The 57,317-nt window shown below is 70.7% G+C and carries 53 protein-coding genes and 1 pseudogene (1 of these 54 running past the window's edge); 24 read left to right on the forward strand and 30 right to left on the reverse strand.

Translation table 11 applies throughout. The features are described 5' to 3' along the window. Positions 1-144 precede the first annotated feature (144 nt). The 5 genes from CLV30_RS23580 to larE all read right to left on the reverse strand — a co-directional run bounded on the left by CLV30_RS23580 (position 145) and on the right by larE (position 7,355). Positions 145-1,077 (reverse strand): lysophospholipid acyltransferase family protein, encoded by a 933-nt coding sequence (locus CLV30_RS23580; protein WP_106539702.1) that lies wholly within the window; start codon positions 1,075-1,077, stop codon positions 145-147. Positions 1,078-1,125: 48 nt separating this feature from the next. After that, positions 1,126-2,703 carry an NPN-dependent hydroxyacid isomerase, LarAH14/15/16 family gene (gene larAH / locus CLV30_RS23585; protein WP_106539703.1) on the reverse strand — a complete coding sequence of 526 codons (1,578 nt, stop codon included), beginning with the start codon at positions 2,701-2,703 and terminating at the stop codon, positions 1,126-1,128. A gap of 141 nt (positions 2,704-2,844) precedes the next feature. Further along, positions 2,845-4,065 carry a zinc-dependent alcohol dehydrogenase gene (locus tag CLV30_RS23590; RefSeq protein ID WP_106539704.1) on the reverse strand — a complete coding sequence of 407 codons (1,221 nt, stop codon included), beginning with the start codon at positions 4,063-4,065 and terminating at the stop codon, positions 2,845-2,847. After that, positions 4,062-6,401: an HAD-IB family hydrolase gene (locus CLV30_RS23595; RefSeq protein WP_106539705.1), complete on the reverse strand. Its 2,340-nt coding sequence runs from the start codon at positions 6,399-6,401 to the stop codon at positions 4,062-4,064. Before CLV30_RS23595 ends, CLV30_RS23590 begins: the two co-directional genes overlap by 4 nt. A gap of 102 nt (positions 6,402-6,503) precedes the next feature. Further along, on the reverse strand, positions 6,504-7,355 hold the full coding sequence (gene larE / locus CLV30_RS23600; RefSeq protein ID WP_106539706.1) for an ATP-dependent sacrificial sulfur transferase LarE: 852 nt from the start codon (positions 7,353-7,355) through the stop codon (positions 6,504-6,506). A gap of 37 nt (positions 7,356-7,392) precedes the next feature. Here larE and larB point away from each other — a divergent pair, with 37 nt between their 5' ends. The 3 genes from larB (at position 7,393) to CLV30_RS23615 (ending at position 11,121) form a co-directional block, all read left to right on the forward strand. Then, positions 7,393-8,166, forward strand: coding sequence for a nickel pincer cofactor biosynthesis protein LarB (gene larB / locus CLV30_RS23605; RefSeq protein ID WP_205740907.1), 774 nt, complete (start codon positions 7,393-7,395; stop codon positions 8,164-8,166). Further along, positions 8,163-9,338 carry a nickel pincer cofactor biosynthesis protein LarC gene (gene larC, locus CLV30_RS23610; RefSeq protein ID WP_106539708.1) on the forward strand — a complete coding sequence of 392 codons (1,176 nt, stop codon included), beginning with the start codon at positions 8,163-8,165 and terminating at the stop codon, positions 9,336-9,338. Before larB ends, larC begins: the two co-directional genes overlap by 4 nt. Positions 9,339-9,723: 385 nt before the next feature. Continuing rightward, positions 9,724-11,121 (forward strand): class II fumarate hydratase, encoded by a 1,398-nt coding sequence (locus CLV30_RS23615; protein WP_240723320.1) that lies wholly within the window; start codon positions 9,724-9,726, stop codon positions 11,119-11,121. Positions 11,122-11,201: 80 nt separating this feature from the next. Here the strand turns inward: CLV30_RS23615 and CLV30_RS23620 are convergent, their stop codons facing one another. The 5 genes from CLV30_RS23620 to CLV30_RS23640 all read right to left on the reverse strand — a co-directional run bounded on the left by CLV30_RS23620 (position 11,202) and on the right by CLV30_RS23640 (position 16,460). Further along, positions 11,202-11,966 carry an aggregation-promoting factor C-terminal-like domain-containing protein gene (locus CLV30_RS23620; protein ID WP_106539709.1) on the reverse strand — a complete coding sequence of 255 codons (765 nt, stop codon included), beginning with the start codon at positions 11,964-11,966 and terminating at the stop codon, positions 11,202-11,204. A gap of 161 nt (positions 11,967-12,127) precedes the next feature. Beyond that, the gene (phoH2, locus tag CLV30_RS23625; RefSeq protein ID WP_205740911.1) at positions 12,128-13,417 is read right to left on the reverse strand and encodes an RNA 5'-3' helicase PhoH2; all 1,290 of its coding nucleotides are present in this window, start codon (positions 13,415-13,417) and stop codon (positions 12,128-12,130) included. A gap of 310 nt (positions 13,418-13,727) precedes the next feature. After that, positions 13,728-14,561, reverse strand: a complete 834-nt coding sequence (locus CLV30_RS23630) for an SAM-dependent methyltransferase (protein ID WP_106539711.1) — start codon at positions 14,559-14,561, stop codon at positions 13,728-13,730. Positions 14,562-14,727: 166 nt separating this feature from the next. After that, positions 14,728-15,435 (reverse strand): DUF6081 family protein, encoded by a 708-nt coding sequence (locus tag CLV30_RS23635; protein ID WP_106539712.1) that lies wholly within the window; start codon positions 15,433-15,435, stop codon positions 14,728-14,730. 185 nt (positions 15,436-15,620) lie between these two features. After that, a complete protein-coding gene (locus tag CLV30_RS23640; protein WP_106539713.1) occupies positions 15,621-16,460 on the reverse strand; it encodes an SAM-dependent methyltransferase in 840 nt (279 codons plus the stop codon). Between the two features lie 222 nt (positions 16,461-16,682). Here CLV30_RS23640 and CLV30_RS23645 point away from each other — a divergent pair, with 222 nt between their 5' ends. The 4 genes and pseudogenes from CLV30_RS23645 (at position 16,683) to CLV30_RS23660 (ending at position 19,179) form a co-directional block, all read left to right on the forward strand. Further along, the gene (locus tag CLV30_RS23645) at positions 16,683-17,561 is read left to right on the forward strand and encodes a helix-turn-helix domain-containing protein (protein WP_106539745.1); all 879 of its coding nucleotides are present in this window, start codon (positions 16,683-16,685) and stop codon (positions 17,559-17,561) included. Positions 17,562-17,801: 240 nt separating this feature from the next. After that, positions 17,802-18,035 (forward strand): DUF397 domain-containing protein, encoded by a 234-nt coding sequence (locus CLV30_RS23650; RefSeq protein WP_106539746.1) that lies wholly within the window; start codon positions 17,802-17,804, stop codon positions 18,033-18,035. Between the two features lie 368 nt (positions 18,036-18,403). Beyond that, positions 18,404-18,604 (forward strand): annotated as a pseudogene (locus tag CLV30_RS27970) (DUF397 domain-containing protein); the annotation flags it as partial. 389 nt (positions 18,605-18,993) lie between these two features. Next, on the forward strand, positions 18,994-19,179 hold the full coding sequence (locus CLV30_RS23660; RefSeq protein ID WP_106539714.1) for a hypothetical protein: 186 nt from the start codon (positions 18,994-18,996) through the stop codon (positions 19,177-19,179). A 229-nt stretch (positions 19,180-19,408) separates the two neighbouring features. On the opposite strand, the gene CLV30_RS23665 is transcribed toward CLV30_RS23660, so the two are convergent. After that, a complete protein-coding gene (locus tag CLV30_RS23665; protein WP_106539747.1) occupies positions 19,409-20,170 on the reverse strand; it encodes an isoprenyl transferase in 762 nt (253 codons plus the stop codon). A 168-nt stretch (positions 20,171-20,338) separates the two neighbouring features. Here CLV30_RS23665 and trhA point away from each other — a divergent pair, with 168 nt between their 5' ends. Beyond that, positions 20,339-21,025: a PAQR family membrane homeostasis protein TrhA gene (gene trhA, locus CLV30_RS23670; protein WP_106539748.1), complete on the forward strand. Its 687-nt coding sequence runs from the start codon at positions 20,339-20,341 to the stop codon at positions 21,023-21,025. A gap of 23 nt (positions 21,026-21,048) precedes the next feature. Here the strand turns inward: trhA and CLV30_RS23675 are convergent, their stop codons facing one another. After that, on the reverse strand, positions 21,049-23,115 hold the full coding sequence (locus CLV30_RS23675) for a thioredoxin domain-containing protein (protein WP_106539715.1): 2,067 nt from the start codon (positions 23,113-23,115) through the stop codon (positions 21,049-21,051). A 111-nt stretch (positions 23,116-23,226) separates the two neighbouring features. Further along, a complete protein-coding gene (locus tag CLV30_RS23680; RefSeq protein ID WP_205740905.1) occupies positions 23,227-24,351 on the reverse strand; it encodes a CynX/NimT family MFS transporter in 1,125 nt (374 codons plus the stop codon). A gap of 197 nt (positions 24,352-24,548) precedes the next feature. Here CLV30_RS23680 and CLV30_RS23685 point away from each other — a divergent pair, with 197 nt between their 5' ends. Continuing rightward, a complete protein-coding gene (locus tag CLV30_RS23685; protein ID WP_106539717.1) occupies positions 24,549-24,887 on the forward strand; it encodes an ArsR/SmtB family transcription factor in 339 nt (112 codons plus the stop codon). A gap of 89 nt (positions 24,888-24,976) precedes the next feature. Here CLV30_RS23685 and CLV30_RS26745 read toward each other — a convergent pair whose 3' ends face one another. Together CLV30_RS26745 and mca are read right to left on the reverse strand one after the other, a co-directional pair. Further along, complete coding sequence (locus CLV30_RS26745; RefSeq protein ID WP_165358635.1) at positions 24,977-25,234, reverse strand: hypothetical protein; 258 nt, start codon at positions 25,232-25,234, stop codon at positions 24,977-24,979. After that, positions 25,231-26,133, reverse strand: a complete 903-nt coding sequence (gene mca, locus CLV30_RS23690; RefSeq protein WP_106539749.1) for a mycothiol conjugate amidase Mca — start codon at positions 26,131-26,133, stop codon at positions 25,231-25,233. The genes CLV30_RS26745 and mca overlap by 4 nt, the downstream gene beginning before the upstream one ends. A 182-nt stretch (positions 26,134-26,315) precedes the next feature. Here mca and CLV30_RS23695 point away from each other — a divergent pair, with 182 nt between their 5' ends. Next, positions 26,316-26,720 (forward strand): DUF4307 domain-containing protein, encoded by a 405-nt coding sequence (locus CLV30_RS23695; protein WP_165358657.1) that lies wholly within the window; start codon positions 26,316-26,318, stop codon positions 26,718-26,720. 156 nt (positions 26,721-26,876) lie between these two features. Further along, on the forward strand, positions 26,877-27,383 hold the full coding sequence (gene greA, locus CLV30_RS23700) for a transcription elongation factor GreA (protein WP_106539719.1): 507 nt from the start codon (positions 26,877-26,879) through the stop codon (positions 27,381-27,383). 88 nt (positions 27,384-27,471) lie between these two features. On the opposite strand, the gene CLV30_RS23705 is transcribed toward greA, so the two are convergent. From CLV30_RS23705 to ilvA, 5 genes are all read right to left on the reverse strand, one after another. Further along, the gene (locus tag CLV30_RS23705) at positions 27,472-28,320 is read right to left on the reverse strand and encodes an ABC transporter permease (protein ID WP_211300110.1); all 849 of its coding nucleotides are present in this window, start codon (positions 28,318-28,320) and stop codon (positions 27,472-27,474) included. Continuing rightward, positions 28,317-29,312: an ATP-binding cassette domain-containing protein gene (locus tag CLV30_RS23710; protein WP_106539720.1), complete on the reverse strand. Its 996-nt coding sequence runs from the start codon at positions 29,310-29,312 to the stop codon at positions 28,317-28,319. The genes CLV30_RS23705 and CLV30_RS23710 overlap by 4 nt, the downstream gene beginning before the upstream one ends. A 92-nt stretch (positions 29,313-29,404) precedes the next feature. Then, positions 29,405-29,803, reverse strand: coding sequence for a DUF2089 domain-containing protein (locus tag CLV30_RS23715; protein ID WP_106539721.1), 399 nt, complete (start codon positions 29,801-29,803; stop codon positions 29,405-29,407). Continuing rightward, a complete protein-coding gene (locus CLV30_RS23720) occupies positions 29,803-30,654 on the reverse strand; it encodes a hypothetical protein (RefSeq protein WP_129711039.1) in 852 nt (283 codons plus the stop codon). Before CLV30_RS23720 ends, CLV30_RS23715 begins: the two co-directional genes overlap by 1 nt. 57 nt (positions 30,655-30,711) lie before the next feature. After that, complete coding sequence (gene ilvA, locus CLV30_RS23725; protein ID WP_106539723.1) at positions 30,712-31,926, reverse strand: threonine ammonia-lyase; 1,215 nt, start codon at positions 31,924-31,926, stop codon at positions 30,712-30,714. Positions 31,927-32,694: 768 nt separating this feature from the next. Between ilvA and CLV30_RS23730 the strand changes: the two genes are divergently transcribed. After that, positions 32,695-33,864, forward strand: coding sequence for a hypothetical protein (locus CLV30_RS23730; RefSeq protein WP_146154808.1), 1,170 nt, complete (start codon positions 32,695-32,697; stop codon positions 33,862-33,864). A gap of 44 nt (positions 33,865-33,908) precedes the next feature. Then, positions 33,909-34,892, forward strand: coding sequence for a TIGR03557 family F420-dependent LLM class oxidoreductase (locus CLV30_RS23735; protein ID WP_106539725.1), 984 nt, complete (start codon positions 33,909-33,911; stop codon positions 34,890-34,892). 71 nt (positions 34,893-34,963) lie between these two features. Here CLV30_RS23735 and CLV30_RS23740 read toward each other — a convergent pair whose 3' ends face one another. Beyond that, positions 34,964-35,386 (reverse strand): type II toxin-antitoxin system VapC family toxin, encoded by a 423-nt coding sequence (locus CLV30_RS23740; RefSeq protein ID WP_165358656.1) that lies wholly within the window; start codon positions 35,384-35,386, stop codon positions 34,964-34,966. Positions 35,387-35,390: 4 nt separating this feature from the next. Beyond that, positions 35,391-35,672, reverse strand: a complete 282-nt coding sequence (locus CLV30_RS23745) for a type II toxin-antitoxin system Phd/YefM family antitoxin (protein ID WP_205740903.1) — start codon at positions 35,670-35,672, stop codon at positions 35,391-35,393. A 116-nt stretch (positions 35,673-35,788) separates the two neighbouring features. On the opposite strand from CLV30_RS23745, the gene CLV30_RS23750 reads away from it, so the two are divergent. Further along, on the forward strand, positions 35,789-36,340 hold the full coding sequence (locus tag CLV30_RS23750) for a GNAT family N-acetyltransferase (protein WP_106539728.1): 552 nt from the start codon (positions 35,789-35,791) through the stop codon (positions 36,338-36,340). Between the two features lie 120 nt (positions 36,341-36,460). Here CLV30_RS23750 and CLV30_RS23755 read toward each other — a convergent pair whose 3' ends face one another. Further along, positions 36,461-37,600, reverse strand: coding sequence for a cystathionine gamma-synthase (locus tag CLV30_RS23755; protein WP_170119660.1), 1,140 nt, complete (start codon positions 37,598-37,600; stop codon positions 36,461-36,463). Between the two features lie 11 nt (positions 37,601-37,611). Beyond that, positions 37,612-38,220: a membrane protein YczE gene (gene yczE, locus CLV30_RS27440; RefSeq protein WP_420842004.1), complete on the reverse strand. Its 609-nt coding sequence runs from the start codon at positions 38,218-38,220 to the stop codon at positions 37,612-37,614. A 66-nt stretch (positions 38,221-38,286) separates the two neighbouring features. Here yczE and yczR point away from each other — a divergent pair, with 66 nt between their 5' ends. From yczR to CLV30_RS23780, 4 genes are all read left to right on the forward strand, one after another. After that, positions 38,287-39,735, forward strand: a complete 1,449-nt coding sequence (gene yczR / locus CLV30_RS23765) for a MocR-like transcription factor YczR (protein ID WP_205740902.1) — start codon at positions 38,287-38,289, stop codon at positions 39,733-39,735. An 84-nt stretch (positions 39,736-39,819) separates the two neighbouring features. Continuing rightward, entirely contained in the window at positions 39,820-40,500 is a 681-nt protein-coding gene (gene msrA / locus CLV30_RS23770; protein WP_165358655.1) for a peptide-methionine (S)-S-oxide reductase MsrA, read from the forward strand. Between the two features lie 158 nt (positions 40,501-40,658). Further along, positions 40,659-41,126, forward strand: a complete 468-nt coding sequence (locus tag CLV30_RS23775) for an NfeD family protein (RefSeq protein WP_106539754.1) — start codon at positions 40,659-40,661, stop codon at positions 41,124-41,126. A gap of 80 nt (positions 41,127-41,206) precedes the next feature. Continuing rightward, a complete protein-coding gene (locus CLV30_RS23780; protein WP_106539730.1) occupies positions 41,207-41,671 on the forward strand; it encodes an NfeD family protein in 465 nt (154 codons plus the stop codon). 15 nt (positions 41,672-41,686) lie between these two features. Here the strand turns inward: CLV30_RS23780 and CLV30_RS23785 are convergent, their stop codons facing one another. Continuing rightward, a complete protein-coding gene (locus tag CLV30_RS23785; protein WP_106539731.1) occupies positions 41,687-43,051 on the reverse strand; it encodes a cystathionine beta-synthase in 1,365 nt (454 codons plus the stop codon). A 118-nt stretch (positions 43,052-43,169) separates the two neighbouring features. Here CLV30_RS23785 and CLV30_RS23790 point away from each other — a divergent pair, with 118 nt between their 5' ends. Beyond that, positions 43,170-44,189 (forward strand): SGNH/GDSL hydrolase family protein, encoded by a 1,020-nt coding sequence (locus CLV30_RS23790; RefSeq protein WP_205740901.1) that lies wholly within the window; start codon positions 43,170-43,172, stop codon positions 44,187-44,189. 28 nt (positions 44,190-44,217) lie between these two features. After that, positions 44,218-45,438, forward strand: coding sequence for an acetyl-CoA C-acetyltransferase (locus CLV30_RS23795; RefSeq protein ID WP_106539732.1), 1,221 nt, complete (start codon positions 44,218-44,220; stop codon positions 45,436-45,438). On the opposite strand, the gene CLV30_RS23800 is transcribed toward CLV30_RS23795, so the two are convergent. After that, positions 45,422-45,760: a hypothetical protein gene (locus CLV30_RS23800; protein ID WP_106539733.1), complete on the reverse strand. Its 339-nt coding sequence runs from the start codon at positions 45,758-45,760 to the stop codon at positions 45,422-45,424. The two genes, CLV30_RS23795 and CLV30_RS23800, sit on opposite strands and share 17 nt — an antisense overlap. Before the next feature lie 106 nt (positions 45,761-45,866). Here CLV30_RS23800 and CLV30_RS23805 point away from each other — a divergent pair, with 106 nt between their 5' ends. Then, the gene (locus CLV30_RS23805; RefSeq protein WP_106539734.1) at positions 45,867-46,097 is read left to right on the forward strand and encodes a DUF4287 domain-containing protein; all 231 of its coding nucleotides are present in this window, start codon (positions 45,867-45,869) and stop codon (positions 46,095-46,097) included. Positions 46,098-46,195: 98 nt separating this feature from the next. Here the strand turns inward: CLV30_RS23805 and CLV30_RS23810 are convergent, their stop codons facing one another. Then, complete coding sequence (locus tag CLV30_RS23810; protein WP_106539735.1) at positions 46,196-46,996, reverse strand: Bax inhibitor-1/YccA family protein; 801 nt, start codon at positions 46,994-46,996, stop codon at positions 46,196-46,198. Between the two features lie 202 nt (positions 46,997-47,198). Here CLV30_RS23810 and CLV30_RS23815 point away from each other — a divergent pair, with 202 nt between their 5' ends. Then, positions 47,199-48,872 carry a DUF3352 domain-containing protein gene (locus CLV30_RS23815; RefSeq protein ID WP_106539736.1) on the forward strand — a complete coding sequence of 558 codons (1,674 nt, stop codon included), beginning with the start codon at positions 47,199-47,201 and terminating at the stop codon, positions 48,870-48,872. An 84-nt stretch (positions 48,873-48,956) separates the two neighbouring features. Here the strand turns inward: CLV30_RS23815 and CLV30_RS23820 are convergent, their stop codons facing one another. The 3 genes from CLV30_RS23820 to CLV30_RS23825 all read right to left on the reverse strand — a co-directional run bounded on the left by CLV30_RS23820 (position 48,957) and on the right by CLV30_RS23825 (position 56,144). After that, positions 48,957-52,841 (reverse strand): S8 family peptidase, encoded by a 3,885-nt coding sequence (locus tag CLV30_RS23820; protein ID WP_165358654.1) that lies wholly within the window; start codon positions 52,839-52,841, stop codon positions 48,957-48,959. Between the two features lie 178 nt (positions 52,842-53,019). After that, on the reverse strand, positions 53,020-53,178 hold the full coding sequence (locus tag CLV30_RS26750) for a hypothetical protein (RefSeq protein WP_165358653.1): 159 nt from the start codon (positions 53,176-53,178) through the stop codon (positions 53,020-53,022). 47 nt (positions 53,179-53,225) lie between these two features. Continuing rightward, entirely contained in the window at positions 53,226-56,144 is a 2,919-nt protein-coding gene (locus CLV30_RS23825; protein WP_129711036.1) for a helix-turn-helix transcriptional regulator, read from the reverse strand. A 139-nt stretch (positions 56,145-56,283) separates the two neighbouring features. Between CLV30_RS23825 and CLV30_RS23830 the strand changes: the two genes are divergently transcribed. Both CLV30_RS23830 and CLV30_RS23835 read left to right on the forward strand, forming a co-directional pair. Continuing rightward, positions 56,284-57,033: a class I SAM-dependent methyltransferase gene (locus tag CLV30_RS23830; RefSeq protein ID WP_106539739.1), complete on the forward strand. Its 750-nt coding sequence runs from the start codon at positions 56,284-56,286 to the stop codon at positions 57,031-57,033. 139 nt (positions 57,034-57,172) lie between these two features. Then, positions 57,173-57,317 carry the start of a hypothetical protein gene (locus CLV30_RS23835; RefSeq protein WP_106539740.1) on the forward strand. It continues 206 nt past the right edge of the window, so 145 of the gene's 351 nt are visible here — the first part of the coding sequence; its start codon is at positions 57,173-57,175; the stop codon falls past the right edge of the window.

Genomic DNA, 57,317 nt, shown 5'->3' on the forward strand with positions numbered 1-57,317 from the left:
CTACACTCGACCTGAAAACCCCAGCCCAAGCGCTGGACGAACTGCTCGCCAACCCGGCAGCAGCATGACCGTTGCTTACACCGATGGACACCGCCAGGCCTGCAAGGGTGGTGACGCATGGAATTCCATGGTGAACGTGATCATTCACCAGGTCCACACCCGGCGGCGGGTGCGGTCCTCGAGCGGACGGGTCGACTCCCAGGTCCGCCGCCAGCGGCTCACCTCGTCGGACTCGGCACGACGGGTCGGAACCGGCAGGGTGCGGTCGACCTCGGAGCGCATCGCGCGGTACCAGCCCACGTCCTCCTCGTTGGCCAGGCGCGCCACCGCCCGCGTCATCCGGTCCCGCAGCTCGCGGAACCCCTCGCCCTCAGCCGGGTACAGCGGCCGGCCGTAGCGCACCGCCACCTTCGGCCGTCCCGGTACCGGCCAGTTCCGCCCTCGCGGCATCGCCATGTACGCGCCGCGCAGCGCCACCGGCACCACCGGTACCTGGTTCGCCACGCACAGCTGCGCGACGCCGGCCTTGAACACGCCCATGGTGCCGTCCTCGGAGCGCGTGCCCTCGGGGAACAGCAGCAGGCTCCAGTTCTGCTCCAGCAGCTCGACCGTCCGGCTGCGCTGCCGCCCGGAGCCGTAGCGCTCCACCGGAAAGGTGTTGAAGAACAGCGCCGAGGTGAAGGCCCGCCATCGCGCGTCGAAGAAGTAGTCCGCCGCCGCCCCGACGGCCAGCCGGTCGGCGAAGCGCTTCGGCAGCGACCCGACGATCAGCGGTGTGTCCAGGTGGCTGGAGTGGTTCGCGATGAACACCACCGGCCCGGACACGTTCTCCAGATGGTCGACGCCCTCGACGACCGGCGCGGTCTGGCTCCAGGTGACCGGCCGGAGCAGTCCGCCGCGCAGCACCGCCCTGGCCGCCACCGCGCCCTTCGTACGTGCCCAGTGGTTCGAGAACTCCCGCGGACGGCTCTCGGGCACCCACGGGTCGGCCGAGCGCGGCACCGTCGAGCGTCCGCGCCAGTCGCGGCCGTGACGCAGCATCCGCAACTCGTTCTTCAGGCTCGCGCGCTGGGACATCCGCGCCACCCCCTTCGTCTCATGGCTACGCTCCGTGGCTCCGTGCGCTCAGCGGACGTCCGCGACGACCAGCGGCGGCGCGTGCTGGTAGGTGATCGACGGGCTGCGCCCGACCGTGTGCGAGGCGATCTCGAGCGCATCCGCCAGCGTCGACGCGGCCTTGAAGCCCATCCGCGTCGTCGTGCGCCGGTCGCCGCCGACGAAGATCACCTCACTCAGGTGCTCCAACGCGTGCGCACCCCAGTACCACATGTAGAACGGGTGCACACCGTGGTAGGCGTAGCTCTTGCGGTAGAGCTGGATGTACCAGGGGTCGGTCGCGAACTGCTCTTCGTACTTCTTCTCCAGCACCGCCGGGTCGGTGCTCTGCGTCAGCACCTCGTCGAAGAAGTCGATGTAGCTGGGGTGGTGCACCGGATGGAACTCGTGCGGCACCGGGTGGTAGAAGATCGCGGTTCCGCCCTGGCGCACGATCGGCTGGTTCTTGTACAGGTTGAAGAAGTACCCCAGCCCGAGCGACATGACCAGGATCGGGTTCATGATCGAGTTCACGTTGTACGGGCAGATGTAGGGCAGCCCGAAGATCCCGACGTCGGCCTGGCCCTGGACCTCGGTGAGCTGCTGGCGGTGGACGTTGTCGAGCGTCACCGGATGGACGTCGCTGGGCCGCCCCGCCGTGACACCGGTGACGCCGTACGGCGCGACGGTCTTCTGCCAGACCTTGCGCCGGGCCTTCGCCGGCATCAGATCGTTGCCGCGCTTGACGGCCAGGTAGCTCGCCTGGTCGGCGACGTTCCACTCCCACTCGCGCTTGTTCAGGAACCCGGTCGACGACGGGAAGGTGTCGTTGTTCAGCGTCGTCTCGACGGTGAAGACCTTGACGTGGTCGCCGACGAGGTCGGCCATCCGCTCGTAGGAGTGGTGCATCGCCGAGTTCGGCGGGTCGTTGAACGAGCGCGAGTGCCGCAGCGTGTGCACATTGTGGTGATGGCGCAGGCTGCGATAGCTGGCCAGGCCCACCGACACCGACTTCGGCCCGCCGCTCATCGGCGTCGTGGTGAGGTTCACGTAGACGATGAGGTCGCTCTCCATGGCCCGCCGGTTCAGCTCGACGACCTCGCCGTGCTTCGTCGTGCCGATCTCGACCATGTTGGCACTGTCCTCGGCGTCGTGGTTGCCGAGACGCTCGGGGAAGAACGAGCGGAACACCCGCTCGCCCACCACCCGCTTGAGCTCCGCCGGGGTCATCCGGCGGTGCAGCGCGTTCGCGGCGATCAGCTCGACGTCGTCGACACCGTTCGCGGCGGCCAGCTCGAGCACGTGCTCGATGACCCGCTGGCGTACGTCCGGCGTCTGCATCTGCGGCAACGGCAGCGACAGGTCGTCGAAGACGATGGTCAGCCGCATGTCCGGGCGCAGCAGCTCCGGCAGCGGCTCGCTGCCCAGCGGGTTCAGCAGCGCATGCTGGATGTGCGCGTCGACGTTGCGCAGCGGCTTCAGCGAGTCCGGAGGGTAGACGACCCGGGTGCCCAACGGCAGCCGCTCGAGCCGGAACCCCTCGCCCTCGTGCATCAGCAGCGGCGGCGTCCGTTCGTCGACGGTGAGGACGAAGCCTGGCCTACTCATTCGAAAACTCCTCCGCGGATCTTTGCCGACGAGTCGGCCCAAGCGAGCGTGACCCCACGTCGATCTTCGGCGCCGGTCCGGCACCGAAGGCTCGAGGAGGCCTCCGGCCCCCTCTCACCGTTCGGTCTCGCATGGCCCTCCTCAGTCCTTGCCCGGGGCGAACGCGATCTTGACGCTGCCGAGCTTGCCGGCGTCGACAGCATGAGACAGCGCCTCACGCCAGCGCCGCAGCGGATACGGCGGCTCCACCCAGCCGTCCAACGGCGCCGCACCCGCCAGCTCGATCGCCTCGTCGAAGTCCGAACGCCGCGCGACTTCGTCCGGGCCCCCGGAGTCGGAAGCGTACGCACCGACCAGCTGCAGTTCACGGAACCACAGCGGCGCGAGGTCCACGTTGCCCGACGGCATGCCGGACACCACGACGGTGCCACCGGCGCGGGTCAGGCGCAATGCCGTGTCCAGGCCCGCCGCGCCGCCGGTGCACTCGAAGACCACGTCCACACCGCCGAGCAGGAACTCCGCGCCCCACTCGGGACTGTGCATCCGCGCCTTGGTGGAACGCCGCAGCGCCCGGGCCGCGCGCGACGGTTCGTGCACCGCCGTCGCGCCGAGTGCGAGTGCGCGTTCCTGCTGGTGGCCGTGTTTGGCGACGACGTGGATCGGCGACGTCGGGGCGATCTCGCGCAGCGCGAGCAGCGTCATCAGCCCGACCGTCCCGGCGCCGATGACCACGACCGACGCCCCGGTGGGGACGGGCACCCGCCGCGCGGCGTGCACGGCGCAGGCGAGCGGCTCGACCAGCACGGCGCGCTCGTCGTCCAGGGAGTCCGGAACCGGGTGCAGCTGGCTGCGGTGCGCCACGAACTGCCGGCTCCATCCGCCGCCGGTCTCGGCACAACTGCCGGTCTGCACGCCCGGCGAGATCGCTCCGGTGGTGACGTGGTCACAGCGGCTCTCGCGGTTGCTCGCGCACCACTGACACGCCTCGATGGCACGCGGCTCGCACGACAGCACCGGGTCGAGCACCACCCGCGAGCCCGCCGGCAGGTCCGGCAGCTCGTCAAGCGTCTCGCCCACCACCTCGTGGCCCGGCACGAACGGCGTCGACGACAGCGACGAGAAGTACGGCGACGAGCGGCCCATCAGCAGCCCCAGGTCGGAGCCGCAGATGCCGGACAGCCGCGGCGCCACCCGGGTCCAGCCCTCGTCCGGCGGAACCGGCGCGGCCAGGTTGATCAGCCGCAGCGGCGACATGTTCCCCGCGACCATCCCGGCGAGGCGGCTGCCCGCCTTCGTCGCCGTGACGGTCCGGGACGCCAGGTAGCGCGCCGGCGAGTGCCGGTACTCCAGGGACAGGATCACCGGTTCACCTCCGACGAGACACTGCCGGTCAGCGCGTCGAGCCTGCCACGCGTGTGCTGACCCCAGTTCTGGACCTTCCAGTGCTTGCGCTTGGCGTGCCGGTACAGGGCCGGGTCCGGGTTCACCGCGTTGGGCTTGCCGGCCAGCTCGAGCCAGGCACGGTCGGAGTAGCTGTCGCCGTAGGCGTAGGACTTCGACAGGTCGACACCGGTGTTCTCGGCGTACCGGCGCAGCCACGCCGCGCGCGCCTCGTCCACCAGCGGCGGGCTGTCCAGGTAGCCGGTCCACACCCCGTCGCGGCTGTGCATGCGACCGGCGACGACCTCGTCGAACAGCGGCGCGATCGGCTCGACCAGCACGTCGATGGTGCCGGTGATCAGCACGGTGCGGTGCCCGGCGGCGCGGTGCTCGCGAATGCGCCGGATCGCCTCGGGCATGGTCCGCTGCAGCAGCGCGTCGCCGACCGAGTCGGCCACCAGCCGGCGCAGCTCCGCCTCGTCCACGCCCTCGTAGCGCCGCATGAACGTGCGGATGAAGTCACCGCGATCGCGCCGCTCGGCCAGGATGTAGCGCGGCAGCGACCGCACCAGGTCGGTCAGCTCGCGCGTCCACTCCGAACGCGGCGTCCCGGCCAGGCGGACCCAGACGTACTGCTCGACGGTGTTGGACGCGACCACGGTGCCCTCGAGGTCGAACACCGCGGCCACGTCGGTCCGCTCGGGCAGTGCGTCATCGGCGCTGCCCTTGGAACGCGGCCGGGACGAGAACGCCCGCATCGACGCGGTGACCCCGGGGAAGTGCACCTCCTGCAGGTAGTGCTCCCAGTCGATCTCGGCGGCGTCGAAACCGTGCACCTCGCGGCGCTCGGCCGGCAGCGCGTCGTGCAGCGCGCGGGTGCGGCTGTCGTCGTAGATGACCTCGGCCTGGGTGTAGGCCTGGTACAGGTCGGCGTACGTGCGCAGCACCTCGAGGTCCTGCTGGCGGCGGTGCACCGAGCGCATCCACGTCCGCGTGCGGTCGGAGGCCGGCACCCGCATCAGCGTCCGCTGGGCGAGTTCGACCGCCCGCTCGCCCGTGCGCAGCATCCGCTCGACCTGGGTGGTGCCGGGGAAACGCCACGACGGCACCTGGATGTGCCCGCGCTCGCTGTCAGGCATCGGGTGCCGACTGAAGTAGGCGTGCACGTTCTCGTACATGCCGCGGAACGGCAGCGGGTTGCGCGCCCCGGAGCTGACGTGGAAGTAGCCGGGCTCGGCCGGCGGTGGCGGCGACGCGGCCGCGGCCAGGATCGCGTTCACGACGAAGTCGACCGGGATGAGGTCCAGCACGCTGTCCGGCAGCCCCGGGAACTCCGGCAGGATGCCGCGCCCGTAGGCGATGATCAGCGGGTCGGCCATCTTGAACCCGTCGATCCACCCCGGGTACGGATAGCGCAGCGAGCTCTCGACGATGGCCGGGCGGACGATGGACAGCCGGTGCCCGGTGTGTCCCCACATCTGCTCGGCGGCCCGCTCGCCCAGCGCCTTGGTCAGCGTGTAGACGTCCGGCCAGCCGAGGCTCTGCGCACGGGTGCGGCCGTAGTCGACCAGCCGCTTGTGCACCCAATCGACACGGGCGGGCTCGGCGGACTCGACGACGGCCTGCGGGCCGGCCTTGCGGTGCTCGGCCCGCGCCTCGGCCATCACCTTGCGCAGCACCTCGGGACGCCGGGACGCGGTCTCGACCTGGGCGCGCGCGCTCTCGGCCGCGGCCGCCTCGGCTCGCCAGTCGACGTCGTGGGTCAGGCTCGCCTCGGCGACGACGCCCTTGCGGACGCCTGCGACGTAGGCGGTGGACACGTGCACGACATGCGGATCGGCGCCGGCGGCGGCCAGCGCTTCGTACAGCGTCACGACTCCGGTGACGTTCGTGTCGAACGCCTCGTCGATGGGTGGGTCGAACGAGACCGTCGACGCGCCGTGGATGACGACGTCGACGTCGGCCGGCAGGTCGCGCACCGCGCTCAGGTCACCCTCGATGACGGTGACCCGCTCGGCCACGATCCGGTCGACCTCGTCCGCGCCGACCCGCTCGCGCCAGCGCGCGAACACTGGCTTGCGCAGTAGCTTGCGCAGCCGGTCCGCACCGGACATGCTGCCGCGCGGGCGGATGAGCACCGACACCCGCGTCGTGGGGTAGCCAGACAGCAGCTTCTCGAGTGTGGCTTGCCCCAGGAAACCGGTCGCGCCGGTGAGCAGCACGTGCTGACCGGCCAGATGCGCACCGTGCTCGCCGTGCCCGCCGTCGTCGCGACCGTTCTCGTCGACGGGGCCGCCTTCGACGATGTCAGCACCCATCCGGCCCCCAAAAAACGAAAGTTTGTTCTATATCGGACATCAGCATGCCGCCACCGGCCGGCGAAGGCAAACCAGGGTTACGTCCACGGCCGGTCGACACTCTCAGGCCAGCGGGAGCAGACGCCGACCGGCCGAGGAGTTCATGCTCCCCTGCCGATAACCGTCGAGGTCGACCGTGACGTGGCTAAACCCCGCGTCGCGCAATCCGTCGGCGACCGCGTCGGCCTGCTCGACGACCGCGGCGACGTCGTCGGGTTCGACCTCGATGCGCGCGGCGTCGCCCTGGTGACGGACCCGCACCTGCCGGAAGCCGAGGTCGGTCAGCACCCGCTCGGCCCGGTCGACCTGCTGGAGCTTGTCCTCGGTGACCTGGTCGCCGTACGGGATTCGGGAGGCCAGGCAGGCCATGGCCGGCTTGTTCCACACCGGCAGGTCCAGCTCGCGGGCCAGCTCGCGCACGGCCGTCTTGTCCAGACCGGCCTCGCGCAGCGGCGCGCGCACGCCGTGCTGCAGCGCCGCGGCCCGGCCCGGGCGGTGGTCGCCGGCGTCGTCGGCGATCTCGCCGTAGGCGACGGTGGCGAAACCGAGCTCGGCGGCCACCGCCTCCAGCCGGCCGAACAGCTCGTCACGACAGAAGTAGCACCGGTTCCGCGGGTTCGCGGCGTAACGCGTGTCGGTGACCTCGTCGGTGTCGACGACCCGGGTCTCGATGCCGATGGCAGCGGCGACGTCGAGCGCCGCCTCGAGCTCTCCACTGGGCAGCGACGGGGAACGGGCGATGACGGCGAGCGAGCGGTCGGCGCCGAGCACGTCACGGCACACGCTCGCGAGCAGGCTGGAGTCGACGCCGCCGGACAGCCCCATGACCACCGAGTCGAGGCCCGCGACGATGTCGCGCAGAACGCCCAGTCGACCAGGGGCGACGCCCAGATCGGGGCTGGGTATGCTCAGCATCGTCGATCAGTTGCCCCTTCGCTGGAGTCCCGGACGCGTGCCAGTGTACCCATCGCCCGAAGACCTCGAGCGGCTGCTGAAGGCCGTCGCCGGCGGCGACGTCAGCGCCGAGTCCGCCGCCGCCACGGTCGGTTCGTGGCTCGGCCGCTCCGACGACGTCTGGCCGGACCACGGCCGGCCGGAGCGGACCGGCGAGCCGGAGGTGGTGCTCGCGACGGGCAAGACGCCCGCACAGTGCGCCGAAGCGGTCGCCGCGTTGCACGGCGGCAGCAGCCCTGTCCTGGTCACCCGCGCCGACGCCGAACACGCCGCGGCCGTGCGCGGTGTCGTCCCCGACGCCGACTATGACGAGGCCGCGCGGCTCGTCGTCGTGCCGGCCGGTGAGCAGCGCGCCGGCACGCCCGGCACCGTCGCCGTCGCCACCGGCGGCACCGGAGACCTGCCTGTTGCGCGCGAGTGCGCCGGGGTGCTCGGCGCCTTCGGCGTCGAGGTGCGGATGGTCACCGACGTCGGCGTCACCGGCGTGCACCGCACCCTCGCCGCCGCGCGCACGCTGACCGACACCGACGTCGTCGTCGCCGTCGCCGGCATGGAGGGCACCCTGCCCACCGTGCTGGCCGGGCTCGTCTCGCAACCGGTCGTGGCGGTGCCCACCAGCGTCGGCTACGGCGCGTCGTTCGGCGGCGTGGCCGCCCTGCTGACCATGCTCTCGTCCTGCGCCCCCGGGGTCAGCGTGGTCAACATCGACAACGGCTTCGGCGCCGCGATGGTCGCCCGGCGCATCCTGCGCACCCGCGGGGGTGCCGGGTGAGGGCCGGGCACCTGCTGTGCGAACAGGGCATCGCCGGCGACATGTGGCTCGGCGCACTGGTCGACGCGGGCGCGCGGCCGGAGGCGCTGCAGGAGGCCGTCGACGGTCTCGGGCTCGGCGGCATCGAGCTGGTCACCCTGCCGATCCGTGAGCACGGCCTCGCCGCCACCCGCGTCGAGGTCCGCGTCCCCGACGACACGCGCCGGTTGCGCCGGCTCACCGACGTGGAGTCGGCGTTCTCGGCCGCGAGCACGCCCGAACCCGTGCTGCGCCTCGCGCTCGACGTCTACCGCACGCTCGCGTCGGCCGAAGCGGCCGCGCACGGCAGCGACCTCGCGGACGTGCACTTCCACGAGCTGGGCCATCCGGACACCGCCGCCGACATCGTCGCCGCCTGCGCCGGCGTGCTGGACCTCGGCCTCGACCGGCTGACCACCGGCCGCGTCGCAGTGGGCTCGGGCAGCATCGACACCGACCACGGCCGGGTGGCCGTGCCGCCGCCCGCGGTCCGGCACCTGCTCACCGGATTCACCGTGGTCGAGGGCGGGTCCACGCGTGAGCTGACCACCCCGACCGGTGCGGCGCTGCTGGCCCGGCTGAGCACCCCGGCCCCGCTCGGGCCGCTGCAACTGACCGGCGTCGGCACCGGTGCCGCCACCCCGCGCACCCACGGCACGAGCACGTTGACGCTGCTGGTCGGCGAGGTCGACCAGCCCGGGCAGGCCGAATCCGCGTTGCTGATCGAGGCGACGGTCGACGATCTCAGCCCGGAGCTCGTGCCCTACGTGCTCGACCGGCTCCGCGAGAACGGCGCGCACGACGCGTGGGCGGTGCCGGCACTGATGAAGAAGGGGCGGCAGGGGTGGACGCTCACCGCGCTGGCGCCGCCGTCCGCGCTCGCCCGGCTGCGCGACGAGCTGTACCGCGAAGGCGGCACCCTGGGCGTGCGCTGGCATCCGGTGGCGCGGCAGCCGCTGCAGCGACGGTGGGTCGACGTCCTGGTCGGCGACGTGACGGTCCGCGTCAAGCTCGCCGAGGCCGACGGGACGGTGGTGACCGTGGCGCCGGAGTTCGACGACGTCAGCGCCGCCGCCCGGCGCCTGGGCCGGCCGGCGCGCGAGGTGCACGACGACGCCGTCGCGCAGGCCCGCTCGCGCCTCCCGTCCGGCTGACCCCTGGGGTCGCGTGTGGCCGCGCGCCCCGTCGCTCCTGGCACGGCTGACGGAGCCGCTCCTGACACGTCTGGCGGAGCTGCTCCTGACACGTCTGACGATGCCACTCCTGGCACGTCTGACGATGATCAGGTGACGTCCGAGCCCTCTGAACGGCTCTGCAGTCACCTGATCGTTCCCCGTTCACATCGTGGAGATGATCAGGTGACAGCGTACGGTCATCACCGCCGACGCGGCACGGCTCCGGTCACCTGATCGCCGGTGCGAACGCGATCAGGTGCGCAAATCGCGATCAGGTGCACCACACCGGTGACCCCCGCGGCGGGTGCGTGGCTCGGCACGCCATGATGGTGCTCCGAGCGAGCGAGGGAACGGAGCGCGACCAGTGGGATCCAACGAGCAGGAGTACCGCGTCGAACACGACACGATGGGCGAGGTGCGGGTTCCGGCGACGGCGAAGTACCGCGCACAGACCCAGCGGGCGGTCGAGAACTTCCCGGTCTCGGGCACACCCGTGGAGCGGTCGCTCGTGCATGCGCTGGCATCCGTCAAGGCCGGCGCGGCCGCGGCCAACGCCGATCTCGGCGTGCTCGACGCGGACGTCGCCGAGGCCGTGCGGGCCGCTGCCGACGACGTCGCCCGCGGGAACTACGACGACCACTTCCCCGTCGACGTCTTCCAGACCGGCTCCGGCACGTCCAGCAACATGAACGCCAACGAGGTCATCGCCACCCTCGCCGGCGAGCGCCTCGGCCGGGCCGTGCACCCGAACGACGACGTCAACGCGTCGCAGTCCAGCAACGACGTGTTTCCCACGGCCATCCACGTCGCCGCGACGGCGGCCGTGGTGAACGACCTCGTGCCGGCGCTGCAGCACCTCGAGCGCGAGCTGTCGCGCAAGGCCGCGGAGTTCGGCGCGGTGGTCAAGAGCGGCCGCACCCACCTGATGGACGCCACCCCGGTCACCCTCGGCCAGGAGTTCAGCGGGTACGCCGCGCAGGTCGCCCACGGCATCGAACGTCTCGAGGCCACCGTGCCCCGTGTCGCCGAGGTCCCGCTCGGCGGCACCGCCGTCGGCACCGGCATCAACACCCCGCCGGGTTTCGCCGCCGCGGTCATCGAGCGCCTCGCCGCGGAGTCCGGGCTGCCGTTCACCGAGGCCCGCAACCACTTCGAGGCCCAGGGCGCGCGCGACGGCCTGGTGGAGCTGTCGGGTCAGTTGCGCACCATCGCGGTGTCGCTGAACAAGGTCTCCAACGACGTCCGCTGGATGGGCTCCGGCCCGCGCGCCGGGTTCGCCGAGATCGCGCTGCCGGACCTGCAGCCCGGCTCGTCGATCATGCCGGGCAAGGTGAACCCGGTCATCCCCGAGGCGCTGTGCATGGTCTGCGCCCAGGTCGTCGGCAACGACGCCGCCGTCACGTTCGCGGGCTCGGCCGGCAACTTCGAGCTGAACGTGATGCTGCCGGTCATCGCGCGCAACGTGCTGGAGTCCGTCCGGCTGCTGACGAACATCTCGCGGCTGTTCGCCGACCGCTGCGTCAGCGGCATCGAGGCCAACGAGGAGCGCTGCCGCGAGTACGCCGAGTCCTCGCCGTCCGTGGTCACTCCGCTCAACCGCTACATCGGTTACGAGGAGGCCGCCAAGGTCGCCAAGCAGGCGCTCGCCGAACGCAAGACCATCCGGCAGGTGGTCGTCGAACGCGGGTACATCGAGGACGGCCAGCTGACCGAGGCACAGCTCGACGAAGCCCTGGACGTGCTCCGGATGACCCACCCATGACCACCACCTCCCCATGATCATCGGCAGTTTCCGGCCTATGTGACCGGAAACTGCCGATGATCAGCGGGGTCGAGCCGGTTCTAGTACCAGTTGGTCGCCTCCGAGTGCGACCATGCGCTGCACGGCGTGCCGTAAGTGTCGTCGATGTAGGACAGGCCCCACTCGATCTGGGTGATCGGGTTGGTGCGGTAGTCCTCACCGAACTCGGCCATCTTCTCCGGTGGAAGCGACTGCGGGATGCCGTACGCACCCGACGTCGGGTTCTCGGCGGTGTAGTCCCAGTTGGACTCACGGGTCCACAGCTGATCGAGGCACGAGAACTGCTCCTCGCCCCAGCCGTAGTCCGCCATCAGCTCACGGGCGACGGCCCGCGGATCGCTCTCGGCACGCTCGGCCGACCTGGCAGCAGCTTCGGCGGCCTCCTCACGCTCGGCCGCCGCGCGACGCTCGGCCTCGGCCTCGCGCTGGGCCTCGGCCTCGCGCCTGGCCTCGGCCTTCCGTTCGGCTTCGGCCTCCGCCTCGGCTTTCGCCTCCGCCCGAGCCTTGCGCTCGGCTTCGGCCTTCGCCTCGGCACGCGCCTTGCGCTCGGCTTCGGCCTTGGCCTCCGCCCGGACCTGCGCCTCGGCCGCCTCCTTCAGTGACTCCCCGAGGGACGGGGCGTCCTTCTGCGCTGAATCCTCGGTCTCGGTCTGGGTCTTCGGTTCAGCACGGGCTCCCGCCACGTCCGACCGCGGGGTGGACGACTCGACGATTCCGCCGGTCAGTAGTGCGGCCAGCGCGACGACTGAGGCGAGGAAGCCGAGTGCGGCGAGTGTCCGGCGTCTGTACCGGCTTCGTCGATGCACGGGTGTGGACCTTTCTGTCGGGCCCCATCACCGTGCAAGAACCGGTCTATTGATACCAAATCGTGACGACGTGAGCTTGACCACCCACCGGGGTGAGATGATAAATGATCACCGCCACCCCGGTGCCGGTCAACGGCCGTCGCGCCGCACGTCGTCGCCGGTCAGCGCGGTACTTCCTCCAGCATCTCGGTGACCAGAGCCGCTATCGGAGAGCGCTCGGACCGGGTCAGCGTCATGTGCGCGAACAGCGGATGCCCCTTCATCTTCTCCGCGACGGCGACCACCCCGTCGTGCCGCCCGACCCGGAGGTTGTCGCGCTGGCCGACGTCGTGGGTGAGTACCACGCGGGAGTTGCTTCCGATCCGGGACAACACCGTCAGCAGCACGTTCCGCTCGAGAGACTGCGCCTCGTCGACGACGACGAACGAGTCGTGCAGCGAGCGGCCGCGGATGTGCGTCAGCGGCAGCACCTCGAGCATCCCGCGGGCGACGACCTCGTCGATGACGTCCTGCGTGGTGAGCGCCCCGAGCGTGTCGTAGACCGCCTGCCCCCACGGGTTCATCTTCTCCGACTCGCTGCCGGGCAGATACCCCAGATCCTGCCCGCCCACGGCGTACAGCGGCCGGAAGACGACGACCTTCTTGTGCAGCCCGCGCTCGAGCACCGCCTCGAGACCGGCGCACAGTGCGAGAGCGGACTTGCCGGTGCCGGCGCGCCCGCCGAGGGAGATGATGCCGACCTCGGTGTCGAGCAGTAGGTCGAGCGCTATGCGCTGCTCGGCGGAACGTCCGTGCAGGCCGAACGCCTCACGGTCGCCCCGGACCAGCCGCACCCGCTTGTCGGGCGTGACCCGGCCCAGCGCGCTGCCGTTCTCGCTGTGCAACACCAGACCGGTGTGGCACGGAAGCTCGCGCGCCTCGTCGAGGTCCATGGAGCCGTGCTCGTACAGCTCGCTGAGCTCCGCACCGGCCACCTCGGCCTCGGCCATGCCGGTCCACCCGGACTCGACGACCGACTCGGCCCGGTACTCGTCGGCGTCCAGCCCGACCGACGACGCCTTGACGCGCATCGGCAGGTCCTTGGACACCAACGTGACGTCGGCACCCTCGGCGGCCAGATTGAGGGCGACGGCGAGGATCCGGGAGTCGTTGTCGCCGAGGCGAAAGCCTGCGGGCAGCACCTCCGGGTCGCCGTGGTTCAGCTCGACCCGTACGGTCCCCTCGTCGTCGCCGACCGGCAGTGGGACGTCCAGTCGGCCGTGCTCGGTGCGTAGCTCGTCGAGCAGACGCAACGCGGACCGGGCGAAGAACCCGAGTTCCGAATGGTGCCGTTTCGCCTCGAGTTCGGTGACGACGACGATCGGCAGGACGACCTCGTGCTCGGCGAAGCGCAGAATCGCGTACGGATCGGCCAGCAACACGCTCGTGTCGAGCACGTACGTGTGGGTCAGGTGAGCGGATTCGCGCTCGGTGGCACTGCTGCGGCGGGTCTGATTCCTGGAAGCGGCCACGTCCGTCTCCCTCACGCCTGAGTGCACCCTGACGGCTCAGGCGTCTGTGTCGCGCGGAGAACCGGGACCGGGCCCACTGGGCCGGGTGCCGGCCCTCCGTTCGCGCCTAGGTAGCAGCACGTAGGACGGGCCTCCCGGACGGCCGGCTACTCACCGACCGTCACGACCCAGGCTACCGCCGGAGGCGATCAGCGCGACAGGACACGCCTGAACGACACGTGAACGGTGTGTTTCCGCGGCGACGCGAGTGTCACGGCTTGCGCCCGACGCCCCCGGCGATGCAGTGCTGGGCCTGGTTGAGCGGCGCGATGCGAGGACCGTCGGGCCACCAGTCGGCGCACCGCGTCACCCCCGGCTCGATCATCTCGAGCCCGTCGAACAGCTCCTCGATCTCGGGCAGCGTACGGAAGGTTCCCGACCCCATGGCGCTGTGCCGGAACATCTCCTCCATCTTCCGGGCGACCGGGGAGTACTCGTTCTCCGGGTCGAGGAAGTGGCTGATCGCCACGTAGGAGCCCGACGGCAGCGCGTCGATGAACTCCTTCATGATCTCCTTCGGCCGCTCGGCCGCGCCCTCGTAGTGGTGCAACGTGCCGAGCTGCAGGAACGCCATGGGCTTGGTGAAGTCGATGTACTTGCGCACGACCTCGTGGCCGATGATCGACTGCGGGTCGAAGATGTCCGCCGGGACGAAGTGGGTGTACTCGTTCTCTTCGAGCAGGGCCTTGCCGTGCGCCAGCACCACGGGGTCGTTGTCGATGTAGACGACGCGCGCCTCGGGGTCGAGCCGCTGCACCACCTGGTGGATGTTCTCGGCCGAAGGCAGACCCGAGCCACAGTCGAGGTACTGGGTCATCCCGGTCTGCAGCGCGATGAAACGGCAGGCTCGGATCAGGAAGTTACGGTTCTCGGTGGCGAGATCGCGCGCCTCGGGCGCGACCTTCAGCACGCCGTTCATGACCTCACGGTCGATCTCGTAGTTGTCCTTGCCGTTGAGGAACGCGTCGTAGACACGGGCGACACTCGCCCGCTTGGGGTCGACGCCTACGGGCGCACGCTCAGCCGTGGGGGTCACATCGGACATACAGCCTCATTTGACATCGGGTGAGAACCGGGAACACCGGTAGCGTAGATCCCGTTGATCAGCACGGCAATACGCTGACAGCAAGTCTGGACCGAACGCCCCATCGGGCGGGAGACCACACACGGAAAGCGGCGGCCGACCAGCCGACGCGCCCGGTCCGACTCGCTCAGTCGACGACGAAGTTGCGCCAGCGACCACGAAGCCCTTGCCCGCGCAGCGACGTGCTCCGTCCGTCCCGGATCGGGTGCAGCGTGAACATGCCGAACCCGATCTGCACCGTGGACGGCATCGTGGCCGAGCCGGTCGAGTACACGACGGTGTCGTCGACCGCCCACGTCACCGTGCCGGCGCCGGGGTCGAAGCTGATGGCGTAGTGGTGAAACTGGTGCGGCTTGAAGTCGAGACCGCTCAGCGGGGCGTGCACCATGTGGGTGAACGCCTCCTCTTGCGGGATCATCCCCGGAACGAACAGTCGCTCGTGGATGGCGTAGGGCTGCTGGCTGGTGGCAGCCAGGTCGAACACGCGCCCCGTCGCCATTTCGAGGACGTTGAACGCGGCGAACCCGTCACGGTAGTCCTCGCCGGTGGCCCCGAGGTTCTCCGCCGACATGTCCACCGAGAACGTCCGCGGCCCGGCCGTCACGTCGAAGCTGTCGACCGACACCAGCAGGTGTTTCGGGTTGTCGAGGATCTGCACGTCCGAGTGCGACCTGGTGAACGTCTCGACGGTGATCGAGAGGACACCGTCGTCGACCTCCGTCACCGCGTGGGGTTCGGCGTAACGCCACGGATCCGCGCCAGGCTGTGGAATCTCCAGGAAGGTCCACCGGTCGTCACGAAGGCCCTGGCTCGACAGGTCGTCATAGATCGTCATCGAGTATCACTGTCCGATCGAGAGTACGTGGATGAATGTCTGGTTGAAGCAGCGGTGACGCGCCGTCCCCCATGCACTCGACTCGCCGGCCCGACCACACGACCGTCGTCAGCACCTCCCGAACACATGACCACGCCGGTGACGTGGAGTCCACCCCCGTGTTCAACGGGAGTGCCGACGTAGCCCTAGACCTTGCGGCCGACACCACCGAGCAGCAGCCGCTCCTCGGTGAACCGCTCACGCAGCTGCGGACCGGACGGCCACCAGTCGTCGAGCTCGACCAGGCCCGGCTCGAGCATCTCGAGATCTCCGAAGTAGGAGGCGATCTCGTCGCGGGTGCGGTACCAGCCGGACCCCAGGCCCAGGGCGGTGAAACGGTGCTCGAGCTCTTTCGCCAGCTTGTGGGCCTCGGAACCGTCCGCGGGATCCCAGAAGTGTGTGATGCCGACGTACGAGCCGGACGGCAGACCGTCGATGTAACGCTGCATGATTCCGGCGGGGTCGAGGTCGTCGTCCACGTGATGCAGGATGCCGCAGAGGATCAGCGCGATCGGCCGGGTCAGGTCGAGATGCCGCCTGACGTCGTCGTGGGCCAGCAGCGTGTCCGGTTCGGTGAGGTCGGCGGCGACGAAGTGCGTGTACAGGTTCTCTTCGAGCAGCGCCCGGCCGTAGACGTTGCAGACCGGGTCGTTGTCCACGTACACGACGTGCGCATCCGGGTTGCGCTGCTGTGCGACCTCGTGCGTGTTCTCGACGGTCGGCAGCCCGGCGCCGACGTCGAGGAACTGGTCGATGCCGGCCTGCCCGGCCAGGTACGTCACCACGCGGATCAGCCAGCGCCGGTTCATCCTGGCCACGTCACTCTGCCGTGGCGCGGCCTCCGCGACCCGCTGCACGACCTCGCGGTCGATCTCGTAGTTGTCCTTGCCGCCGAGAGTCGCGTCGTACACCCGAGCGATGCTCGCTCGCGTGGGGTCGACGCCGACGGGAACGCGAACGGCGGATTGGGGTTCAAGACCGGACATCTGGCCTCACTACTACGTGTCGAGCGTCGATATGACGGTACGTAGCGTAGAGGCACTTGATCACCGATACAACGAGACCTCCAAGATCTTGACGGTTGATTCTGCGCGTGTACGGTCTTGAGAGGGGACCTGCGAGGAGATTTGCGTTGACCCGCCCCGGAGGTCAACGCGTGGGCGGAAGCCTCGCGGGCGATCTAGAAGATGGAAGGTCCGATGATGACGATGAGTCCTGCGGACAAGGCTGGTGACGGCGCACAGTCCGGCGCCCCTACCGCCCGGCGCATGGTGCTCGGTGCACAGCTACGCCGGCTGCGCGAGAGCGCGGGCGTCTCACGCGCCGACGCCGGGTACCAGATCCGCAGCTCGGAGTCGAAGATGAGCCGGATCGAGCTCGGCCGCGTCGGATTCAAGGAACGTGACGTCGCCGACCTGCTGACCATGTACGGCGTCGACGACCCCGCCGAGCGCGAGGCGTTCCTCGAGATGGTGAAGCAGTCCAGCCAGCCCGGCTGGTGGCACCGCTACTCGGACGTCATCCCGACCTGGTTCACCGACTACGTCGGACTCGAGGAGTCCGCGGCCCGCATCCAGACCTACGAGCTGCAGTTCGTCCCCGGCCTGTTGCAGACGCAGGACTACGCCACCGCGGTCTTCGAGCACGGCGGCATGCAGTCCGGCGAGGAGGTCGAACAGCGTCTGCAGCTTCGGCTACGGCGACAGAAGAACCTGGCGCGCCCGGACGCGCCGCGGCTGTGGGCGGTCATCGACGAGTCCGTGCTCTTTCGCCCCATCGGCGGGCCCGCGGTCCTGAAGGCCCAGCTGGGGTCGCTGCTCGAGGCAAGCGACATCCCGAACGTCTCGCTGCAGATCCTTCCGTACGTGAACAGCGGCTACGCGGCCGAGGGCTCGTTCACCATCCTGCGCTTCGCCGAGAGCGAGCTGCCCACCATCGTGTACGTAGAGCACCTCACCGGCAGCATCTACCTCGACCAGGTCAAGGACGTCGAGTCCTACGGGCGCGCGATCGACAGGCTCGCTGTCGACTCCATGACGCCCGACGAGAGCCGCGACTACATCGCGAAGAGGCGCGCCGAGATCTGACGTGCCCAGGATCGTCACGATCCTCTGAGCCACCCCTGAACGGACGGCCGGTTCACCGGTCGTCCGTTTTGTCGGCTCCTGGTTGCTTTCATATGAATGGTCACGTTCAATCGCACGTTCTCATGCACGAATTTCTGCATATGCATTCACACCTGCGTTCGCTCGTGCTAGGTTCGACTGCATAATTCAATGCACATGCAGAAGCATCCCCGCTGGGGATGCACGAATGTGGAGGTCATCATGGACGAAATCTTCAACGGCATGCCGGCAGAGCAGGTCCCGGGCGCCGCGTGGCGGAAGAGCTCGTACAGCGGCGCACAGGGCAACTGCGTCGAGGTCGCCCACCTGCCGGGTGGCGACGTCGCCCTGCGCAACTCCCGCGACCCTCAGGGACCTGCCCTGGTCTACACCCGTGCCGAGATGGAGGCCTTCGCGGCCGGCGTCAAGGACGGCGAGTTCGACTGGGCTCACTGAGAACGGACCACCGCCGGCCGTGGTCGCCGCGCGTCACCGAAAGCGGTGCGCGCGGTCGACGCAAGCGCTTGGCGCGGCCATCCGTTCGAGCCCGACGGCTCCGATTCAGCGCTGTGACCGTATCGAGTCATCGGTACGTTCGCAGCGCTGAATTCGTTCAAGGCGACCTACGTTTTCGCACGTCAGCGCCCTGCCGTCGGTCGGATCAGTTCGTTCGCACAATCAGATGCGCGGATTTTCTGCATGTGCATTCACACCTGCGGCTGGGCGTGCTACGTTCGGTGGATCTTGATGCATGTGCAGTCGCAGTTCCCACTCGGGACGTGCAGGGAAGGGTGACGGTTCTCGTGGACGCGATCTTCAACGGCATGCAGTCGGCGAGTTCGACCGCCGGACCATGGCGGAAGAGTTCGCACAGTGACACACAAGACCACTGCGTCGAGGTGGCCGAGCTACCCGGAGGCGAGGTCGCCGTCCGCAACTCGCGGGACCCGCAGGGCCCGGCGCTGGTCTACACCCGCGCCGAAATGGAGGCCTTCGCGGCCGGCGTCAAGGACGGCGAGTTCGACTGGGCGGACGAGGACGACCTGTCGCCGCGTTCCGGGGATGCGGCGACAGGTACCGGGCCGCTGCCGGCCGATGCCGGCAGCGGCCCGCCCGCCCAGCACCGGATGGTCGACGACGAACTACAGCGGATCGCCGACACCATCCTGACCGGCGAAGCCGTCCTCGACCGGCAGGCCGCCGAGCGGCTGCTCCGGGTCGTCGGCGCCGTCGTCGCTTTGCACCAGTCTCACGACGTCGACGAGCACGGCCAGTGCACCACCTGCCGCCCCAAGTCGCGGCTTCGGTGGGCCGGCCGCCACGACCGGCGGCCCTGTTCGGTGTACGCGACGCTGAGCACCCATCTCGGATACACCCCCATCCCCTCCACCTCGTCGGATCGGTGACACCAGTCATGTCTTCGACACACCCGCACAGCCCGCACACCGACTCCCGTGCCGCGCTCCCCAGCGGCACCGCGCGGCACGACTCGGACACGGCGATGTCCGGCAACGTGGCCCAGTCGATCTACCGGTTCCTCGTCTGGGCAATCCTGGGCTTCATCGCGCTGACACTAGTCAAGACCGTTCTCGGCAACTGACGCGCGCCGACCCCGTCACGTTTCGGTGGCGGGGTCGGTCGTTCCCGGCGGATCGTCGGTCCACCTCTCGACACGCAACATCGTCACCTCGAACTCGTTCACCTCGAATTCGGCGGGGTGCAGGTCGATGGAGGTGCTGCTGACACCGACGATCCCGGTGACGCCCCGGCGCGGGCTCCGATGGGGCCGCGCAGGGGCGTCGTGACGTTTCGGCGTGCAGGTCGCGGCGTCAGTGGCCGAAGCGGCGCTCGCGCTCGGTGTAACTGCGCACTGCGCGCAGGAAGTCGACCTGCCGGAAGTCCGGCCAGAGCGCCTCGCAGAAGTAGTACTCCGAGTTCGCGCTCTGCCACATCATGAACCCGGACAGGCGCTGCTCACCGCTGGCGCGGATCACCAGGTCCGGGTCCGGCTGGCCTTTCGTGTACAGGTGCTCGGCGATGCCCTCGACGGTGATGGTCTCGGCGACCTCCTCGAGCGAGGCGCCCTGTGCGGCGTGCTCGTGCAGCAGCGCGCGGACCGCGTCGGCGATCTCGTGCCGGCCGCCGTATCCGACGGCGACGTTGACGTGCATGCCGTCCACGTCACGCGTCCGGTCGGCGGCCTGCTTGATGACCGTCGCCGTACGGTCCGGCAGCAGGTCCAGCGCGCCCACCGGATGCACCCGCCACTGCCCCGTCGACGCGATGTCGTCGACGAGGTTCTCGATGATGCCGAGCAACGGGACCAGCTCGTCCTCGGAGCGGTGCAGGTTGTCCGTCGACAGCATCCACAGCGTGACGACGTTGACGTCGAGGTCGTCGCACCAGCCGAGGAACTGGCGCGCCTTCTCGGCGCCGGCCTGGTGCCCGCTGGAGGTCGGCGCGCCGAACGCACGTGCCCAGCGGCGGTTGCCGTCCATCAGGACGGCCACGTGCCCCGGTACCCGAGACCGGTCCAGTCGCCGACGGATACGCCGCTCGTAGAGTCGGTAGACGAGGTCGGACAGACCCATCGACCGCTGCACCTCCAGCATCGCCTGACCACGGTGATGGCCGGACCATAGCTCGCGGCCACCCGGACGCATCCACCGCACTCGGACACGGCCTACGCACGAAAGACTACTCCCACAAGAACGGGAGAACGTGACATCCGCGACACCTCTTCCACTACCGTGGGTGCCATGTCCACCGAAGGCCCCATCCGCGAGGCGGTCGCCGCGGTCAAGCCCAGGCTGCGCGGCTGGCTGCACGCGGCGACCTTCCCGGTGGCGGTCGTCGCCGGGCTACTGCTCGTCATCGTCGCGCCGTCCCTCGAAGTCAGGGTCAGCGCGGCGATCTACACGGCCACCGCGGCGCTGCTGTTCGGCATCAGCGCCATTTACCACCGCGGGCACTGGTCGCCACGCGCGCAGGCGGCGCTGCGACGGCTCGACCACGCCAACATCTTCCTGATCATCGCCGGCACGTACACGCCGTTCACCCTGCTCCTGCTGCCACAGCGACAGGCGCAGATCCTGCTCAGCCTGGTGTGGGTGGGTGCCCTGCTCGGCGTGGGTTTCCGCGTGTTCTGGGTGAGCGCGCCGCGCTGGCTGTACGTGCCGATCTACATCTCGCTGGGGTGGGCGGCGGTGTTCTGGTTGCCGCAGTTCGCCACTCACGGCGGGGCGGCGGTCGTCACGCTGATCATCGTCGGCGGGCTGATGTACACGCTCGGAGCGGTGGTTTACGGCATGAAGCGGCCCAACCCCTCACCGCGCTGGTTCGGGTTCCACGAGGTCTTCCACGCGTTCACACTCGCCGGCTTCGCCAGTCACCATGTCGGCATCTGGCTCGCGGCCTTCGGCGCCGGAGCCGTCGCCAGCGCCTGACGCCGGCGCGGCTGCCGCGGCCGTCATCCCGGTGCGGCAGCGGACATCTGGCTGATCATCTCGTCCGCGTCGGACGTCGGCCGGTCACACACGAAACCCCGGCAGACGTACGCCGCCGGCGCACCGTCGAGCGGGCCGCGTCCCCGCAACAACGGGATCGCCGCGTCCTCGCCGTCCGGTTCCGGACCGGAGGCGACGACGACCGCGCCCGGCGACGGGTGCCGCATCGCGGCCGCGTGCAAGGTGGCGGTCCGCGCATCCGCGGGTTCACCGACCACGGCCACTTCGACCGGGCCGGCGACGACGGCTTCGGCGACCGCCAGGCCCCAGCCGGCGAAGCGGGGCGCGCGGGCGGCCAGCGCGTCGTACATCCGCAACGCCTCCTCCGCCGCCGCGCGATACTCGGAGTTTCCGGTGTAGGCGGCCGCGGTGACCAGGGCACCCGCTGCTGCCGACCAGCCGGACGGCACCGCGTTGTCGGTCGGGTCCTGCGGACGGCGCAACCCGCCGAGCCGCGGGTCGGTCTCGTCGGCGCCGGTGTCGAAGAAGCCGCTGTCCGGGTCACGGAACTCGGTGAGCACGACGTCCAGCAGCCGCTGAGCCGCCGCCAACCGGGACGCGTTCCCGGTCACCGAGACGAGCGCGAGCATGCCTTCCGCGACGTCTGCGTAGTCCTCGAGCACACCGGGGCTGTCGCCGGCGACGCCGTCACGGGAGACCCGGCGCAGCCGCCCTCGCTCGTCGACGTGTGTCTGCTCGATCAGGTCGGCGCAGCGCGACGCCGCTTCGATCCACCCCGGCTCGGCGAACAGCGCACCGGCTTCGGCCAGTGCCGCGACCGCGAGGCCGTTCCACGCTGCCACGACCTTGTCGTCGCGCCCGGGCCGCGGCCGCTGCTCACGTGCCGCGTACAGCTCGTCGCGGATCCGCCGCCAACGCCCCGCCCCGTCGGGATCGTCGGGCTCGTCGGGCAGCTGCAGTGTGGACGCGCCGTGCTCGAACGTGCCTTCCTCGGTGACCCGGAGCAGCTGCGCCGCCCATGCGCCGTCCTCCTCGCCCAGTACCGACCGCAACTGGGCCGGTGTCCAGGCATAGAACGCGCCCTCGGCGGGCGCGGCGCCCTCGTTCGGCGGCGAGTCGGCGTCGAGCGAGCTGGCGAACCCGCCCTCGGCGGTGCGCAGCTCACGCAGCAGGAACCCGGCGGTCTCGCGGACCACTCGCTCGGCCGTCGGCGCACGGGTGGCTCGCCACCAGTGGGCGTAGACCCGCAGCAGCAACGCGTTGTCGGAGAGCATCTTCTCGAAATGCGGCACGACCCAGGCATGGTCGACGCTGTACCGGGCGAAACCACCGCCGAGCTGGTCGTAGATACCGCCGCGCGCCATCCGCTCGCAGGTCGTGTCGACGATCCGCAGCGTCTCCGGATCGCCGGTGCGTGCGTGGTGACGCAGCAGGAACTCGAGCACCATCGACGGCGGGAACTTCGGCGCCTGGCCGAAACCGCCCGCGTACGGATCGGTCTCGGCGGACAGCCGGGCCACGGCGGCGTCGAGGCGCTGCGTCGACGGCGCCTGCTCGCCGGTGGCCAGCCGGACGCCGGTGAGACTGTCGGCGATCTGTCCGGCCGCTTCGGTCACCTCGCCACGGCGCTGCTCCCACGCCTGCACCACGGCCTGCAGCACCTGCGGGAACGAGGGCATGCCCGGGTGCGGCCGCGGCGGGTAGTAGGTGCCGGCGTAGAACGGGCGGCCGTCGGGGGTGAGGAACGCCGTCATCGGCCAGCCTCCCTGCCCGGTCAGCGCCTGCACCGACTCCATGTAGACGGCGTCGACGTCGGGGCGCTCTTCCCGGTCCACCTTCACCGCGACGAAGTGCTCGTTCATGTATGCGGCGATCTCGTCGCTCTCGAACGACTCGTGCGCCATGACGTGACACCAGTGGCACGCCGCATAGCCGACGCTGAGCAGCACCGGCACGTCGCGGCGGCGCGCTTCGGCGAACGCGTCGTCACCCCACGGCCACCAGTCCACCGGGTTGTCGGCGTGCTGGCGTAGGTACGGGCTGAGTGCGTCCTGAAGCCTGTTCGCCATACGCCCAGCGTGTCACGCTCCTGCGGCAATTTCCCGAGCAGCTCCGGACTCGGCCGCCATGCCGTGATCATCAACTATTCGCCACGCCATGGTGGGGACGATCGTTGATGATCAAGGACGTGTCGGCCGGACCGTGCCCCGGCCGGCCACCGTCGCGACCACCACCTGACCGGCTGCGGCGACGCACATCAGCATGATCGGTGCCTGCCAGCCGGAACTGACGGTGTGCAGTAGTCCGAAAGCCACCGGTCCCGCCGCGGCGACCAGATACCCGATCGACTGCGCCATGGCGGACAGCGCGCCCGCCGCGATCGCGTCCTCGGCGCGCAGACTGAGGAAGGCCAACGCGAGTACGAGGCAAGCTCCGCCGCCGAGACCGAGGACGACACTCCACAGCAGTGCCCACCCCGGCGCCGCCACCAAGCCGAGATAGCCAACCAGCGAGACCGCGGAGCTCAGCATCGCCACCGCGCGTTGGTCACGGGCCCGCCGCAGCATGGTGGGCATCACCAGACCGGTCGCCACCGCGACCGCCTGGAACAGGAACAGCAGCCATCCCGCGTCACCCGCAGTGACTCCGCTGTCCCGGAAGACCTGAGGCAACCACGTGACGACGACGTAGAAGCCCAGCGACTGCAACCCCATGAACGCCGTGACCGCCCACGCCAGTGCCGACCCCCACGGCAATCGGCGCGTGTGGACCGCCTCCGAGCGTGGCCGCGGCGTCCGCAGCTGCGGAAGCCAAAGCACGATCGCCGTGAGCGCGAGCACGATCCAACAGCCCAACGCGGTGTGCCAGCCGCCAGGAACGGCCCGGCTGATCGGCACCGCCACCCCGGATGCCACCGCGGCGACTCCTCCCATCACCGCGGCGTACGCGCTGGTCAACAGTCCCACCCTGGTCGGGAAGTCGCGCTTGATCAGGCTCGGAAGCAACACGTTGCCCACGGCGATTCCTGCTCCGATCAGCACGGTTCCCCCGAACAGAGCGATCGCCGCCGGCACCCAACGGACCGCCACTCCGACGGCCAGGACCACGAGCGCACCCCCGAGGAGTCGCTCGGGCCCCCATCGCGCGGCCAGTCGCGGGACCACCGGAGAGACGACCGCGAACGCCACCAACGGAAGCGTGGTCAACAGACCCGCCACGGCCGGCGTCAGCGCCAGTTCCGCCTGCACACGATCCAGCAACGGCCCGACGCCGGTCAGGGCCGGGCGGAGGTTCGCCGCCACCACCAGCAGACTCCACACCAGGAGGGTGTTGCCGGAACGCGTCCGATTCGCGTTCGGTGAAACGCTCGTACCACTGGCCATCGATCGTCTCGACCCCACGCTCGCCGATTTGGTTGGACAGCGATCAAACTAAACAAGTGTTGGATGATTGTCCAACCGTCTACGGATCCGGTACCTTCTGAGCTCTGGGAGGAGATCGAGTGAACGTGCCCTGGGAACCTCCGGCAGGCGAGATCAGACTGGTCGACGTCCTGGACGCCCTCGCGGACCCGGTCCGGCTGGCGTTGGTGGCGCGGCTCGCCAGCCTGGGCAGCGAGAAGTGCACGGACATCAATGCCGACGTGAATGTCCACAAATCGACCATGTCGCACCACTACCGGGTGCTTCGCGAAGCGGGTGTGACCCGCACCGTCGTGCACGGCAGGCAACGGTGGGTCAGGCTGCGACACGCGGAGCTCGACGCGCGTTTTCCGGGACTACTCGACTCGGTTCTCAGCGCCGCGACGCATCCCGTCCAGCCGACCGCGCGTCACGGCTGACCCTCGAAACGCCGAACTGTTCGATCAACCCATGGACGGGTCCACGACGGCGTCGCACGTGGGGCGACGGGGGACGCGGTTCGCGAGCGTTACGAACGTCCTGCGCCGGGGCCCTGGTCGGGCCGGTCGCGCTGGCCGCGCTGGTCGCGCTGGTCGTGCTGGCCGCGCATCCGCTCTTCGTCGGTGAGCCCTTCCTGGTCGAAGTCGACCTTGCGCATCTGTTTGCGCATGCTGCGGTACAGCAGCACCAGAGCCACGATCAGGAACGCCAGGACGAGGAAGCCGAACAGGCCCGGTCCGGCGTTGAAGTCGGACGATTCGGCCGCGCTGACGGCTGCCGTGCTCACGATGCGCCCCTCATACCCGTCCAGTCTCCCACCGTCGAGCGCAGTCCGGCGAACAGGTCGTCCTCGGGCAGCTCCCGTCCGACGTGAGAGCGGACGAGCTCGTAGTCCTCCGTGGGCCACGCGGCCTGGTGGGCCTCGAGCGGGACGTCGAACCACGGGCCGTCCGGGTCGATCTGGGTGGCGTGCGCCAGCAGCGCACGGTCGCGCACCGGGAAGTACTCCGCGCACTCGACCCTGGTGGTGACGCGGTTGTCCCAGGCCGGGTCCGGCTGCCACTCGGCCAGCCGGTCCGCGTACGGCGAGGACAGACCGCGGCGCTGCATCTCCTCGTGCAACGCGATCATCCGGCGGCGGTGGAAGGAGTGGTGGTAGTAGAGCTTCGCCGGCTGCCACGCAGGACCGGCGTGCGGATACTGTTCGGCGTCGCCGGCCGCGTCGAAGGCGGCCACGCTGACCTGATGGCACATCACGTGGTCGGGATGCGGATAGCCACCGCGCTCGTCGTACGTGGTGACGACGTGCGGGCGGAACCGGCGGATCGACTCGACCAGCGGCCCGGCGGCCTTCTCGACGGGCATCTGTCCGAAGCATCCGTCCGGCAGCGGCGGCGGAGGATCGCCCTCCGGGAACCCGGAGTCGACGAACCCGAGCCACTCCTGCTTGATGCCCAGGATCTCGCGCGCCGCGTCCATCTCCTGCCGGCGGATCTCGCTGATGTTGGCCAGGACGTCGGGACGGTCCATCTTCGGGTTGAGAATGGAGCCGCGCTCACCGCCGGTGCAGGTCACGACCATAACGTCGACACCTTCGGCCACGTAGCGCGCGGTGGACGCCGCCCCCTTGCTGGACTCGTCGTCGGGATGAGCGTGTACATGCATCAGCCGTAACGCTTCGGACACCGGATACCCCACATGTCGGTTCGGAACTCTCATCCGGGACAACGCACCGGCCGGACGTTCTGTGCCCCGGCCCCGGGTGGGGCACGGCGCGGTGAGAACATCGGCACAAGCGGTCGACACCGATGCGGATAATGGTGCCGTACGCCTCCGACAACGCCGACTCCACCCCAGGACACACCGCCATGGCCCACAACAGCGCCGAGCAGGCCGACCACCTGGCCGAGCGGTACGGCCGTCGCCGCCGGCCGCGGGTCGTCGTCGCGGTGCTCGCCGCCGCGTTCGTCGCCTTCGGCGCCGTCACGCTGTGGCTGGGCCTGCAACAGGCCGACCAGCCGATCCGTGCCGACCTCTACGCCTGGGAAGACCCGCGCGGTGCGACGCTGCCCGCGACCGTCGAGATCCACCGTGACCCGGGCCTGGCCGTCACCTGCGATCTGGTCGCCGTCGACGACCGGATGATCGTCGTGGGCCAGCTCGAGCTGGAGGTCCCGGCCGGCCCGGAGGAACACATCCGTGTCGACGCCGACATACCGCTCGAAGGCAACGGCATCGCCCCACGGCTGAACGGATGCCACCAAGCGGACTGACCATCCGCGCTGAACTGCGTGGATCGTTTTTACCGGGGCACACTTGCTATGCTCGTGGATTCCCGTCATCACGTGTACCGGGCGGAAGGGCCCGGCGGTCCAGCACATCCGCAACACCCGTGCTGCCGACGTATTGATACCCAAGGAGCAGATGCCGTGACCGCGACCAGCGATAACGTCGCCTGGCTCACCCAGGATGCCTACGACCGCCTCAAGGAGGAGCTCGAGTACCTCATGGGTCCGGCGCGCCTCGAAGTCGCCAAACGGATCGAGGAGGCACGGGCCGAGGGCGACCTGTCCGAGAACGGCGGGTATCACGCAGCCAAGGAAGAGCAGGGCAAGCAGGAAGCGCGCATCCACCAGCTGCAGCAGCTTCTGCAACGCGCCAAGGTCGGCGAGACCCCGCAGGACGACGGCGTCGTCGAACCGGGAATGATCGTCGAGATCCGGTTCGAGGGCGAGGACGAGATCGAGACGTTCCTGCTCGGCTCGCGCGAGTTGGCGTCGCTGGACGAGTCGGTGGACATCGAGGTCTATTCGCTGCAGTCGCCGCTGGGCTCTGCCATCCACGGCAAGCGCGTCGGCGAGACCGCGTCGTACGAGGCACCCAACGGCAGCACCATCAACGTCGACATCGTGGGCGCGAAACCCTACGGCGCCTGACGCGCTGACACGAACGCAAGCGGCGGTGCACCCCAGGCTCGGGGTGCACCGCCGCTTCTCGTCACGTAGCCGGTGCGCGGCGCGCCGGCTACTTGGTGGCGGCCGCCTTGTACTTGCGGACCGCCAACGGCGCGAAGATGCCGACGATGACGACGACCCAGATCAGCGACAACAGCACCGGATGGTTGCTGGCGAACGTGTCCGCCGCGAACATGCTGGGGTTGCCGAAGAGCTCGCGGGTCGCGGCGACGAACGCGCTCACCGGGTTCCACTCCGCGATCGGCTGCAGCCAGCCCGGCAGCGTCGGCGTCGGGATGAACGCGTTGGACAGGAACACCACCGGGAACAGCCAGATCAGCCCGGCGGACGCGGCCACCTGCGGGTTGCCCACGGACAGCCCGATGAACGCGCCGACCCACAACATCGCGAAAGCGAACAGCAGCAGCAGGCCGACGGCGCCGAAGAACCCGAGAACGCCGTTCTCGATCTCCCAGCCGACGAGCAGCCCGCAGACGATCATGATGGCCAGCACGATGACCTGGTTGGCGAGGTCGGCGATGACCCGGCCCGCGATCACGCCGGACCGTGCCATCGGCAACGAGCGGAACCGATCGATCAGCCCCTTCTGCATGTCGTCGGCGAGACCGACACTGGCCGGGGCGACGGCGAAGGCCATCGTCTGCGCGAAGATGCCGGCCATCAGGTACCGCTTGTACGCCGTCGGGTCGTCCTCCATGCCCGGGATCGGGATGGCCCCGCCGAACACGTACGCGAACAGCAGCACGAACATGATCGGCTGAATGAACATGTAGATCTGGTTGTCCGGGACGCGCCACCCGCCCCGGATGTTGCGCCAGGCGATGGTCATGGCGTCACCCACGGCCTGGCTCAGGCCGACCCGGTTCGGCGGCGTGGCGGTCCGTTGAATGCTGTTCACGAGGCGGCCCTCCCTGCCGCCGTGTCGGCGGCCTCCGTCTCACTCTCGGCGTGCCGGCCGGTCAGCTTGACGAACACGTCGTCGAGCGTCGGCCGGCGCAGCGCGATGTCGTCGATGGTCACGCCCGCCTCGTCGAGGTCGCGGATGACCTGGATGAGGCCCTTGGAGCCGGTGTGCGTGGGCACGGTCAGTTTGCGCGTGTGGGTGTCCCGGTCGCACTGCCCGCCGCTGCTCAGGTTGAGGATCTGCTCGGCGGAGTCGGCGTGCTCGGAGTCGTGCACGACGACCTCGATGCGCTCACCGCCGATCTGCGCCTTGAGCTGGTCCGCGGTCCCTTCGGCAATGACCTGGCCGTGGTCGATGACCACGATGTTGTCGGCCAGCGCGTCGGCCTCCTCGAGATACTGCGTGGTGAGCAGGATGGTCGCGCCCTCGGCGACGCGCTCGCGGATGACGTCCCACAGGTCGAGCCGGCTGGCCGGGTCGAGCCCGGTGGTCGGCTCGTCGAGGAAGAGGATCTCCGGGTGCACGATCAGGCTGCTGGCGAGGTCGAGCCTGCGGCGCATGCCGCCGGAGTAGGTCTTGAGCGTGCGGTCGCCCGCGTCGGCGAGGGAGAACTGCTCGAGCAGCTCGTCCGCCCGCTTCTTGGCCTGCTTGCTGGACAGCTGGTACAGCCGGCCGAACAGCCAGAGGTTCTCGCGGCCGGTGAGGGTCTCGTCGACCGCCGCGTACTGACCGGACAGCCCGATCAGCGACCGGACGGCCTGCGGTTCGCGCACGACGTCGTGCCCGGCCACGAGCGCCCGGCCGGCATCCGGCTGCAGCAGCGTGGTGAGCATGCGGACCGCGGTGGTCTTGCCGGCGCCGTTCGGGCCGAGCAGGCCGACCACGGTGCCTTCAGGCACGGTGAGGTCGACACCCCCCACGGCCTTGACGGCCTTGTCCCCAGTGCCGAAGGTCTTGACCAGACCTTCAGCCGAAATGGCGTTCACGGATGTGTCCTCTCTGTGATGGTTTGCAGCATCGTGCCAGCCGGCGCCGACAGAGTCTGCGCCCAGCGGCTGTGCTCGCACCGGCCCCGTGGTCAGCGCAGCAGCGCCGTCGCCTCGTCGAGATCGAGTTCGCCGGCGGCGAGCCGACGCAGGACCGCCTCGCGGTCGGTGTGCTCGGTCGCGTGTTCGGTGGAGCCCCCCTCGACTTCCAGGCCGAGCCGCTCGAGCAGCTCCGCGAACCGTTGGCGCGCCGTCGGGTAACTCACACCCAGCTCGCGCGCCAGTTCCCTCATGTTGCCTCGTGACACCAGGAAGGTGCCAAGGATTTTCTGGTCCTGTGCGGCCAGTGAACAGTACGCGCACGACGCGAACCGCCCGGACAGCTCGGTGCCGCAGGACTCGCAGCCCAGCCGGGTGACCTGCAGCTCGGAGCCGCAGACCGGGCAGTCGCCGGGTGCCTGGTGCAGATGCTCGTGCGTGCGCGCGGGCATCAGAGCACGCTCCCGGACTCCGCCGCTTCGGGCAGCCGGACGGTGACGTTGCCCATGACGACCTCGGCGTCGATCTCCGCCGCGCCCGTGCCCAGCACGATGTCGCGGTCGCGGTGCGCGCGGCGCCGTTCGGGCTCGGTGCTCAGCCGACCCAGCTGAACGTCGGCACGGACCCGTACGTCCGAGCCCTCCTGCAGCGTCAACTGCAGCGACCCGGACTCGCAGCGCATCCGGGAATGCCCGCCGAGCTGCAGCGTCTCGACCTGCGCGGAGCCGGCCTGCACCAGCACGTCGACCGGGCTGCGCAGTCCCCGCACCCGCAGCGACCCGGCGGTGACCCGGACGTGGTCGAGCGCAGGCACGTTGTCGACCTGCAACGACCCGGCGATCGCCTCGGCGCCGACGGTCATCGCCGGGTTCACCCGCACCCGCAGCTCGAGACCCTGGCCGATGTTCTGGAACCGGTCGGCGACGTCCCGCCACCGGCCACCCGCCAGCAGCGTGAAGGCCCCGTCGGTCGGCACCATCTCCGACTCGCCGGTGACGTGCAGGGTCGAACCTTCGCGCCGCACGGTGTGCTCACCGCCGACGTCCACCGTCGCCACGGTGGGGTCGCCGACGACGCGCACCCGCCGGGACGTCCCCCGTACCAGCACGCGGGTGATGCGCGGGGTGTCGACAGCACGGCCCGACGGCCCGGACGACCCCGGCGTGGCGTCGTCCGCCTCCGGGCCGCCCGGTTCCGCGGCGGGCGCCGCCTCGGCCTCGTCCAGCAGACGGGCCGCCTCGGACGGATCGAGATCGCCGGAGGCGACCCGTTCCAGGATCTCGCGAGAACTGAGCGTGGACATGCGCTCATCGTCCACGGAACTTTTCGGATCGTCAAGTCCAGCTATCAGAACGGCATATCAGCTTTCCGATATGGCTACCGAGTAGCCGGACTCCTCGAGCGTCGCCAGCACCCGGCGGCGGTGTTCGGGGCCGCGTGTCTCGACCTGCAACGCGATCTCGACCTCGTCGATGGACAGGCTCGCGCCGGTGCGCTGGTGCACCACGTCCAGCACGTTCGCGTCGACGCCCGCCAACTCGTTGAGCAGCTGCGCGAGGCCGCCCGGGTGGTCGGACACCCGCACCCGCAGGCCGAGATAGCGGCCCGCGGCGGCCATGCCGTGCCGGATGACCCGCAACAACAGCAGCGGATCGATATTGCCGCCGGAGAGAACGGCCACGACCGGCGGCTCGTAGGCCTCCGGATCGTCCAGCAGCGCGGCCACCGCCGCGGCGCCGGCCGGCTCGACGACCTGCTTGGCCCGTTCCAGTAGCAGCACCAGCGCGCGGGAGAGCGACTCCTCGGAGACCGTCACCACCGACTTCACGTGCTGCTGGATCATGCCGAACGGCACGTCCCCGGGGCAGCCCACGGCGATGCCGTCGGCCATCGTCGACATCCGCTCGAGCACCACCGGCCGCCCCGCCTTGAACGACTCGGCGAACGACGACGCGCCCTCGGCCTGCACGCCGACCACGCGCACGTCCGGACGGTGGTGGTGCACGGCCAGCCCGATGCCGGCGGTGAGGCCACCGCCGCCGGTCCCGACGAGGATCGTGCGCACGTCGGGACACTGCTCCAGGATCTCGGCTCCGACGGTCGCCTGACCGGCCACGACGTCCGGATGGTCGAACGGGTGGATCAGCACCGCACCGGTCTCGGCGGCGAACGCGCGGGCGGCCAGCAGCGACTCGTCGATGCTCGAGCCGACGAACCGGACGTCGGCGCCGTACGCGCGGGTCGCCTTCTCCTTGACGATGGCCGCGCCTTCGGGCATGAACACGGTGGCACGGGTGTCGAGGAGGCTGGCCGCGAGCGCCACGCCCTGCGCGTGGTTGCCCGCGCTGGCCGCGACGACCCCGTTGGCGCGTTCGGGCTCGCTCAGCCTGGCGATGCGGGTGTAGGCGCCGCGGATCTTGAACGAACCGGCACGTTGCAGGTTCTCGCACTTGAGGTGCACCGGCCCGCCCACGCGCCCGGCCAGCCACCGGGAGTCCTCCAGCGGCGTCGGATGCACGATGTCACGCAGCAGCTCGCGAGCGGCGTCGACGTCGGCCATCGAGACGGTGTTCATCTGCTCGCGTCAATCTCCTCGTACCGGGATCGGTCCCCGCTGCGCCCGCCACCGAAACGTGGTGACGTAAGCCGGTGTCCACATCCTGTCACCCCCGGTCACCTGCACGCACGTGTGCTTTCATGGCGCGGTGAATGGCACGCATCGATGGCGCCGCAGCGCAGGGGCCGGAGCAGCGCCGGTCGGTGTCGTTGCCATGGCGACGGGCCCGTTCCTGCCCGTCGCGGTGGGCGCCGACGGGCTGCCCGCACTGTTCCGCGTCGCACTCGCGGGATGGGTGCTGGTGGCCGTCGGCGTCGGCATGAAGCTCGCAAAGTCGCGGCGGCCCGCGGCGCACGAGGTCCAGGAACGGCACCGCCGCGCCGAACGCCGCGAGACTGTCGCCGCCCTGGCGTGGACGAGCGTCGTCGTCGCCCTGGTGACGGGGGTTTACGCCGTCCTGGACGTCCGCGGCGGCATGCCCGGGCCGGCCAGCGTCGTCGTCGCACTCGGCGCCGTCGTCACCGCGGGAGGGCTGTTCGCCCTCGCCGGCGCGTTCGGACCGGACGCTGCTGATGTGCGGGACGACGGCGGTACCGGCGAGACACCCACGGGTGCCGCCGCGGCAACCGGGTCTCGCGCCGTTGTCGTCCGTGCCCTGGCCGCCGTGCTGCTGACCGGCGCGGTGATCACCGCGGGCGCATACGTGGCCGTCGGCGTCCTGCCGGTTCGGGCCGACACGGCGGCGACGAGCCCGCGCCCGACCGGTTCGACGAGCTTCCCACCGAGGTGGCCTGGACCTGGGGACCGTTCGAGGGCGTCGTCGCCGCGGGCCCCGGCGCGGTGGTGCGCGACGGCGGCACCGTGCGCGGGATCGACGGCGTCTCCGGCACCGAACGCTGGGCCTACGCGCGACCGGGCACCCATGTGGACGACATCGACGCCACACCGGACGGATCCGTGATCGTCACGACGTTCGAGGCCGACCGCGACGACCACCGTTCCGAGGTGCTGGTCGAAACGCTCGACGCGCTGACCGGCGACGTTCTCGCCACTCGCAGACAGCCGGCACCCGGCTCGGACGACGAGCTGGCCGAGCACGCCGACCCGGCGGTGCGGCACACCGACCATTCCCGCATCGTGCTGCACGCCGAGGTCGACGACGACGGCAAGCGGCTGAACACCGGCACGCTCGCCGCGGCCGCGCTGCCGGACCTTTCGGCCGCCTGGACGTGGACCGTCCCGGCCGAGTGCGCGCTCGCCGCACCCAGCTCCTGGCCCGACGACGCCTGGTTCGCCTACGCCGACATCGTGGCGGTCTCGATGACCTGCGGCGAGAACCCGGAACGCACCGTCGTGCTGGGGCTCGACGCCGCGCACGGCACCGAGCAGTGGCGCGTCGAGCAGGACGTCCCGCCGGACGGCTCGGGCTCGCGGTCGATGTTCGCACCCGCCCGTGGCGGCGTTTTCGGCATCGAGGCACCCGGCGGCACCGGACGCCTGCTGGTGCGTGACGCCGCCGACGGCACCGTCGTGGGCGAACTGCCCGACACCGACGAACTGTTCCGCCGCGCCCCGGACGGCACACTCGAGGTGATCGCCAGCGTCGACGGCGAGACCGCGCAGGTCGACCAGCATCTCGTCGTCGTCGACCCGGACACCGGACGCAGACAGGACCTCGCCACGCTCGGCACCGGCGCAGGTGACACCTACCTGTGGAGTGCGCGCACCGATGCCGGCTGGGTGGGACCCGGCACCACCGGGCAGCTCGGTGTCGCGCCCGAAGGTTCCTTCGGCGACTGGTACGAGATCCCGGCCGGCGTCGGCGGAGCGTTCGGCGGTTCGTATCCGCGCGTGCTCGAGCCGACACCGGGTCGCGTCCTGGTGGCTCCGGGCGCGGTGCTCGCGGTACCTGACTGCCGCTCCGGCGAGCGTTGCCACATCGCCGGGCTGCGCTGAACACCCTTCCCCGCGCGGCGGCGACGCGTCGTAAAGTGACGGGGGTGAAGCTCGCCTGGTTGTGCAGTCATGAGTCCTATCAGCCCGAAACCCTGCTCGAGCACGCCGTTCTCGCCGAACGGTCCGGCTTCGACGTCGTCACCGGTGCCGACCACTTCCACCCGTGGGTCGACGACCACGCCGCCGCCAGTTTCGTCTGGAGCTGGTTCGGCGCCGTCGCGCAGGCCACCTCACGTGTCGAGCTGGCCACCAGCGTCACCGCGCCGCTGTTCCGTTACCACCCTGCCCTGATCGCCCAGGCCGCCGCCACCATCGACCGGCTGTCCGGCGGCCGGTTCCGGCTCGGCGTCGGCACCGGCGAGGCCATCAACGAGGCCCCGCTGGGTTACGAGTTCCCCGGCTACACCGAGCGCATCGCCCGCATGGACGAGGCGATGACCATCATGCACGGGCTGCTGGCCGGCGAGAAGATCGACGTCGACGGCACCTACTACCAGGCGCGCACCGCCAAGCTCTACAGCGCGCCCGCCGGTACGGTTCCGGTGTGGATGGCCGCCGGCGGCCCGAAGTCCGCCACCTTCGCCGGGCAGCACGCCGAGGGCTTGATCACCAGCGTCAAGGATCCTGCCGAGACGGTCGAGCGGGTCATCCAGCCGTACCGTGACGCGGCCGCCGAGCGTGGCGCGGCAACGACGGTGATGGCCACCCGCTGGGTGGTGCTGGCCGGCAGCGACGACGAGGCCTGGGAGGCGCTGGCCTCCATGCGAGGGCTGCGCGCTCCCGGACGTCTCGAGGTCGCCGACCCGATGGTGCTGCGCCAGCGCGCCGACGAGATGGACCGGCAGGAGATCCTGGGCAAGTACACCATCGTCCGCGACCTCGAGCAGCTGGCCGAGGCGTACCGGCCGCTGGTGCACGACGTCGGCGCCGACTACGTCGCCATCCAGGTGGCCAGCGCCGACCCCGCGAAGACCATCGAGCGCATCGGCGCCGAGGTGCTGCCCGCGCTGCGCGACTGGTCCGCCTGACCCCCCATGATCATCGGCACTTGACCGTCATATGAGCGGTCAAGTGCCGATGATCAAGCGAGGAATGTGGATCACTCGGGCTCGGTGAGATCCTCCGGGTACGTCACGTCGACCTCGGTGATGCTCTTCGGAAAGTCACGCCGGTTGTTCGTGATGAACCGATCGGCACCGGCATTGACGGCTGTGGCCAGATGCGTCGCATCGACTGTCTTCAGCCCGTATCCTGCACCGAGCGCCACCGCGAGGTCCGCTATCGCCATGTCCGAGGGTCGCAGATCGAGACGGACGAGAAGACTTGCCAAGGCCAGCCGTTCGCCGCTGTCTCCGTGGCGAGTCGGACGGATCAGCGTCTCAGGAATCAGAAGGGTCGAGCCCAGCCCTGCGAACTCTCGTTCGCCGCGCCCGCTCTCGCTGAATAGCGAGAGGACACGGTTACCCAGAGGGTGAGCGGGCGCGGCGGCATAGATGAGGACGTCCGCATCGAAGGCGTCCACAGCGTCAGCTGTCGTCCCGGTCGGCACGGATGTCGGCGACGAGTTCGTCGGCATACTCTGCCGACAGACCGCTGACCTCGGACAGTGGCGTGTTGCGCGCACGCTCCATCAGCTCTCGGACCTCCGCCGCCCCGGCCAAGGCCGATTCGGCCCGCCGACTCCGTACTGTGTCGGGGCGCAACACGACGGCCACCGGCCGGCCGTGCCGAGTGATGGTGACCTCTTCACCGTGCTCCACACGATCCAACAGTGCCGGAAGTTCCGCTCGCGCCTCAGACAAGCTCATGGTGGTCATGCTATGAATGTACGCTCTTGTACGTCGACGTACAACAAGGTGTCTGCCGACGCGTTCGTCGCTCAGGCCAGCCTCGGACCTCGCGATGGCCGAAGCATACTGGCTGAATGACCGAAGCTCCGACATCAGTCACTGTTCATCGGGCCGATGAGAAGGAGAGTTTCCCCGGCCCAGATGAAGTGGAGGCGGTTTACCAGGCCGCAGCAGCTGAGCCGCCACTTCGAGAACCGGCGAGCGTCGCGGCCCTGTTCGCCCATCTGTATCGAACAGCGATCGACAGCATGTCCGTGACATGCGCGGTCGCCCATGCAGAGGACCGCCTTGTGGGGTTCGCGTACGGGCACGAATGGCGATGGAGCGATCAGACGGACGAATGGGCGGACACGCTGAGACGTCGCCTTGGTTCTCGAGCAGCACTGCTCGATGGCAGTTTCGTGATTGCGCTCCTGGCGCGACATCCCGACAACGCGAGAGCGGGCTTGGGTGCGCGCTTGCTGGACGCACTGGTCTCGGCCGTTGAGCCAGCATCTTGCTGGCTCAACACCACGGATGTCCGGTCACCCGCGCTGACTCTGTACACGAGCCGTGGCTTCGAGCCGGTCGGTCACGGCCCGGATGCGCCCGACGGACGACCGGGACTCGTCATGGTTCGCCGCTGATCATCGACGCTCGACACGGTCGGCAGCACTGTCTCGAGGACCGGTACCTGCCTACGCCGTGATCCGCTGCCCTCCGGCCACATGTAGAAGAGCGGACATGGACCCGGAAAGTGCCGACGATCAGGTCGAGAGGGCGTGCGTGAGGTCGGCCAGCAGGTCGTCGACGGTCTCGATGCCCACCGAGAGTCGCACCAGGTCGCCCGGCACCTCGAGAGCGCTGCCCGCGGCGCTGGCGTGCGTCATCCGTCCCGGGTGCTCGATCAGCGACTCGACGCCGCCGAGCGACTCGCCCAGCGTGAACACCCTGGCGCGGTCGCAGACGTCGACCGCCGCCTGCTCGCCGTCGGCCACCCGGAACGACACCATGCCGCCGAATCGGCTCATCTGTTTCGCGGCGACGTCGTGCCCGGGGTGATCGGGCAGCCCGGGGTACAGCACCTGAGCCACCCGCGGATGCTCGGTCAGCAACGCCACGATCCGCTCGGCGTTGTCGCAGTGCCGGTCCATCCGCACACCGAGCGTCTTGAGCCCGCGCAGCACGAGCCACGCGTCGAACGGCCCGGCGACGGCGCCGATGGTGTTCTGGTGGAAGGCGAGCTCGTCGCCGAGGGCCGCGTCGGCCGCGACGAGCGCCCCGCCGACGACGTCGGAGTGGCCTCCGCAGTACTTCGTGGTGGAGTGCACGACGACGTCGGCGCCCAGTGACAGCGGCTGCTGCAGGTACGGGGTGGCGAACGTGTTGTCGACGACCAGCAGCGCGCCGGCGTCGTGGGCGACCGCCGCCAGCGCCGCCACGTCGGCGACACCCAGCAACGGGTTGGTCGGCGTCTCGACCCACACGATCTTCGTCTCCGGCCGGACGGCGGCGCGCACGGCGTCCGGGTCGCCGACCGGTACCGGCGTCCAGGACACGCCCCAGCGTTCCACGACCTTGCTGACCAGCCGGAACGTGCCACCGTAGGCGTCGTCGGGGATGACGATGTGATCACCGGGGCGCAGCACGGCCCGCAGCAGGGTGTCCTCAGCGGCCATGCCGGACGCGAACGCCAGCCCGCGCGCCCCGCCCTCGAGCGCGGCGAAGCACTCTTCGAGCGCCGCCCGCGTCGGGTTGCCGGTGCGGCTGTACTCGTAGCCCTCACGCAGCCCGCCGACACCGTCCTGGGCGTACGTACTGGTGGCGTAGATGGGCGGGATGACCGCGCCGGTCCGCGGGTCGGGCTCCTGGCCGGCGTGGATCGCTCGTGTCTCGAAACCGTGCACGTCAGGTGACTCTACGTCTCGCCGACCACCGAGTCGACTCGTTCGCGCTCGGGGACCCGCAGCCGCGGCAACAGCGCGTGCACCAGCGGACCGATCAGCACGGCGTACACGACCGTGCCGACGCCCGCGGTCCCGCCGAGCAGCCATCCGGTGGCGAGAACCGTCAGCTCGATGGACGTGCGCACCAGACGTACCGAACGCCCGGTCCGTCGCACCAGCCCGGTCATCAGCCCGTCCCTGGGCCCGGGCCCGAACCGGGCTCCGATGTAGGCGGCCGTGGCCACGGCGTTCAGCGGCACCGCCGACAGCATGAACGCGATGCGCACGGCGAGCGGCTCGGGCGCCGGCAGCAGCGCGATCGAGGCGTCCATCGCCAGCCCGATGACGATCACGTTGCTGACGGTCCCCAGCCCGGGCCGCTGCCGCAGCGGGATCCAGGCCAGCAACACGGCGGCTCCGACGGCGATGGTGACGACGCCGATGGACAGCGGTGTGCGGGTGGCGACGCCCTGGTGCAGGACGTCCCACGGGTCGAGGCCGAGCTCGGCCTCGACCATCAGCGCCATGCTGAAGCCGTAGAGGACGAGACCGAGGTAGAGCTGGAGCAGGCGCCGAGTCATCATGACGGACCAGTGTTCCGCCAAACTGGCCTTTACATCGATAGCCAGTTGGGAAATAGTGGACTGGTGCGTTCGGTCAACGGTCGGCAACTGGCTCGACAGCTCGGCGGTTGGGCGGACGCGGGAGATCCCGGTCCGGCGTACTCCAGGCTGGCGGCGGCCGTGCGGTTGCTGGTCCTGGACGGGCGGCTCGCGCTGGAGACCCGCCTTCCCGGAGAGCGCGACCTGGCGCACGCACTCGACGTGAGCCGCACCACCGTGACAGCCGCCTACGACGCGCTCCGCCGGCACGGCTACGCCGCCAGCAGGCAGGGTTCCGGCACCTGGACCACGCTTCCCGCCTCCGCAGCGGGTTCTGCCGGCTCGTCCTGGGCACCGTTCGGCCCGGACGGCTCCGACCGGCTCGATCTCGCGCACGCCGCACCCGAGGCGCCCACGCGAGCGCTGCGCGACGTTTACGCGGCGGCACTCGAGCAGCTGCCGCGCCACCTGCCGACCAGCGGGTACCACCTGTTCGGCCTGCCGGAGCTGCGTGCCGCGATCGCCGCCACCTTCACCGAGCGCGGCCTGCCCACCACCCCCGAGCAGGTCCTCGTGACCGCCGGGACGCAGCAGGCGTTCTCCCTCGTGCTGTCCGCCGTCGTCGACCCCGGCGACCGGGTGCTGATCGACCATCCGACGTATCCGAACGCCATCGACGCACTGCGGCGGGCGTCGGCGCGGCCGGTTCCCGTGCCGCTGACGTCCGACGGATGGGACGTGGACGCGGTCGCCGCGGCTCTGCGCCAGACCGCGCCGCGGCTCGCGTACCTGATCCCGGACTTCCACAACCCCACCGGGCTGCTGGCCGACCAACCCACCCGGGCGGCGCTCGCCACGGCGCTGACACGCTCGCGCACGGTGACCGTCGTCGACGAGACGAACGTGGACCTGGCCCTGGACGCCGACGTGCCGGCCCCGTTGGCCTGTCACCTGCCCGGTGCGAGCACCGTGACCATCGGCGGCACCAGCAAGTCGATCTGGGGTGGGCTGCGCGTGGGCTGGGCCCGCGCCGACACCCAGACGATCCGGCGCCTCGCGGCGGCTCGCGCCACGATGGACATCTCCTCGCCCGTCGTGGAACAGCTCGCCGCGGCCGAGGCGCTGCACAGGCGCCCCGACCTGCTACCCGCGACCCTGGCCGAGTTGCGGCTGCGGCGCGACGCGCTCGTGTCCGCGCTGAACCGGCAGGTGCCGCAGTGGCACGTCCGCGTCCCGTCCGGCGGCCTGGTGCTGTGGTGCGACACCGGGCTCGCGGTGTCGAGCCGGCTGGTGGCCGCCGGCGAGCGGTACGGCCTGCGGCTCGCCGCCGGTCCGCGCTTCGGCGTCGACGGGGCGTTCGAACGCCGGCTCCGGCTGCCGTACACACATCCGGTCGACGTCCTCGAGAACGCGGCCGGGCTCGTGGCGCAGGCGTTCCGGACCGCGACCGCGATGCCGTCGGCACCCGAGCCCCCGGTGGACACCTTCGCCTGACCGGCGTCCTTTTCCCATGAGCATGAGGAACACGACGGCCGCCGAGACTGTTGCACGGGACGACGACACTTCCGGAGGTCTGTGATGTCGCTGTTCGACCGCCTGCCCAAGAGCCGCATGGTCGACGCCGCCGACGCGTTGCCCGGACGGGACACCCGCCCGTTCACCCTGGCCGGCACGCACACCGTGCTGGGCACCCCGATCGAGGCCGAGCCGCCGGCCGGGCACGAAGAGATCATCGTCGGCATGGGATGTTTCTGGGGCGCCGAGCGCGAGTTCTGGCGGCTTCCGGGCGTGTGGACCACGGCGGTGGGCTACGCGGGCGGGTACACCCCCAACCCCACCTACGAGGAGGTGTGCGGCGGCCGCACCGGGCACGCCGAGGTGGTGCGCGTCGTGTACGACCCGGACGTACTGACCGTCGGCGAACTGCTGAAGACGTTCTGGGAGGAGCACGACCCCACCCAGGGCATGCGCCAGGGCAACGACGTCGGCACCCAGTACCGGTCGGCGGTCTACACCACCTCGACCGCGCAGCTCGAAGCCGCGTACGCGGCCCGGGACGCCTACCAGCAACGCCTGGGCGCGGCCGGGCACGGCGAGATCACGACCGAGATCGCGCCGTTGGACCGGCTGTACTACGCCGAGGATTACCACCAGCAGTACCTGTCGGACGCGAAGAACCCGGGCGGCTACTGCGGCCTGTCCGGCACCGGCGTGGCCTGCCCGGTCGGGCTCACCACCCAGGACCAGCTCGACCAGTAGGACGGACGCACGCGCGCGTCCGCGTAGCGCGGAAACGGAGATCATGGCCTGCCGGCCCTCCAGCGACGCGTACGCCCGATGATCCGTACGGGCCCCGACCGTCCGCGCGTTGATCACCCCCGTGACCCGGCCGGTGCCGATCCCCTAGGATGCGGCGCATGCAGTCGCTGTGGGATTGGCTCGGCGAGCATGCGTGGGTCGTGGCTTGGCTCGGCACCGCCCTCGTGCTCGGCATGGTCGAACTCACCACGCTCGACTTCGTGTTCCTCATGCTCGCCGTGGGTGCGGGCAGTGGCGCGCTCACCGCAGCCGTCGGCGGCAACTTCCTGGTGCAGCTCACCGTGGCGTCGCTGGTCAGCGCCGCCCTGTTGATCGTCGTGCGGCCCATCGCGAAACGCCGCCTGCTGTCCGCTCCGGAGTTGCCGGTCGGCGGCGCCGCGCTCGTCGGCCAGGAGGCCTTCGTCGTCGAACAGGTCGCGGCCAACGAGGGCCTGGTCAAGCTGTCGGGCGAGATCTGGACGGCACGGCCCTACGACGGCCGCTCGGTGTTCGAACCCGGCACCCGGGTCGGAGTGGCGCAGATCGACGGCGCGACGGCACTGGTGCACGCCTCCGACTTCGCCTGACGGACAACGCTGAGTCGGCGGGGATCCGAGTCCAGGCCGTCCCGGTGTAGCGAATAGCGGACAGTCCCTAAAATGCCGCCATGTCGTCGTTGTGGGAATGGCTCGCCAACCACGCGTGGGTGCTCGGCTGGGCGGGCCTCGCCCTCGTGCTGGGGACCGTCGAGCTGACGACGCTCGACTTCTTCTTCCTGATGCTCGCCCTGGGGGCGGCCAGCGGGAGCGTCGCCGCCGGCGCGGGCGCCGAGTTCGTCGTGCAGCTGCTGGTGGCTGTCGGCGTCAGCGTCGCGCTGCTCGGCGTCGTCCGGCCCGCGGCCAAGCGCCGCTTCCTCACCCCGGCCCCGGCCAACGTCGGCGTCGACGCGCTCATCGGCAAGATGGGTGTCGTCGTCGAGCAGGTGCACGCGGACGGCGGCCTGGTCAAGCTGTCCGGCGAGATCTGGACCGCTCGGCCGTACGACGGCAGCTCGGTGTACGACACCGGGACGCGGGTGGACGTCGTCGAGATCCGCGGCGCCACGGCGCTGGTCCTCGGAGCCGCGTCGTGACGGCTTCGGCGCCGTTCAGCTCGCGAGGTGGCCGAGCAGATCGGTCCGCGTGAGCACGCCGACGGGCTTGCCGTCCTCGACCACCAGCAACGCGTCGGTCGCACGGAGCTTGTCGACGGCCGTGGAGACCGCCTCCCCCGCTCCCAGCATGGGCAACGACGGCGACATGTGCTCCTCGACGCTGTCCGTCAGCGACGCCACCCCGGTGAACAGTGCGTGCATCAGATCGCGCTCGACGACGGAGCCGGCCACCTCGGCGGCCATGACCGGCGGCTCGGCCCGGACCACCGGCATCTGGGACACGCCGTACTCGCGCAGGATGCCCACCGCGTCGGCCACCGTCTCGCCCGGGTGGGTGTGCACCAGCGCCGGCATCTCGCCGGACTTGAGCCGCAGCACGTCACCGACCGTCACGCCCTCGACCGGCGGCAGGAACCCGTAGGCGGTCATCCACTCGTCGTCGAAGATCTTGCCCAGGTAACCGCGGCCGCCGTCCGGCAGCAGGACCACGATGGTGTCGCCCGGCTCGGCGCGCTCGGCCACCCGCAGCGCCGCCACCACGGCCATCCCGCAGGAGCCGCCGACCAGCAGCCCTTCTTCACGGGCCAGCCGGCGGGTCATGTCGAACGAGTCGTCGTCGCTGACGGCGACGATCTCGTCCGCGATGTCACGGTCGTACGTCGACGGCCAGAAGTCCTCGCCGACGCCCTCGACCAGGTACGGCCGGCCGCCGCCACCGGAGTACACCGACCCCTCGGGGTCGGCGCCGACGATGCGGACCCGGCCGGCGGAGGCCTCCTTGAGGTACCGGCCGGCGCCGCTGATGGTGCCGCCGGTGCCGATGCCCGCGACGAAGTGGGTCACCTCGCCGCCGGTCTGCTTCCACACCTCGGGACCGGTGGTCTCGTAGTGCGACTGCGGGTTCGCCGGGTTCGCGTACTGGTCCGGCTTCCACGCACCCGGTATCTCGTCGACCAGCCGGTCGGACACGGAGTAGTACGAGTCCGGATGCTCCGGCGGAACCGCCGTGGGGCAGACGACGACCTCGGCGCCGTACGCCCTGAGCACGTTCTGCTTGTCCTCGCTGACCTTGTCCGGGCACACGAAGACGCACCGGTAGCCGCGCCGCTGTGCGATCAGCGCCAGGCCGACGCCGGTGTTGCCGCTGGTGGGCTCGACGATGGTGCCGCCGGGGCCGATCTTGCCGGCGGCTTCGGCCGCTTCGACCATGCGCACGGCGATGCGGTCCTTCACCGACCCGCCCGGGTTCACGTACTCGACCTTGGCCAGGACCGTGGCCGGAAGTCCGGCTCCGACGGTGCCGAGTCGGACCAGGGGTGTGTCGCCGATCAGGTCGATGACGTTCTCGTAATACTCCACGCTGCTGAGCCTAACTGCTCACCCTCGGCAACGGGCATGGTGCGGCGGAAGTGACCGGGGACGGTCCAGCAGTGACGACAGGCGTGGCGCAGCGGGGCCGAACGGCTACAGTCGAGTCGTGACCGGCCTGCTCAACGCCCGTTCCGCTCGACGCATCGCCACGGCGGCCGCCTACGGGGGCGGCGGCCTCAGTGTTCTCGGCGCCACCGTCTACGGCCTGCTGCGTACCCAGGCCACTCGCGCACGCCGCACCATCAACGGCCGCAGGATCGACGGGCCGCCCGACCCGGACGGCCTCTACGGTTCCGGCGAGGGAATGCCGGTGTCGTTCGTGGTGCTCGGCGACTCCGGGGCGGCCGGATACGGCGTGCACACCCCCGAGGAGACGCCCGGCGCGCTGCTCGCCGCGGGACTGGCCGAGATCGCGCACCGTCCGGTACGGCTGCGCACCGTCGCCACGGTGGGAGCCCGCACCGAAGGGCTCGCCACCCAGGTGGAGAAGGCGCTGATCGAGGAGCCCGACGTGGCGCTGGTGATCATCGGCGGCAACGACATCACGCACCAGGTCCGCCTGGTCGACTCCGTCCGGCGTCTCAGCGAGACGGTTTCGCGGCTGCGGGAGGCCGGCTGCGAGGTCGTCGTCGGCACCTGCCCCGACCTGGGGACCATCCGGCCGATCCGGGCGCCGCTGCGCTGGCTCGCCCGGCGCGCCAGCCGCCAGCTCGCCGCCGCGCAGACGGTGGCGGTGGTCGAGGCGGGCGGTCGTAGCGTGTCGCTCGGGTCGATCCTCGGCCCCGAGTTCGACGCCGCTCCCGGAGAGCTGTTCAGCGACGATCTGTTCCACCCGTCGTCGGCCGGCTACGCGCACGCCGCCGCGGCCCTGCTGCCGTCGCTGGTCGGCGCGCTTGGCCTGTGGACCGCGGAGCAGGAGCAGCCCGAGGCGCTGCGCGGCGACGGTGTGCTGCCGATCTCGATCGCGGCGGTGGCCGCCGCCGACCACGCCGGGACGGAGGTCGCGGGCACGGTGCTCGGCGGTCGCAGCCGGGGCCCGCGCGGGCGTTGGGCCATGCTGCGGCATCGCCGCCGTCGCCCGCTGCCCGACGCGGCCGAGGCGTACGCTGGTGTTACCCGAGAGTAGCTAGTAGCGCGACACGTGGAGGAGCCCCATGCCCGAGGCAGTCATCGTCGCCACCGCGCGCTCACCCATCGGCCGGGCGTTCAAAGGCTCCCTGGTCGACGTCCGGCCGGACGACCTGGTCACCTCCACCATCCGGGCAGCGTTGGACACCGTTCCCGCTCTCGACCCCGCGGACGTCGACGACCTCTACGTCGGCTGCGCCGAGCCCCGGGACGAGCAGGGCGGCAACGTCGCCCGCCGCGTCGCCGTCCAGCTCGGGCTCGACCAGGTGCCGGCTGCCACCGTGAACCGGTTCTGTGCGTCGTCGGTCCAGACGGCGCGGATGGCCTTCCATGCGATCAAGGCCGGCGAGGGCGACGTGTTCGTCTCCGCCGGCGTCGAGTGCGTGTCGCGGTACGCCGGATTCGGCGGCGCCGGTGTCGACCCGGCCGAGACGCAGAACCCGCTGTTCGCACCCGCACAGGAGCGCACGGCCCGGTACGCGGAGTCGAACGATCGGTGGCACGATCCGCGCGAGGACGGGCAGCTTCCCGACATCTACATCCAGATGGGCCAGACGGCCGAGAATGTCGCCACGTCGCAGCAGGTCAGCCGGGCCGACCAGGACGAGTTCGCGGTTCTGTCGCAGAACCGCGCCGAACGCGCGGTGGCGGACGGGTTCTTCGCCCGCGAGATCGCGCCGGTCACACTGCCCGGCGGCCGGGTGGTCGACGCCGACGACGGACCGCGTCCCGGTACCACCCTCGACAAGCTCGCCGCGCTCGAGCCGGCGTTCCGCCCGGGCGGAACGGTCACGGCCGGCAACTGCACACCGCTGAACGACGGCGCCGCCGCCGTGGTGATCATGTCGGACGTGCGCGCCAGGCAACTCGGGCTGACGCCGCTGGCACGGATCGTGGCCACTGCCGCGTCCGCGCTGTCACCGGAGATCATGGGGCTCGGCCCGGTCGAGTCGAGCCGGCGTGTGCTCGACCGGGCCGGCATGACCATCGACGACGTCGATCTGGTCGAGATCAACGAGGCGTTCGCCGCGCAGGTGGTACCCAGTGCCCGCGCCCTGGGTATCGACCACGACAAGCTGAACGTCCACGGCGGTGCCATCGCGCTCGGGCATCCGTTCGGGTCCACCGGCGCGAGAATCATGACGACGCTGCTCAACGGGCTGCGCTCCAGGGACGCCACAGTGGGGCTGGAAACCATGTGCGTCGGCGGCGGGCAGGGCATGGCCGTGCTCATCGAGCGGCTCTGAGCAGCTCCTCCCGCAGACACGCCACGGCCTGCCGTGCGGCGGCGACATCCACGTCGCCGCCGACGCGTGCGACCTCCAGGACGTCCCGGCCGACGACGGCGACCTGATCGGCGACCGCATGCCCGCCCAGCCGCGGCACCGCGCGCCGCGGCTCACGCTGCGCGTCCGCCGCGGCGTCGGCGAGCCACTGCGCGAGCGAGTGCGCACACTCCGCCCAGGACGGCGGCGCGGGGTGGGGCGCGAACCCGGCGCCGGATCGGCGCAGGTCGCGCACCACCCGGTCCAGCTCGCGCCCGAGCCGGTGCACGTCGTCGCTGATCATGACCGAGATGCTACGTGCCGATGGTCTTGACGCCGGGGGTTGTGACTTGGTCTCAACTGCGGCACAGTCGTGATACGAAGCCCTCTCCAGCTTTACGGAGGCAGCCATGAGCCTGAATCACTCCGACGAGACCCATCGCAACCTTCTCGCCCGCGTTCCGGGCGTCACCGGGCGAGACCTTCCGGAGTGGTTCGAAGCCTTGGAAGCCGGTCCGTCGTTCCTGCGGTTCGACGACAGGGTGAGATGGCTGCGCGACGAGCACGGGCTCGCGCACGGCCACGCCACCGCCATCGTGCACGAGCACGACCTGCGTCGCGCCGCACGCTCGTTCCGGTGACAAGCGCGGAACCCAGCTGAGGTCACCACGCACGTCGGCCCGCCTCTCGAACGTTCGAGGGGCGGGCCGATGTGCGTCGACCGGGAGCCGGCCGGGCGTCAGTCGCCGCTTTGCAGGATGGCCAGCAGCCGGAGCATCTCGATGTAGAGCCAGACCAGCGTGACGGTGAGGCCGAAGGCCGCAGTCCACGCGTACTTCGCGGGCAGGCCGGCCTGCACGCCCTTCTCGATGAAGTCGAAGTCCAGCACCAGCATCACGGCAGCCAGCCCGACGGCGAACAGGCCGATCAGGATGCCGAAGATGCCGTCACGGAAACCGAAGGTGCCATCGGCGAAGCCGAACATCTGCGCCAGCAGGTTCACCACGACGAAGACCGCGTAGCCGCCGAGCGCGATCATGGCGCCGCGGCGGAACTTCGGCGTGACCCGAACCTTGCCGCTGCGGTAGGCGAACAACGCCGCCGCGAACACACCGAGCGTGCCGAGGACCGCCTGCGCGACGATGCCGTCGAGCTGCGCCCCGCCGATCTCGGTGTTTTCGAACATGAAGCTGATACCGCCGAGGAACAGGCCCTCGAAGGCCGCGTACGCCAGGATCAGCGCGGGCGTCGGGTTCCGCTTGAACGCGTTGACCAGGCCGAGCACCAGCCCGACGATCAACCCGACCATGGCGAACTGCGGGTTCAACCAGCCGACGACCGCGCCGGCCAACAGCACGCCGAAGGTGATACCGGTCTTGACGACGACGTCGTCGTAGGTCATGCGCCCGGTCTGGGTGGGCGTCGCCGACGGAGCGGCGTACATGTTCTGAAGTTCGTCAGCACTCGGCGCAGCGACGTCCGCGGCCTGCCGGCTGTTGAAACCGACGGCCCGGCCGAACACCGGGTTCTTGCTCTGCATCGCACTCCTCCAACGCCCACCAACGGGCGGTTCAGTCACGTGCTCCAAGTCTACTGATCACGGCCCCGCATGACGACTCCCGGCCCCGGGAGCAGCGGTGCCTTTCGCGCCAGGGGCCGTGCGTATATCCTCCGCTACCCTGTGCCGCACGCCAAGGACGCGACCGCAACAGGCTCATCACGATGAATACGAGAGGTTCAGCATGTCGAATCCGGGTCCGCCACCGGGTCCGCCCGAAGACAGCAGGGAGACGTCCGAACCCGCTGCCGTGCCGCCACCCCCGCCTCCGGCGGACGCGGCGCCGGCGGAGTCCGGCGCACGCCCACCCCGGCGCCGCCGGGGCGTGCTCGTCGGCGTGCTCGCTGCCGTCGTCCTCCTGCTGATCCCGGGTGGGGTCTTCGCCTGGAGAGCGCTGGACGGCGGCGGACCGCAACCGCACGACGTGCTTCCCGCGGAGGCGATCGGCTACCTCCGGGTCGACATGGACCCGTCCGCCGAGCAGAAGATCGACGCGTTCCGGTTCCTGCAGAACTTCCCGACCCTCAGCGAGGCCACCGGCATCACCGAGGACGATCAGGACCTGCGCGAGCTGCTGTTCGACCGGTTCGCCGAGTCGACCGGCTGTGAGCTGAGCTTCGCCGACGAGGTCGAGCCGTGGCTCGGCCACCGTGTGGGCGGCGCGGTGCTGCCCCCGGGGTCCGAGGGCGAGGCGCCCGGGTTCGCCCTCGCGCTGCAGACCGACGACGAGCAGGCCGCACGCGACGCGTTCGACACCGCCCTCGGCTGCGGCGACGCGAGCGGAAGCGTCGGCATGTCCTATGCCGACGGGTACCTGATCCTCGCCGAAACGCAGGAGAACGCCGACCGCTACGCGAACGACGCGCAGGAGTCCTCGCTCAGCGACAACGAGGAGTTCAGCGAGGCCATGAACCACCTCGGCGACCCCGGCATCGCCTCCGTGTGGATCTCCGGCTCCGGGATGTACGACGCGTTCGGCGAGGCCTTCTCCCCCGGTGCCCTCGGCAGTGCCGGGCCGTTGCCCGGGGACGAGGCGCTGCCCGGTGAAGGAGGGCTCCCGCAGGCACCCGACGTCGGGGCGATGGTCGACGACAGCTACCGCAGCGTGGCGGCCGCGTTCCGGTTCGACGCCGACTACGCCGAGATCGCCACCGTGACCACCGGCGACGCGTACAAGGAGCTCGACACCGGCGGCGTGAACGCGGACGTGCCCGAGGACACCAGCTTGCTGTTCGGCCTGGCCGGTGGCAACGAGCTGGTCACCGAGAACTGGGACCTGGTCACCGAGGCGTATCCGGACGCCTCGGCGGACATCGACGAGTTCACCCAGCAGACCGGGCTGGCGCTGCCCGAGGACCTCGGTACGTTGCTCGGCGACAGCCTCGTCGTCGCCGTGGACGGCAGCGACCTCGACCTGCAGGCGATCGCGCAGGAGGATCTGTCCTCACTGAACGCCGGCGTCAAGGTCGACACCGACGTCGAGGCGTTCGGTGACGTCTGGTCCACGGTCGAGGATCTGGCCACCCAGGCGGGCCAGTCCCTGGACGGGCTGCCGGTGCAGGAGACCGACGACGGCTACATCGTCGCGACCAGCGACGACTACGCCTCGAGGCTGAGCGAGGACGGCTCGCTGGGTGAGTCCGACGCCTACACGTCGGCGGTGGCCGACGCCGAGGAGGCGGACGCGGCGCTGTATCTCGACCTGAACGTGATCGAGGACGACATCCTCGACGGCCTGGCCGACCAGGGGCTCGGCGACAACGAGCTCGAGTCGCTGCGCGCGCTGCGTTCGCTCGGCCTGTCGGCCCGGTCGCACGACGGGTACGCCGTCACGACACTGCGGGTCAGCGCGGAGTGACCCCGGCCCGCCCGTGATCATCGGCACTTTCCGGCCTGTGTGGCCGGAAAGTGCCGATGATCATGGGGACGGGGACGACGGCGTTCAGCCGGGCATGCCGATCCTCCATGCGCGGTCGATGCGCTGGGTCATGCTGTTGCCGTCGGCGTCGGTCACGGTGACCCGCACCGTCGCGAACCCCGGCTCGGGCGACGCGGGCACGGTGGCGGCGAACCGCCCCTCACCGACCGCTTCGACCGGCACCTCGGTCCAGCTCGCGCCGTCGTCGAACGACACCTCGACCGACGTGTCGAACCCGCCGGGCCCGGTCGCCTCGGGCTGGTACTCCGGCCCCACGACCAGCGGGTACGACTCGCCCACGGGCACCTGGTTGTACGCGCCGGTGTCGAGTTCGTAGTCCGCCTGCACCAGCGGCAGCACCGTCCGCTCCTCGCCGGTGCGCTGGGAGCGGAAGCGCCAGGTGGTGTCCGTGGCGACCGACGTCTCCTTCCAGTTGCGCGAGCCGCTGTCGACCTGCAGCCGCAGCGCGTACTGCGCGTCGCCGGGCGGGACCGTGTACTGCGCCTCGGACCAGTCGGACCGGCCGACCAGCTCGCCGTCGCGGCGCAGCGTCAGCTCCGACACGTCGCCGAGCTGCTGCTGGATCGACCCGTGCAGGGTCCCGTTGCCGTAGCGGTAGTGCGGCATCGAGATCCGGATCGCGTCGGTGAACCGGGCCACCGGCATCCCCCGCCGCTGCGATCCGGTGATCGCCGGCACCCCCGGCCGCACCAGCGGACCCCACCACTGCTGGTGGTAGGTCTCGCCCGCTTCGTACGACCGGACCTGCGAGTTGGTCCAGTACATGTTGAGGAACATTCCGTGCGGCTGGCCGAAGCGTCGCCACTCGACACCTTCGGTGCTGACGTACTCGGTACGTTGCACCGGCCCGTTACGCCATGTCGACAGGGTCATGCCGACGGTCGTGCCGTCCAGGAACGGCACCCACGACTCCCTGCGGCCCTGGTCCGCGGCGTCCTCGTGGTAGTCCGACTCCACGGTCGCCAGCGGCAACTCGGCGGCGTCGTACACCTTCCCGGCGGGCAACGCCCCGGATTCGTTCAGGAACAGCTCGTAGCTGTAGGTCGAGTCGGGGATCGCCGACATGTCCACGCGCGCGTCCGGGTCCGCCGCCAGCGCCGAGCGCAGCGCCGCGCCGGTCGAGCGCCGCACCGTGTACGTGGGGAACGTGCTCGGCCACGCCGTGGTCGACCACACACCCGGCCGGTCACTGGCCACCACCAGCAGCTCCGCGCCCGCCGCCGCGGCCGCCTCGCTGATGGAGAACAGGTCGCCGTCGGCGGGCCGGTCCGCGAGCGCGACGGCCCCCTCGACGTCGGCACGCTCGAAGTCGGCGGGCGTGCCCGCGCCGACGTCGACGACGCGCAGCTGCTTGTCGCCGACATAGGGGTGTCCTGTGGTCGCCAGCAGTGGCGTCACCACACTCGAGCCGCCGGTCCCGTCCGGAATGCCGACGGTCATCAGCGGCTCGACCAGGTGCCACCCTGTCCACAGGGCGAACTCTCCGGTCTCGGCCCCGTCGCTGGGCAGCACGGACAGCCGGTCGCCGTTGGCGCCGGCAGTCAGCTTCGACGTCAGCGTCTCCGACCCGATCGAGCGCCGCCAGAGCAGTTCGACGTTGTCCATCAGCGTCTTGCGGGGTGTCTCGACCGTCATCGGTTCCGCCTCGCGGACGTCGTAGTTCAGCGACACGTCCTCGTCGATCTCCAGCTCCGGCTCGCCGGCCACCGTCAGGCCGGCCGTCGCGTCACCGACCGCCGGTGTCCGGATCGCCGTCATGACGCTGTAGTCGCCCTCCGGGACCTCGACGCTCACCTCGCCGTCGGACAGGAAGACGCGCCGGTGCTCCCAGGTGTCGATGTTGACCACCTCGACGGGCCCGCCGGCCGGTTGCCCGTGGGCGTCGACGGCCTCGACGGTCAGGGTGTGGCTCGGCGGGACGATGACCGCCGAGGCGACGGTCCGGGTGATCGGGGCACGCCCGCGGACGTCACGGGCGACGACGTGACCCTCGTACTCCCCCGGCACCGCTCCGTTCGGCGAGACCCGGACCTCGGCCGTCGCGGAGCCACCGGCCGGGATGGACAGCACCCGCGGCGAGAAGCGCACCAGCGGGCGCCCGCTCCCGTCCGGGCCGACGCGGCTCAGGTCGGCGGACAGCCGCAGCGTGACACGGCTGTCGGTCGGGTTCGTGTAGGTCAGCGACGAGGTGGTGGCGTCACCGTCGTGCGGGATCCGCCCGACCGACAGCGACCCGGACCCGACGGTCACCGACTCGCGCAGTGCAGCCGAAACGTCCAGGCGCCCGGCCCCCTGGAAGCTGATCGGCTCGCCGTCCAGCGGCTCGCTGGAGGACACCAGGCGCGCCTTCAGTTCGCCGGCGTCCCAGTCCTCGTGCCGCTGGGCCAGCACCGCCGCGGCACCCGCGACGTGCGGCGTGGCCATCGAGGTGCCGTTCAGCGACGTGTAGTGCTCGTCGATCAGATTGCCCAGGGACGTGCCGCCCGCACGCGCGGCGACGATGCCGACGCCCGGCGCCACGATCTCGGGCTTGATCGCGCCGTCGCCGATCCGCGGCCCACGCGAGGAGAACCACGCCGGCTGGTCGGACTTGTCCACCGCACCGACCGTCAGCGCCACGTCGGCCGCGCCCGGCGAGCCGACGGTCCCCTCCGCCGGTCCGCTGTTGCCCGCTGCGACGACGAACAGCACGCCGGAGCTCGCGGTCAGCCGGTCCACGGCCAGGCTGAGCGGGTCGGTCCCGTCACTGGCGAGCCGGCTGCCGATACTCATGTTGACGACGTCGGCGCCCTGCTCGACGGCCCACTCCATCGCGGCGATGATCTCCGCCTCGTAGCCGGAGCCGCTGTCGTCGAGCACCTTGCCGACCAGCAGGTCGGCCCCCGGGGCGACGCCGCGCAGCCGGCCGTCCGACGCGGCGCCGGTGCCCGCGATCGTCGAGGCCACGTGCGTGCCGTGCCCGTTGCCGTCCACCACCGTGTCAGTGCCGTCACCAGCGGTGAAGTCCTCGCTGCCGACGACCTGCCCGCGCAGGTCCGGATGGTCCGGGTCGTAGCCGGAGTCCAGCACCGCGACGTCGACACCGGTGCCGTCGAAGCCGGCCTCCCACGCCTGCGGCGCGCCCACCTGCGGCACGCTCTCGTCGAGAGCGGCCTCGACGCGACCGTTCAGCCAGACCCGGTCCGCGCCGGCGAGTTCCGCCGTAGCCCCGTCGTCGACCATCGGCGCCGGACCGCGCAGGTGCTGCCACACCGAGCGCGCCGTGTCCTTGTCCGCGACCATCGAGACCGCGTCCACGCTCGGCAGCCGGCGCTCGACCCGTGCGCCGTTCGGAGCGCTGAACGTCGACGGCCCCTCGGGCGTGTCCACGACCAGCGGCAGCTGCTTGGTCGCAGCGTCGTGGTAACCCTGCCGCACCAACGACGTCACGTTGAACAACCTGTCGTCCAGGGCGCCGGACGCCAGGTAAGGCGTCACCTCGGCCGGCACCACGTGGACGTCACCGTCTTGCTCGACGATCCGCGGTTCACGTCCCGTGTCGCCGCGCGGGGCGTTCACGAGCGAGGCGTTCTGGCGCCCGTCGGCGGTCACGTGCAGCGCCACCACGTCGCCGGTCAGCAGCGTGACCCGGTAATCCCCGGGCGCGATGCCGGCGGCGCCGGACGAGGGCGCGGGACCGTCCGGCGCCTGCTTCGCCGGGCTCGTGGCAGAAGGCGTGGCAGGGCCGGTAGCAGGGTTGGAGGTCGGCGTGGTGGTCGCCGGCGCGCCGCTCGCGGCGGGACCGACGGCGGACGCCGCGGGGCCGACGGCGGCGGCCGCGGCCAGGGCGGCGGCCGTCACCAGGGTCGGCAGCAACCGGCGCGATGACGCGACGCCGTTTCGGTTCAAGGGTGGACAACGCATGTGATCCTCCGGCAGTCGAGCACGGACATCCCCGGAGCACACTGTGGCCGTATCTCACCGAACGTAGCGATTGAGCGGATCACCCATTTTTGCGGCCCCCACCCACTGGTCGTCATCACGGCGAGGCCGCCTGCTGGCTCGGCGGACGCAGTGCGAAACGTCGTCAGAGTGGTTCCCACCGTTCGCCGACGTCGTCGGCCACCGGCGCCTCCGGGCCCGACGGTTCCGGCGCGGCGTCCTCGTGCTCCAGCCCGGACTCACCCGGCTCCGGCGCGAGCTCCGCAGGCGTCGTCGGCTGGTCCGGATCTCCTGCATTCCCCATGGCCACCCACCATCCGGTGGATCGCGGTCGCGTTGCGAGTGGGTGGATCACCCAATGTTCTCGTCGGTCTCGTCGGTGACGTCGGTGACCGCCACCGCCAGCGCCGTACGGGAGGTCACGCCGAGCTTGCGCATCGCGGCACCGAGATGCCGGTCGACGGTGCGTGGCGACAGGAACAGCGCCTCGGCCACCTGGCGGTTGGTCAGCCCGCGGGCCACCAGATCGCAGACCTCGCGCTCTCGTGGCGACAGCTCGTCACCATAGCCACGGCGCCCACCATGCCACGCGCGGCTCACCTCGACGCCGCGCTCACGCAGCAGCCGCGCCACCCGGTCGGCGTCCCACCGCGCGCCGAGCGCGGTCAGCCGCTGTTGCGCCTCGCCCAGCAGCGACAACGCGTCGGCGTCCCGGCCCGCCCGCAGCATCGCCGCCCCGCGGCGCTCGTCAGTGAGCAGTTCCGCATACGGGCGGGGCAGCGCCGCCCACGTGCGCGCCGCGCCGGCGAACCCGTCCACCGCCTCGTCGAACGCGCCACGGGCTTCGGCCAGCAGCGCGCCGCACGCCCGCAGCGCTGCCTCCGGTGCCGGCGCATCCGTCCCGGGCACTCCGGCGCCGAAACGCTCGACCAGCTCGGCAGCGTGCTCGGTCCGCCCGGATCGGATCAGCGCGTCGACGTGGACGGGCAGCAGGTCCGCACCCCAGACCCACATGTTCTTGCGATCGATGGTCGACGCCGCGACGTCCGTGACCTCGACGGCGCCGTCGGCGTCACCGTCCGCGAGCCGCACGCGGCCGAGCGCCGCCGCGGGCTCGACGAGCATGTCGACCAGCCCGTGCCGCTCCGCCCGGTCCAGCACGTCGCGCAGGGTCTCCTCGGCCGCGGTACGGCGGCCGGTGGCCAGATCCAGGAACGCCAGCACCGTCCGCGCCTCGAGCAGCGCCTCCGGCAACGTGTCCTCGGCCTCGGCCAGCCGGGTGACCCGTTCGGCCAGCCCGTCCCAGCTGCCGCGGTGCCACTCCAGGTGGGCACGGGTGAGCAGGGCGGAGTTCACGAGCCGCCGGTAGCCCGTCGTCCCCAGCAGCTCGATCGCCGCGTCCAGGCGGTCGTACCCCTCGCTGTCGCGTCCCCAGCCGATCGCCGCGTGTCCCGCGTTCATCCGTCCCCGAGCCACCTGGCGCCGCTCGAACAGCGTCGCCGCCCCGTCGCCCATCTCGGCCGCGGCCTGCCATCCCGTGTCGTCACCCATCATCAGCAGCACCGACGCCCGGTCGACCGCCAGCCACACCCGGTCCTCGGCCGGCACGCGAGGGGTCAGCCGGCTCGCCTGCTCCAGCCAGCCCTGGTGGCGGCGCAGCGGCCATTCGTGCCCACGCGGATAGGCCAGCGAGATCATCGCCCGCGCCGCCAGTTCGGGACGCTCGTCCAGGTCGGCGGCGGCCGCCTCGATCTGCTCGCTGCCCGCGTCGAAGTCGCCCAGCTGCAGCAGCAGACGCCCCAGCAGCAGACGTAGCTCACCGCGCCCGGACGCGGACGGATCGGTCCCGTCCAGCGCCGCCCGCAACGTCGCGGCCACCTCGTCGGCGAGCTCACCCAGCGCCGCGGCACCCCAGGTCGCGGCTTCACCGAGCAGACGGGCCAGGTGGGCGAATCGCTGCTGCGGATGCTCCGCCGACGTGAGTAGGTCCAACAGCACGACGACGGCCGCACGGTCGTCGCCCGAGGCCAGAGCCAGCTCGGCCGCCGCTTCGGCGTGCCGGCTCCACTGTTCGACGTCGCCGGCTTCGCGGAAGTGCCGGCTCAACCGTCCCACCGGTGGCGACGTGCTCTGCTGCAGTGCGTGCGCGGCGTGGTGGTGCCGCCGGCGGCGCTCGGAGACCGGGACGGCCTCCTCGACCGCCCGCGCGGCCAGCACGTGCCGGCACACGAACCGGCCCGGCTCCGCCTCGCGCACCAGACCCGCCGACAACAGCTGCGCGAGCCCGGCGCCGGCGTCGTCGTCGCTGAGCTCGCCCACGCGCGCCAACGTGGCCTCGTCTGCCGGATCCGCCAGCACCGCCGCCGCTTCGAGAACTCGCCGCGCCGACGGTGACAGCCGTCGGACCCGTTCCAGGACCGAGTCGCGCACCGTCGGCGGCACCCGCAGCTCGTCGAGCGCGCGACGGGACCACTCGCCGCCACGACGGACGATGTCGCCGCGGTCGCGCAGCAACGACACGCTCTCCTCGAGCGCCAACGGAACGCCCTCGGTCCGTTGGTGCAGGAAGGTCACGAACTCCGCCGAGACGTCGGTCGTCGAGAAGATCGACGCGACCAGCCGCGACGTCTCGTCGACGGTCAGCGGCTCGAGGGTGAGCCGCAGGGACGCGGTGTGCGCCGCGGCGCGGGTGGTCAGCCAGGTCAGCGGCGACGTGTCCGGCATCTCGGCACTCCGGCAGGTGATCACCACGCTGACCGTCCGGTCGGCAGCGGCGCACAGCATCACCAGGAACTCGAGCGTCGCGGCGTCGGCCCAGTGCGCGTCCTCGATCACCAGCACGTCGACACCGGTGGCTGTCACCAGCTCGACCATCGCCCGGTACAGCCGGTGCCGGGTGGCGCGCGGGTCGTCGAGCGGTTCCGGCGCCGGTGGCAGCTGATCGGCCCACTCCGGGAACAGCGGACGCAACGCACCGGCCAGCGGGCTCAGCTCCAGGTCGTGGACGTGCCGGCGGTGCAGCGCCTCGACCAGCGGCCCCAGCGGAAACGGCTCCGTCAACGGCGGGCACACCGCGGTGAGCGAGCGCAGGTCCCGCACCGGCGGCGCGAGCAGGCACTCGCGCACCAGCGCGGTCTTGCCGATGCCCGCCTCACCCTCGATCAGCACGACGGCCGGCGCCGAACGCAACGCATCGCCGACGGCGGCCAGTTCGCGTTCCCGGCCGACGAACGCCGGCGCTGAGGCCGCGCCGCCGTCTGGCTGTGCCACTCGATCCTCCTGTCGCGTGCCGGGGCCCGCCGGTCGCACTCCGTGGGCGCCGTGTTCACTTGGCGGCAGACTATGCGCCCACCGCTGGACACGCCCACGTGGCAGCAGCGGACGGGCGCCACGATGCGACGATGCCCCGATGAGTGATCCGACGCCGGCCCATCGGCTCTACGACGACCTCGCGCCCTGGTGGCCGCTGATCTCACCGGCAGACGACTATGCCGAAGAGGCGCGGTTCGCCGCGTCCGTCCTCCGTTCGGCTTCACGACCGGTGCACGACGTGCTCGAGCTCGGCAGCGGGGGCGGAAGCAACGCCGGCCACCTCTCCGCGAGCTTCACGATGACACTCGTCGACCTGTCCGAGCCGATGCTCGCGGTGTCCCGTGCCCTCAATCCCGACTGCACGCACGTGGCCGGCGACATGCGCACGATCCGGCTCGGCCGCGACTTCGACGCGGTGTTCGTCCACGACGCCGTGGGCTACATGATCACGGAGGACGACCTGGCCCGGGTCGTCGCGACCACGTACGCACACTGCAGGCCCGGCGGTGCGGCGGTGTTCGTGCCGGACGTCACTACCGAGACCTTCCGGGAGCGCAGCGAGCACGGCGGCGGCGACGGCCCGGACGGCGCGGCCGCGCGTTATCTCGAGTGGGGGTGGGACCCCGACCCCGACGACACCTGGATCCGCTCCGACTACGTGTTCGTCCTCCGTGACGCGCAGGGGTCGGTGCAGGTCGTGCACGACACCCACCGCATCGGCCTGTTCGGGCGCGACGTCTGGCTGCGCCTGCTGCACGAGGCGGGGTTCGATGCGCTCGTGCTCAGCGAACAGACCGACGACGACCGGGTGCCGCGGGACGTGTTCGTCGGGCACCGGCCGGCGTGAACCGGGGCGCCGCGGTGACACGCCCGGACGTGATCAGGTTCCACGGCCGTGCCACCGCGGGTAATCTGGAAGCAACGGGGCCGTTCCGCGTGACGCGGCGCCGCAGGCGTGGAACGCCCCACGGACGTGGAGGTGAGTCATGCGCCACGCATCCGCACGGGTCCTTGCCGTGCTGCTCACGTTCCTCCGCAGCCTCTGGTGGTCCATGGTCGACGGCCTGACCATGCTCGGAGCCACCTTCTACGGCGGCGCGGCCGTCGGCGGCAGCTGGCTGCACACCGGCG

Origin of the sequence: Haloactinopolyspora alba, from assembly GCF_003014555.1 — a bacterium.
Taxonomy (GTDB): Bacteria; Actinomycetota; Actinomycetes; order Jiangellales; family Jiangellaceae; genus Haloactinopolyspora; species Haloactinopolyspora alba.

Excerpts from the sequence above, each read along its gene's own strand:
- CLV30_RS23665 (WP_106539747.1), bottom strand. The coding sequence starts at position 20,170 with ATGGGTCTGTCCGACCTCGTCTACCGACTCTACGAGCGGCGTATCCGT.
- CLV30_RS23630 (WP_106539711.1), bottom strand. The coding sequence starts at position 14,561 with ATGTCCGATGTGACCCCCACGGCTGAGCGTGCGCCCGTAGGCGTCGAC.
- trhA (WP_106539748.1), top strand. The coding sequence starts at position 20,339 with ATGTCCACCGAAGGCCCCATCCGCGAGGCGGTCGCCGCGGTCAAGCCC.
- CLV30_RS23675 (WP_106539715.1), bottom strand. The coding sequence starts at position 23,115 with ATGGCGAACAGGCTTCAGGACGCACTCAGCCCGTACCTACGCCAGCAC.
- CLV30_RS23805 (WP_106539734.1), top strand. The coding sequence starts at position 45,867 with ATGAGCCTGAATCACTCCGACGAGACCCATCGCAACCTTCTCGCCCGC.
- CLV30_RS23795 (WP_106539732.1), top strand. The coding sequence starts at position 44,218 with ATGCCCGAGGCAGTCATCGTCGCCACCGCGCGCTCACCCATCGGCCGG.
- CLV30_RS23580 (WP_106539702.1), bottom strand. The coding sequence starts at position 1,077 with ATGTCCCAGCGCGCGAGCCTGAAGAACGAGTTGCGGATGCTGCGTCAC.
- CLV30_RS23640 (WP_106539713.1), bottom strand. The coding sequence starts at position 16,460 with ATGTCCGGTCTTGAACCCCAATCCGCCGTTCGCGTTCCCGTCGGCGTC.
- CLV30_RS23800 (WP_106539733.1), bottom strand. The coding sequence starts at position 45,760 with ATGATCAGCGACGACGTGCACCGGCTCGGGCGCGAGCTGGACCGGGTG.
- CLV30_RS23745 (WP_205740903.1), bottom strand. The coding sequence starts at position 35,672 with ATGAGCTTGTCTGAGGCGCGAGCGGAACTTCCGGCACTGTTGGATCGT.
- yczE (WP_420842004.1), bottom strand. The coding sequence starts at position 38,220 with ATGACTCGGCGCCTGCTCCAGCTCTACCTCGGTCTCGTCCTCTACGGC.
- CLV30_RS23635 (WP_106539712.1), bottom strand. The coding sequence starts at position 15,435 with ATGACGATCTATGACGACCTGTCGAGCCAGGGCCTTCGTGACGACCGG.
- CLV30_RS23715 (WP_106539721.1), bottom strand. The coding sequence starts at position 29,803 with ATGCCCGCGCGCACGCACGAGCATCTGCACCAGGCACCCGGCGACTGC.
- larAH (WP_106539703.1), bottom strand. The coding sequence starts at position 2,703 with ATGAGTAGGCCAGGCTTCGTCCTCACCGTCGACGAACGGACGCCGCCG.
- CLV30_RS23660 (WP_106539714.1), top strand. The coding sequence starts at position 18,994 with ATGTCTTCGACACACCCGCACAGCCCGCACACCGACTCCCGTGCCGCG.
- CLV30_RS23775 (WP_106539754.1), top strand. The coding sequence starts at position 40,659 with ATGCAGTCGCTGTGGGATTGGCTCGGCGAGCATGCGTGGGTCGTGGCT.
- ilvA (WP_106539723.1), bottom strand. The coding sequence starts at position 31,926 with ATGAACACCGTCTCGATGGCCGACGTCGACGCCGCTCGCGAGCTGCTG.
- CLV30_RS23720 (WP_129711039.1), bottom strand. The coding sequence starts at position 30,654 with ATGTCCACGCTCAGTTCTCGCGAGATCCTGGAACGGGTCGCCTCCGGC.
- CLV30_RS23810 (WP_106539735.1), bottom strand. The coding sequence starts at position 46,996 with ATGCAGAGCAAGAACCCGGTGTTCGGCCGGGCCGTCGGTTTCAACAGC.
- CLV30_RS23695 (WP_165358657.1), top strand. The coding sequence starts at position 26,316 with ATGGCCCACAACAGCGCCGAGCAGGCCGACCACCTGGCCGAGCGGTAC.
- CLV30_RS23750 (WP_106539728.1), top strand. The coding sequence starts at position 35,789 with ATGACCGAAGCTCCGACATCAGTCACTGTTCATCGGGCCGATGAGAAG.
- msrA (WP_165358655.1), top strand. The coding sequence starts at position 39,820 with ATGTCGCTGTTCGACCGCCTGCCCAAGAGCCGCATGGTCGACGCCGCC.
- CLV30_RS23815 (WP_106539736.1), top strand. The coding sequence starts at position 47,199 with ATGTCGAATCCGGGTCCGCCACCGGGTCCGCCCGAAGACAGCAGGGAG.
- CLV30_RS23830 (WP_106539739.1), top strand. The coding sequence starts at position 56,284 with ATGAGTGATCCGACGCCGGCCCATCGGCTCTACGACGACCTCGCGCCC.
- CLV30_RS23650 (WP_106539746.1), top strand. The coding sequence starts at position 17,802 with ATGGACGAAATCTTCAACGGCATGCCGGCAGAGCAGGTCCCGGGCGCC.
- CLV30_RS23645 (WP_106539745.1), top strand. The coding sequence starts at position 16,683 with ATGAGTCCTGCGGACAAGGCTGGTGACGGCGCACAGTCCGGCGCCCCT.
- CLV30_RS23780 (WP_106539730.1), top strand. The coding sequence starts at position 41,207 with ATGTCGTCGTTGTGGGAATGGCTCGCCAACCACGCGTGGGTGCTCGGC.
- CLV30_RS26750 (WP_165358653.1), bottom strand. The coding sequence starts at position 53,178 with ATGGGGAATGCAGGAGATCCGGACCAGCCGACGACGCCTGCGGAGCTC.
- CLV30_RS23595 (WP_106539705.1), bottom strand. The coding sequence starts at position 6,401 with ATGGGTGCTGACATCGTCGAAGGCGGCCCCGTCGACGAGAACGGTCGC.
- larE (WP_106539706.1), bottom strand. The coding sequence starts at position 7,355 with ATGCTGAGCATACCCAGCCCCGATCTGGGCGTCGCCCCTGGTCGACTG.